Annotated in this window: 54 protein-coding genes and 2 pseudogenes (2 of these 56 only partly in view); 28 read left to right on the top strand and 28 right to left on the bottom strand. The window is 69.8% G+C overall.

The window, feature by feature from the left end:
• Positions 1 to 483, top strand: partial view of an adenosyl-hopene transferase HpnH gene (hpnH, locus tag BLU27_RS15875; RefSeq protein ID WP_241828019.1) — the 3' end only. Its footprint begins 522 nt before the window's first position; 483 of the gene's 1,005 nt are visible here — the last part of the coding sequence; its start codon lies beyond the left edge, outside the window; it ends in the stop codon at positions 481 to 483.
• 494 nt (positions 484 to 977) lie between these two features.
• Positions 978 to 1,586: an aminoglycoside phosphotransferase family protein gene (locus BLU27_RS15880; protein ID WP_157728566.1), complete on the top strand. Its 609-nt coding sequence runs from the start codon at positions 978 to 980 to the stop codon at positions 1,584 to 1,586.
• Positions 1,587 to 1,597: 11 nt separating this feature from the next.
• Here BLU27_RS15880 and BLU27_RS15885 read toward each other — a convergent pair whose 3' ends face one another.
• On the bottom strand, positions 1,598 to 2,500 hold the full coding sequence (locus BLU27_RS15885; protein ID WP_092654478.1) for a DMT family transporter: 903 nt from the start codon (positions 2,498 to 2,500) through the stop codon (positions 1,598 to 1,600).
• A gap of 1 nt (position 2,501) precedes the next feature.
• Positions 2,502 to 5,054 carry an MGDG synthase family glycosyltransferase gene (locus tag BLU27_RS15890; protein ID WP_092654479.1) on the bottom strand — a complete coding sequence of 851 codons (2,553 nt, stop codon included), beginning with the start codon at positions 5,052 to 5,054 and terminating at the stop codon, positions 2,502 to 2,504.
• 169 nt (positions 5,055 to 5,223) lie between these two features.
• Between BLU27_RS15890 and BLU27_RS31260 the strand changes: the two genes are divergently transcribed.
• The gene (locus BLU27_RS31260; RefSeq protein WP_241827455.1) at positions 5,224 to 5,436 is read left to right on the top strand and encodes a manganese catalase family protein; all 213 of its coding nucleotides are present in this window, start codon (positions 5,224 to 5,226) and stop codon (positions 5,434 to 5,436) included.
• 216 nt (positions 5,437 to 5,652) lie between these two features.
• On the opposite strand, the gene BLU27_RS15900 is transcribed toward BLU27_RS31260, so the two are convergent.
• From BLU27_RS15900 to coxB, 10 genes are all read right to left on the bottom strand, one after another.
• The gene (locus tag BLU27_RS15900) at positions 5,653 to 6,063 is read right to left on the bottom strand and encodes a DUF6098 family protein (RefSeq protein WP_092654480.1); all 411 of its coding nucleotides are present in this window, start codon (positions 6,061 to 6,063) and stop codon (positions 5,653 to 5,655) included.
• Positions 6,064 to 6,168: 105 nt separating this feature from the next.
• A complete protein-coding gene (locus BLU27_RS15905; protein WP_157728567.1) occupies positions 6,169 to 6,453 on the bottom strand; it encodes a hypothetical protein in 285 nt (94 codons plus the stop codon).
• Positions 6,450 to 7,955, bottom strand: coding sequence for a cytochrome bc1 complex cytochrome b subunit (qcrB, locus tag BLU27_RS15910; protein ID WP_197681448.1), 1,506 nt, complete (start codon positions 7,953 to 7,955; stop codon positions 6,450 to 6,452). The genes BLU27_RS15905 and qcrB overlap by 4 nt, the downstream gene beginning before the upstream one ends.
• Positions 7,952 to 8,812, bottom strand: a complete 861-nt coding sequence (locus tag BLU27_RS15915; protein ID WP_092654483.1) for a QcrA and Rieske domain-containing protein — start codon at positions 8,810 to 8,812, stop codon at positions 7,952 to 7,954. Before BLU27_RS15915 ends, qcrB begins: the two co-directional genes overlap by 4 nt.
• Positions 8,812 to 9,633 (bottom strand): c-type cytochrome, encoded by an 822-nt coding sequence (locus BLU27_RS15920; RefSeq protein WP_092654484.1) that lies wholly within the window; start codon positions 9,631 to 9,633, stop codon positions 8,812 to 8,814. Before BLU27_RS15920 ends, BLU27_RS15915 begins: the two co-directional genes overlap by 1 nt.
• A 1-nt stretch (position 9,634) precedes the next feature.
• Positions 9,635 to 10,060, bottom strand: a complete 426-nt coding sequence (locus tag BLU27_RS15925) for a c-type cytochrome (RefSeq protein ID WP_197681449.1) — start codon at positions 10,058 to 10,060, stop codon at positions 9,635 to 9,637.
• Positions 10,061 to 10,133: 73 nt separating this feature from the next.
• On the bottom strand, positions 10,134 to 10,565 hold the full coding sequence (locus BLU27_RS15930; RefSeq protein ID WP_092654486.1) for a hypothetical protein: 432 nt from the start codon (positions 10,563 to 10,565) through the stop codon (positions 10,134 to 10,136).
• Positions 10,566 to 10,573: 8 nt separating this feature from the next.
• Entirely contained in the window at positions 10,574 to 11,203 is a 630-nt protein-coding gene (locus BLU27_RS15935; RefSeq protein WP_092654487.1) for a cytochrome c oxidase subunit 3, read from the bottom strand.
• A gap of 7 nt (positions 11,204 to 11,210) precedes the next feature.
• Positions 11,211 to 13,169 (bottom strand): cytochrome c oxidase subunit I, encoded by a 1,959-nt coding sequence (gene ctaD, locus BLU27_RS15940; protein WP_092654488.1) that lies wholly within the window; start codon positions 13,167 to 13,169, stop codon positions 11,211 to 11,213.
• A gap of 7 nt (positions 13,170 to 13,176) precedes the next feature.
• The gene (gene coxB / locus BLU27_RS29105; protein WP_172804963.1) at positions 13,177 to 14,115 is read right to left on the bottom strand and encodes a cytochrome c oxidase subunit II; all 939 of its coding nucleotides are present in this window, start codon (positions 14,113 to 14,115) and stop codon (positions 13,177 to 13,179) included.
• A gap of 245 nt (positions 14,116 to 14,360) precedes the next feature.
• Between coxB and ccsA the strand changes: the two genes are divergently transcribed.
• The 7 genes from ccsA (at position 14,361) to BLU27_RS15985 (ending at position 20,427) form a co-directional block, all read left to right on the top strand.
• Complete coding sequence (ccsA, locus tag BLU27_RS15955) at positions 14,361 to 15,182, top strand: cytochrome c biogenesis protein CcsA (RefSeq protein ID WP_092654490.1); 822 nt, start codon at positions 14,361 to 14,363, stop codon at positions 15,180 to 15,182.
• A 94-nt stretch (positions 15,183 to 15,276) separates the two neighbouring features.
• Positions 15,277 to 15,705, top strand: coding sequence for a cytochrome c maturation protein CcmE (locus BLU27_RS15960; RefSeq protein ID WP_157728569.1), 429 nt, complete (start codon positions 15,277 to 15,279; stop codon positions 15,703 to 15,705).
• Positions 15,706 to 15,724: 19 nt separating this feature from the next.
• On the top strand, positions 15,725 to 17,758 hold the full coding sequence (locus BLU27_RS15965) for a heme lyase CcmF/NrfE family subunit (RefSeq protein ID WP_092654492.1): 2,034 nt from the start codon (positions 15,725 to 15,727) through the stop codon (positions 17,756 to 17,758).
• Positions 17,755 to 18,312 (top strand): TlpA family protein disulfide reductase, encoded by a 558-nt coding sequence (locus tag BLU27_RS15970; RefSeq protein ID WP_092654493.1) that lies wholly within the window; start codon positions 17,755 to 17,757, stop codon positions 18,310 to 18,312. The genes BLU27_RS15965 and BLU27_RS15970 overlap by 4 nt, the downstream gene beginning before the upstream one ends.
• Positions 18,309 to 19,265: a cytochrome c-type biogenesis protein CcmH gene (locus BLU27_RS15975; protein ID WP_157728570.1), complete on the top strand. Its 957-nt coding sequence runs from the start codon at positions 18,309 to 18,311 to the stop codon at positions 19,263 to 19,265. The genes BLU27_RS15970 and BLU27_RS15975 overlap by 4 nt, the downstream gene beginning before the upstream one ends.
• Positions 19,262 to 19,696 (top strand): cupredoxin domain-containing protein, encoded by a 435-nt coding sequence (locus tag BLU27_RS15980; RefSeq protein ID WP_092654495.1) that lies wholly within the window; start codon positions 19,262 to 19,264, stop codon positions 19,694 to 19,696. The genes BLU27_RS15975 and BLU27_RS15980 overlap by 4 nt, the downstream gene beginning before the upstream one ends.
• A 227-nt stretch (positions 19,697 to 19,923) precedes the next feature.
• The gene (locus BLU27_RS15985; RefSeq protein ID WP_092654496.1) at positions 19,924 to 20,427 is read left to right on the top strand and encodes a DUF6328 family protein; all 504 of its coding nucleotides are present in this window, start codon (positions 19,924 to 19,926) and stop codon (positions 20,425 to 20,427) included.
• Between the two features lie 282 nt (positions 20,428 to 20,709).
• On the opposite strand, the gene BLU27_RS15990 is transcribed toward BLU27_RS15985, so the two are convergent.
• Positions 20,710 to 21,588, bottom strand: coding sequence for a sigma-70 family RNA polymerase sigma factor (locus BLU27_RS15990; protein WP_092654497.1), 879 nt, complete (start codon positions 21,586 to 21,588; stop codon positions 20,710 to 20,712).
• Between the two features lie 261 nt (positions 21,589 to 21,849).
• Positions 21,850 to 22,959 (bottom strand): enolase C-terminal domain-like protein, encoded by a 1,110-nt coding sequence (locus BLU27_RS15995; RefSeq protein WP_092654498.1) that lies wholly within the window; start codon positions 22,957 to 22,959, stop codon positions 21,850 to 21,852.
• A 164-nt stretch (positions 22,960 to 23,123) separates the two neighbouring features.
• Here BLU27_RS15995 and BLU27_RS16000 point away from each other — a divergent pair, with 164 nt between their 5' ends.
• From BLU27_RS16000 to BLU27_RS29945, 3 genes are all read left to right on the top strand, one after another.
• Positions 23,124 to 24,938 (top strand): thiamine pyrophosphate-requiring protein, encoded by a 1,815-nt coding sequence (locus tag BLU27_RS16000; protein WP_092654499.1) that lies wholly within the window; start codon positions 23,124 to 23,126, stop codon positions 24,936 to 24,938.
• On the top strand, positions 24,938 to 25,474 hold the full coding sequence (locus BLU27_RS29940) for an FAD-binding oxidoreductase (protein WP_197681450.1): 537 nt from the start codon (positions 24,938 to 24,940) through the stop codon (positions 25,472 to 25,474). The genes BLU27_RS16000 and BLU27_RS29940 overlap by 1 nt, the downstream gene beginning before the upstream one ends.
• A gap of 186 nt (positions 25,475 to 25,660) precedes the next feature.
• On the top strand, positions 25,661 to 27,166 hold the full coding sequence (locus BLU27_RS29945; protein ID WP_277869310.1) for an FAD-binding and (Fe-S)-binding domain-containing protein: 1,506 nt from the start codon (positions 25,661 to 25,663) through the stop codon (positions 27,164 to 27,166).
• Between the two features lie 342 nt (positions 27,167 to 27,508).
• Here the strand turns inward: BLU27_RS29945 and BLU27_RS29110 are convergent, their stop codons facing one another.
• Positions 27,509 to 28,408: a cytochrome c oxidase assembly protein gene (locus BLU27_RS29110; protein ID WP_157728571.1), complete on the bottom strand. Its 900-nt coding sequence runs from the start codon at positions 28,406 to 28,408 to the stop codon at positions 27,509 to 27,511.
• A gap of 115 nt (positions 28,409 to 28,523) precedes the next feature.
• Here BLU27_RS29110 and BLU27_RS16015 point away from each other — a divergent pair, with 115 nt between their 5' ends.
• A complete protein-coding gene (locus BLU27_RS16015) occupies positions 28,524 to 29,360 on the top strand; it encodes an SCO family protein (protein WP_092657777.1) in 837 nt (278 codons plus the stop codon).
• Here BLU27_RS16015 and BLU27_RS16020 read toward each other — a convergent pair.
• Positions 29,330 to 30,250 carry a PrsW family intramembrane metalloprotease gene (locus tag BLU27_RS16020; RefSeq protein WP_092657779.1) on the bottom strand — a complete coding sequence of 307 codons (921 nt, stop codon included), beginning with the start codon at positions 30,248 to 30,250 and terminating at the stop codon, positions 29,330 to 29,332. The two genes, BLU27_RS16015 and BLU27_RS16020, sit on opposite strands and share 31 nt — an antisense overlap.
• Between BLU27_RS16020 and BLU27_RS16025 the strand changes: the two genes are divergently transcribed.
• Positions 30,249 to 31,088, top strand: a complete 840-nt coding sequence (locus tag BLU27_RS16025; RefSeq protein ID WP_157728572.1) for a GPR1/FUN34/YaaH family transporter — start codon at positions 30,249 to 30,251, stop codon at positions 31,086 to 31,088. The genes BLU27_RS16020 and BLU27_RS16025 overlap by 2 nt on opposite strands.
• A gap of 199 nt (positions 31,089 to 31,287) precedes the next feature.
• Here the strand turns inward: BLU27_RS16025 and BLU27_RS16030 are convergent, their stop codons facing one another.
• On the bottom strand, positions 31,288 to 33,606 hold the full coding sequence (locus tag BLU27_RS16030) for a DUF4838 domain-containing protein (protein ID WP_092654502.1): 2,319 nt from the start codon (positions 33,604 to 33,606) through the stop codon (positions 31,288 to 31,290).
• Positions 33,607 to 33,827: 221 nt separating this feature from the next.
• Here BLU27_RS16030 and BLU27_RS16035 point away from each other — a divergent pair, with 221 nt between their 5' ends.
• Positions 33,828 to 34,505 carry a hypothetical protein gene (locus BLU27_RS16035; protein ID WP_092654503.1) on the top strand — a complete coding sequence of 226 codons (678 nt, stop codon included), beginning with the start codon at positions 33,828 to 33,830 and terminating at the stop codon, positions 34,503 to 34,505.
• 154 nt (positions 34,506 to 34,659) lie between these two features.
• Complete coding sequence (locus tag BLU27_RS16040) at positions 34,660 to 35,019, top strand: alpha/beta hydrolase (RefSeq protein ID WP_197681452.1); 360 nt, start codon at positions 34,660 to 34,662, stop codon at positions 35,017 to 35,019.
• A 75-nt stretch (positions 35,020 to 35,094) separates the two neighbouring features.
• Here the strand turns inward: BLU27_RS16040 and BLU27_RS16045 are convergent, their stop codons facing one another.
• Positions 35,095 to 35,880, bottom strand: a complete 786-nt coding sequence (locus BLU27_RS16045; protein WP_197681453.1) for an aminoglycoside 3'-phosphotransferase — start codon at positions 35,878 to 35,880, stop codon at positions 35,095 to 35,097.
• A gap of 104 nt (positions 35,881 to 35,984) precedes the next feature.
• On the opposite strand from BLU27_RS16045, the gene BLU27_RS16050 reads away from it, so the two are divergent.
• Complete coding sequence (locus tag BLU27_RS16050; protein WP_092654506.1) at positions 35,985 to 36,875, top strand: phosphotransferase family protein; 891 nt, start codon at positions 35,985 to 35,987, stop codon at positions 36,873 to 36,875.
• Positions 36,876 to 36,936: 61 nt separating this feature from the next.
• Here BLU27_RS16050 and BLU27_RS16055 read toward each other — a convergent pair whose 3' ends face one another.
• Positions 36,937 to 37,842 carry a carboxymuconolactone decarboxylase family protein gene (locus BLU27_RS16055; RefSeq protein WP_092654507.1) on the bottom strand — a complete coding sequence of 302 codons (906 nt, stop codon included), beginning with the start codon at positions 37,840 to 37,842 and terminating at the stop codon, positions 36,937 to 36,939.
• A 19-nt stretch (positions 37,843 to 37,861) separates the two neighbouring features.
• Positions 37,862 to 38,500 (bottom strand): TetR/AcrR family transcriptional regulator, encoded by a 639-nt coding sequence (locus BLU27_RS16060; protein ID WP_241827456.1) that lies wholly within the window; start codon positions 38,498 to 38,500, stop codon positions 37,862 to 37,864.
• Positions 38,501 to 38,668: 168 nt separating this feature from the next.
• Here BLU27_RS16060 and BLU27_RS16065 point away from each other — a divergent pair, with 168 nt between their 5' ends.
• Positions 38,669 to 39,175, top strand: coding sequence for a GNAT family N-acetyltransferase (locus BLU27_RS16065; protein ID WP_092654508.1), 507 nt, complete (start codon positions 38,669 to 38,671; stop codon positions 39,173 to 39,175).
• 62 nt (positions 39,176 to 39,237) lie between these two features.
• Here BLU27_RS16065 and BLU27_RS16070 read toward each other — a convergent pair whose 3' ends face one another.
• Entirely contained in the window at positions 39,238 to 39,564 is a 327-nt protein-coding gene (locus BLU27_RS16070; protein ID WP_092657783.1) for a plasmid stabilization protein, read from the bottom strand.
• Between the two features lie 302 nt (positions 39,565 to 39,866).
• Here BLU27_RS16070 and BLU27_RS16075 point away from each other — a divergent pair, with 302 nt between their 5' ends.
• Both BLU27_RS16075 and BLU27_RS16080 read left to right on the top strand, forming a co-directional pair.
• Positions 39,867 to 41,006: a carboxylate-amine ligase gene (locus BLU27_RS16075; protein ID WP_092654509.1), complete on the top strand. Its 1,140-nt coding sequence runs from the start codon at positions 39,867 to 39,869 to the stop codon at positions 41,004 to 41,006.
• A 9-nt stretch (positions 41,007 to 41,015) separates the two neighbouring features.
• The gene (locus BLU27_RS16080) at positions 41,016 to 42,104 is read left to right on the top strand and encodes an iron-containing redox enzyme family protein (RefSeq protein ID WP_172804964.1); all 1,089 of its coding nucleotides are present in this window, start codon (positions 41,016 to 41,018) and stop codon (positions 42,102 to 42,104) included.
• A gap of 71 nt (positions 42,105 to 42,175) precedes the next feature.
• Here the strand turns inward: BLU27_RS16080 and BLU27_RS16085 are convergent, their stop codons facing one another.
• Positions 42,176 to 42,406: a CDGSH iron-sulfur domain-containing protein gene (locus BLU27_RS16085; protein ID WP_092654510.1), complete on the bottom strand. Its 231-nt coding sequence runs from the start codon at positions 42,404 to 42,406 to the stop codon at positions 42,176 to 42,178.
• A gap of 40 nt (positions 42,407 to 42,446) precedes the next feature.
• Positions 42,447 to 43,085, bottom strand: coding sequence for a HemK2/MTQ2 family protein methyltransferase (locus BLU27_RS16090; RefSeq protein WP_206744617.1), 639 nt, complete (start codon positions 43,083 to 43,085; stop codon positions 42,447 to 42,449).
• A gap of 393 nt (positions 43,086 to 43,478) precedes the next feature.
• Between BLU27_RS16090 and BLU27_RS16095 the strand changes: the two genes are divergently transcribed.
• Positions 43,479 to 44,141, top strand: coding sequence for a hypothetical protein (locus BLU27_RS16095; protein ID WP_092654511.1), 663 nt, complete (start codon positions 43,479 to 43,481; stop codon positions 44,139 to 44,141).
• Between the two features lie 13 nt (positions 44,142 to 44,154).
• On the opposite strand, the gene BLU27_RS16100 is transcribed toward BLU27_RS16095, so the two are convergent.
• The 3 genes from BLU27_RS16100 to BLU27_RS16110 form a co-directional block, all read right to left on the bottom strand.
• Positions 44,155 to 45,798 carry an alkaline phosphatase family protein gene (locus tag BLU27_RS16100; RefSeq protein WP_197681455.1) on the bottom strand — a complete coding sequence of 548 codons (1,644 nt, stop codon included), beginning with the start codon at positions 45,796 to 45,798 and terminating at the stop codon, positions 44,155 to 44,157.
• 95 nt (positions 45,799 to 45,893) lie between these two features.
• Positions 45,894 to 47,258 (bottom strand): MFS transporter, encoded by a 1,365-nt coding sequence (locus BLU27_RS16105; protein ID WP_092654513.1) that lies wholly within the window; start codon positions 47,256 to 47,258, stop codon positions 45,894 to 45,896.
• Positions 47,259 to 47,381: 123 nt separating this feature from the next.
• Positions 47,382 to 48,608 (bottom strand): cytochrome P450, encoded by a 1,227-nt coding sequence (locus tag BLU27_RS16110; RefSeq protein WP_092654514.1) that lies wholly within the window; start codon positions 48,606 to 48,608, stop codon positions 47,382 to 47,384.
• A gap of 224 nt (positions 48,609 to 48,832) precedes the next feature.
• On the opposite strand from BLU27_RS16110, the gene BLU27_RS16115 reads away from it, so the two are divergent.
• Positions 48,833 to 51,973, top strand: coding sequence for an ATP-binding protein (locus BLU27_RS16115; RefSeq protein ID WP_092654515.1), 3,141 nt, complete (start codon positions 48,833 to 48,835; stop codon positions 51,971 to 51,973).
• Here BLU27_RS16115 and BLU27_RS16120 read toward each other — a convergent pair.
• Both BLU27_RS16120 and BLU27_RS16125 read right to left on the bottom strand, forming a co-directional pair.
• The gene (locus BLU27_RS16120; RefSeq protein ID WP_092654516.1) at positions 51,957 to 52,700 is read right to left on the bottom strand and encodes an ABC transporter permease; all 744 of its coding nucleotides are present in this window, start codon (positions 52,698 to 52,700) and stop codon (positions 51,957 to 51,959) included. The genes BLU27_RS16115 and BLU27_RS16120 overlap by 17 nt on opposite strands.
• A complete protein-coding gene (locus tag BLU27_RS16125; RefSeq protein WP_092654517.1) occupies positions 52,697 to 53,638 on the bottom strand; it encodes an ATP-binding cassette domain-containing protein in 942 nt (313 codons plus the stop codon). The genes BLU27_RS16120 and BLU27_RS16125 overlap by 4 nt, the downstream gene beginning before the upstream one ends.
• A gap of 454 nt (positions 53,639 to 54,092) precedes the next feature.
• Here BLU27_RS16125 and BLU27_RS30475 point away from each other — a divergent pair, with 454 nt between their 5' ends.
• The 5 genes and pseudogenes from BLU27_RS30475 to BLU27_RS16135 form a co-directional block, all read left to right on the top strand.
• Complete coding sequence (locus BLU27_RS30475; protein WP_241827457.1) at positions 54,093 to 54,245, top strand: hypothetical protein; 153 nt, start codon at positions 54,093 to 54,095, stop codon at positions 54,243 to 54,245.
• 31 nt (positions 54,246 to 54,276) lie between these two features.
• Positions 54,277 to 54,498: pseudogene (locus BLU27_RS30895) on the top strand (ABC transporter substrate-binding protein); the annotation flags it as partial.
• Positions 54,499 to 54,634: 136 nt separating this feature from the next.
• Positions 54,635 to 54,874, top strand: a pseudogene (locus BLU27_RS30900) (ABC transporter substrate-binding protein); the annotation flags it as partial.
• Positions 54,875 to 55,055: 181 nt separating this feature from the next.
• Positions 55,056 to 55,481, top strand: a complete 426-nt coding sequence (locus BLU27_RS30485; protein ID WP_241828077.1) for a hypothetical protein — start codon at positions 55,056 to 55,058, stop codon at positions 55,479 to 55,481.
• A 311-nt stretch (positions 55,482 to 55,792) separates the two neighbouring features.
• A protein-coding gene (locus BLU27_RS16135; RefSeq protein WP_092654518.1) for an ABC transporter substrate-binding protein crosses the window boundary here: on the top strand, positions 55,793 to 56,062 show its 5' end (the start). It continues 1,893 nt past the right edge of the window; only the first 270 of its 2,163 coding nucleotides appear in the window; it begins with the start codon at positions 55,793 to 55,795; its stop codon lies beyond the right edge, outside the window.

Raw genomic sequence — 56,062 nt, forward strand, 5'->3', positions numbered from 1 at the left:
GACACGTCGCAGAACATCATCGACGTGCTGGACTTCCTCAACGACGAGGTCAAGGTCGACAACATGCAGATCTCGCCCGCCTACGCCTACGAGAAGGCCCCCGACCAGGAGCACTTCCCGGGCGTGACGGAGACCCGCGAGCTGTTCTCCAAGGCGTTCGCGGGCGGCAACCGGAAGCGGTGGCGGCTCAACCACTCGCCGCTGTTCCTGGACTTCCTGGAGGGCAAGGCCGACTTCGGCTGCACCGCCTGGGGAATCCCGAGCTACTCGCTGTTCGGCTGGCAGCGTCCTTGCTACCTCATGTCCGACGGGTACGCCGCGACGTACCAGGAACTCGTCGAGACCACCGACTGGGAGGCGTACGGCCGCGGTCGCGACGACCGCTGCGCCAACTGCATGGCCCACTGTGGGTACGAACCGAGCGCGGTCCTCGCCACGATGGGCTCACTGCGCGAGTCCATCCGCGCCGTCGCCGGCGGCTGACCCCGCGGAACGCACTCCGCCAGACGGTGGTCCACCTCACCCGCCTGCTCCATCGTGAACCGTTCCAGAAGGTGACGGCCATCCAGCAGCCGGGTCACCGCCTCTGCCGGGTTGGAAACCCGCTGTCGCCGCAGGCCCCTGACGAATAGGCTCGCGCCCATGACCGACGGCGACTGGAGGGATGGCGGGTTCAGGCAGCGTCGGCCCTCCGTGGAGACTCTCGCCTGGGTTGCGGCGTCGATGGGTCGGGGCAGTCGCGTCGTTGGCTGTCGCCGCTTGACCGGTGGCGCCTGCTCCGCCGTGAATCGGCTGACTGTCGAGCGACGTGGAACGCGAACGTTCGTCGTTCTGCGGCAGTACCCGGGCGGGCTTGGCCTGCAGGGGAGCCTGGAGAAGGAGATCGCCAACCTTGGTGTGGTGGCGGGAAGCGGGCTCCCGGTTCCGAGCATCCTGGCTACTGACGTTGCTGGTGCTTCGACGGGGGCGCGCCATCGTTGCTGATGACACGGTTGCCGGGGCATGTTCACCTCAGTCCGGCGGACCCTCGGTCGTGGATGACGAGGATCGCGGAGATTGCTGCACTGCTGCATTCCCTCGATCTCCCCGCGAAGATGTTCAGACCTTGGACGGATTCTTGGATCGCTCCTCTGGACGGGCTTCAGGTGCCGGTCGACGCCCAGAAGCCGGCCGTGTGGAAGGCAGCGTTCGGTGTCATGGCGGCGCCGCCGCCAAAGGACACTGCCGTCTTTCTGCACTGCGATCTCCTGCCTGTCAACATGCTGTGGTCGCGCGGGAGGATTACTGGACTGACCGACTGGAACTCCGTCCATCGGGGGGCGCGCGCGATTGACGTCGGGCACTGTCGGCGATACTTGGCGGCGCTCTACTCGCCCGAGTGGTCGGAGCAGCTTCGGTCGCTCTATGAGTCGATCGCCGGGGTGAGTCTCGATCCGTGGTGGGACCTGTATGCCCTGCTGCACTATGACGACAGCGGGTCGAAGTGGATCCGTGGTCAGGTCGCCGGGCGCCGTCCCGTCGATGTGGCCGGCATGACTTCCCGGGTCGAGGTGGCTGTCGAGACAGCGCTACGGCGCCTCGGATAACTGCGGGTCCCCTACCAGGTGGCCACCGCGGCGGAGGCGATCTCTTCGCGGAACTCCTGCGCCACCTGCTGCGAACGCCGGGCGAGCAGGAGTACACCACCGGCGACCAGGGCCATCATGACCCCCTGCAGCGCGGTGACCACCGGCCCGCTCGCGATGTCCTCACCGAGCCAGGTGGCGCCGAAGGCGACCGCCACGATCGGGTCGCCGATGGTGATGACCGCGGACGCCAGCGCACCGATCAGCCCGCTCTGGAAGGCGTTCTGGTTGAGCAGGAAGCCGGCCACGCCGATGACGGCGACGCCGTACAACTGCCACTTCGACCAGACCGTGCCGAGGTTGGACAGGTCGACGGTGGAGGCGAGTTCGCGGACCAGCCCGGCGGTGACGCCGTAGCAGACAGCGGTGGCGATCGCCAAGGGCATCACACGCAGGTCGCTGTGGACGAGCGCGGCCGCCACGAGACACGCCGCGACGAGCCCGACCAGCACCATGCCGAGCGGTACGACGGCGGAGGAGCCCCTGGGGTGGGTCTCCTCGCTCGGCGATGCCAGCAGCAGGAAACCGGTCAGGCCCGCGATCGCCACCAGTGCTCCCAGCATCAGCCGGGCGTCGGGCAACTGATGGCGCATCGCGTAGGCGAAACCGATGTAGAACAACGTGCCGGTGACCAGCAGCGGCTGCACCAGCGCGAGCGGCGCGAAGTGCAGGGCGACCACCTGCAGGGCGAAGCCGCCGGCCGCGAAGATCACTCCCGCACGGAACGCGCTCATCTGGATGAGGTCGAGCAGCAGCCGCGGACGCAGCGCGCCGCGTTGTGGTGCCTGCCGCGCGGAGTGGTGCTGGAGCACACCGGCGGCGCCGTAGGCCGCCGCCCCCGCCAACGCACACAGAACACCGACGAGAGTACCCATCTCAGCCGGCAGCCCCCACCGCGACGGAGGGTTCGCGTGGTGTCTCGGCGGCTGCCATGAAGCTGGTGCGAAAGGCGTCCTTGACAACCCTGCGCTCGACCCCCAGGCCGCGGTCGAGGAGTACTCCCACACCGGCCACTGTGCCGGACCTGACCACCCCGACGGTCAGCGGCACGCCGGAGGCGAGCGGAAGAACCGGGCACACGGCGCGCACGTCGGCGCCGGCGAACGTCCGTGGTCCCCGTGCGCCGGGCATGTAGGAAACGATCGTGTTGAAGAAGTGCCGGTTGTAGGTCGCTCGCGCGAAGCCGCGGTGCAGCGGGTGGGGAAGTTGCCCGGCCGCCCACATCACCATCGCCGCCGCCACCGCCTCGCCCTGCCGGTCGTGCAGGCGGGTGCCGGCGCGGATCCTCGCGGTTCGCCCTGAAAGGGTGAGCGGTCCGGTGGGGAGGTCGACGGCAAGCGCGCCGGTCCAGTTTCCGGAGATCCGGTCGAGTTTCGGCGGCCGCATCGCCACCGGAAACATCGCCCGCAGCGGCCGGCCGGGCGTGAGCAGACCGGCTGGGCGGAGCAGCCGGTCGAGCGCGTCGGCCACCAGCGCCAGAACCGCCTCGTGCGGCAGGGCGTCGCAGGCGGTGGCGAGGTCGCGGATCCGCTTCCACGGCACCTCCACGGTGACCAGGTCCCGTTGCCCGGTCGGGGTCACGTGGTTGAGGGGATGACGCGGCGCGAGGCCCTTGCCCGCCAGCCGTCCGGCACCCCGCAGGACATGACCCGCACCGACCCGCGCCATACGCCGGCGACCAGCGGGTCGACGTTCGGTCAGCCCGTCGCCCGGCAGCGGGTCCATGAGCCGGTCGAGCAGGCCGAGTGCGGAGATGCCGTCGCCCTGGGCGTGGTGCAGCTTGACCGCGAAGGTGCTCCGGCCGTCGGCCTGGCCGGTCACCTGCAGGCCCCGCCAGGCGGGTGCGTCCGGCGGCATCCGGCGGGACCAGAAGTCGCTGACGGCTGCGCTGACGTCCTCCTCGCCCGCGCCCCCTCCCAGCCGCTGCTCCTCGACGTGGCTCCGGGCGTCGACCGAGTCCCGCAACAGCCAGCCCAGCGGGCGGCGTACGAGGACGCGGCGCATCGGCGGCAGGCCGCTCGCCCGGGCCTGCATGGTCCGGCGCACGTCCGCGGCGGTGACCGCCCGGCCGCCGGGCAGCGGGGCGAGGTCGAGGACCGCGCCCAACTCCTGGGCGTACGGCCCGGTCTCGACATGGGCGAAGAACGAATCCGGCGCCCGCATCGGCCAGGTCCGCTCCGCAAGGGCGGCTTGACGCGCAGGCGTGGAGAGAGTGGAGTCGGCCGGCCGGGGCGCCACGAGCGCGTGCAGGCCCGAGTCGAGGTCGTACCGCTCAAGGTGGCGCAACGTCGCGGAACGGAGTCTTCGCAGCGGCTCCCGTTCCTCCAGCACCGACCGTACGTACGACTGGAGCATCGCGAGGTCGGGGCACAGGTCGGTGAGACCCGCGACCACCATCAGGTTGGCGTTCGCCACGCCGTGCGCGGCGATCGGGGAGGTCGTCACCACCGGCAGCGCGCTGGCCATTCCCTCCAGCGCGGTCGCCCCGCCCGCGTTGGTCACCAGGAGGTCCGCCGCCCGCATGAGAGTGGGCATCTGGTCGGTCCAGCCGAGGGGAAGCAGCCGCTCCCGGGGCAGGCCGAGCCGTTCGAGGCGTACGCGCGTCTGTTCGTTGCGCCCGCAGGCCACCACGACGCAGACCTTGTCCGAGGCCTCCAGCAGGGCGGCCACCGAGGCGTCCGCGTCGCCGAAGGAGTAGGCGCCGCAGGACAGGAGCACGACGAAGGCGTCCGCCGGGAGATCCAGCAGGCGCCTGGCCTGCGCCTGGTCGCCGGGGGCGAACGCACGTACGACCGGCGGTGCACAGACCTCGACGTTCACGTCGGGTTCCGCGCAGCGGGCGAGAGCCACCGCGGTCTGGTGGACGACGAAGTTTGCGTCGAGTTCGGGGTAGACCCAGAACGGGTGTGGTGCGAAGTCGGAGACCCAGCACGCGGTGTGGACGCCGAGCCCGCGGTGGCGGCGCAGCCAGGCCAGCCCGGAACTGCCGAGCGGGTAGGTGGAGAGCACCAGGTCGGGCTCGAAGCGGTCGATCTCGGTGCGCAGCCGCCGCCCGGCCCAGGAGCCGGTGAACCTCTTGGAAGCCTGGGCGAACCAGCGGTGCCGCCACTCACTGGCGTAGAAGAACTCGTACAGCCAGGGGGTGCGCTCGACGTTCGAGACGTAGATGGAGCGGAACGCCCGGCCCACGCCCGGCCCCATCACGTCCAGCGTGTCGACGCGGTGGCACTCGCTCCCCGGCCACAGCCGCTGCACTGCCTCCTCGAGCGCGTTGGCGGTGGAGTTGTGGCCACCGCCCATGTCGGCCGAGACCAGCAGGACGCGATGGGGGCCCTCATCGGCGTGGGCGCCGACGGAGATGCCGACCCGGGCACCGTTTTGGGCACCGTTTTGGGCACGACCGTTCGAGCGGGCCGGGGGATGGCTCATTGTTGGTGAATACCCATCGAACGTGATCTGCAACACCGTGCCGGTGCCGGCGGTGACATTCCCGTCCGGACCGGGTTGCCGACCGATTTCTGTCGTTGCGAATTGCGGCGGCCGGTGCGGGTAGGCCAGCCGTGGTTGGACAGCCAGCCGCGACTGAAGGAGACGGGGGATGTTCTTCCACCGGCAAGAGCTCCAGCACAAGGCCGTTCCGGACCAGCCCGACGCCGTCCACGCCCGCAAGCTGCAGAAGATCTTCGGTGGCCAGTACGGCGAGATCACAGTGGCCACGCAGTACGTTCGGCCACGTCGAGCTGCTCGCCACCATGATCGCCCAGCTGCTGGAGAAGGCGCCGGTCGGAGTCACCGACGACGCGCTGCATAGGCCGCGTTGAAGAAGGACAAGAAGAACACACCGTAGGCGCCGACCCGGCGTTTGCATCAGCTGGGTCGACGGAGGGTAAGGGCGAGTGATCGTGCTCGCCGGCGAAGGGTGGGGGGTCCAGAAGCGCGGCTCCCCACCCCTTGTTGCGTCAAGCGGGTCTTGCCCCGGGCTGGACGCCGCGTGTGTCAGGCGGTGGAACGGCGGCGAGCGGCGGGGTCATGCACTGGAATGACCGACGTGGAAGTGCTCGCTGTACCAACTCCTGGCCTGTTCGAGGGCGTCCTTGCCGAGCCAGGCGACGGGTTCGACGTCGGTGAGCAGGGGTTCGTCGTCCGGGCCCCGGCCGACGACCTTGCCGGTCAGGATCCAGCCGGTACGACTGGCTGCGCGTTCGGCGAGGTGGGCGTACTGGCAGATCTGCCGGGCGAGCCAGTCGGTCAGTGGCCGCGTCCACCACCTCGGCGGGTCGAGGCGGTTCACCGACAGCCCGGGAAGCGGAAGGCCGCTCTCGTAGTCGACGCTCGCCTGCGCCGCATCGGCCTCGGGCCCCTCGGAGAACCGCACGAAGAGACCCTGGTGCCGATACACGAGGCGGGTCAGCTCGTCGAGGTCCTCCACTACCTGCATGTCCGTCGCGCCCCTTCCGGCCGCCCGGTCGTGATTCGTCTTCGTTTCCGTACCGCCACGGCGAGGGTGTAAACGGAACTCGGTGTGGTCGAACGGGCGGGGTGCTTACCTGTCGGCGCGCAGGCGGCGTGCCACCAGGACCATGACGGCGGCGGCCCGCAACGCCGAACGCGCCCGGTGGCGGCGTCGCCGACGTTGCCTGTGAACCTTGACCGCCGTCTCCGGGTAGGCCTTGCGGGCGCTCTCCTCCGCCTCGGAGGGGCTGTCGAAGGTACGGAAGCTCACCAACGTGGTCTCCGCCTCGTCGGCCCGCTGCGTCCAGTGCCAGCGCCAGTATCCGTCGGGCTGCTGGTAGACCTCCACCCGGGCTCGGGGCCCGCTCCCGTTCACGAGTCCCCTTCCGGCGACTGCTGGGCCGGTGCGGTGGCCGAGCGCGACAACTCGCGGTCGGCGGCAGCCACCGCGGGTGCTCTCGCGGGCGCAATCCGCTCCTCCCGCTCACCGTCCTCCTCAGACGGCTCCTTGCCGGCGTGCGCGACGTCCTCGCGGCTGAGCGACAGCAGGCCCTCCGCGTCGCTGCGCCGCAAGGAGCGGGTGAGGAGGTACGCCAGCGTGCCGGTGACCAGCGGCAGGCCGAGCGTCACCGCACGCAGGGTCGCCCGGACCGTTCCGATGGGCGCACCGGTCCACTGCACGATCAGCTCCTGTGAACCCGCCACCAGCAGCATGGCGTAGAACGTCAGCGCCATGACGCCGATCGCGGTGCGGACCGGGAAGTCCCGCGGCCGGCCGGCGATGTGGTGCGCGGCCCGGTCCCCGGTGAACCTGCGTTCGATCACCGGCCAGAAGTAGAGGGCCACGAACGTCAGCAGCGGGAACAGCGCGCCGGCCCAGAACTGCGTGGGTATCAGGTGCCCGAAGACGAAGAGGTCGGCGGGCGGGAACAGCCGGAGCCCGCCCTCGACCCACAGGATGTACCAGTCGGCCACCGACGGAGAGGTGATGGTCGCCGCGTCGAAGTCGCCCCACACCCAGACGGGGTTGATCTGGGCGATGCCGCCGGCCACGAAGACCACCGCCGCCACCGCGCACAGCAGCGCGAACGACCGGAGCGCGTAGCTCGGCCACACCCGTGACCCGACGACGTTGGAGTCGCGGCGGCCCGGACCGGAGAAGTGACTGTGCTTCTGCTTGATCAGGATCGCCATGTGCACGGCGAGCAGGCCGGCGATCAGAGCGGGCACGAGGAAGATGTGCAGGGCGTAGAGGCGTTCGAGGATGTAGTCCCCGGGAAACTCTCCGCCGAAGACGAGGAACGTGAGCCACGCGCCCACCACCGGCACCGACAACGAGATCGAGTTGAAGATGTGCAGGCCGGTTCCCGACAGCAGGTCGTCGGGCAGGGAGTAGCCGGCGAAGCCGTTGAAGATCGCCAGGATCAGCATGGTCAGGCCGACCGCCCAGTTGATCCCGCGCGGCTTGCGGAACATACCGGTGAAGAAGATCCGGCACATGTGCAGGACGATCGCGCCGACGAAGATGTGCGCCGCCCAGTGGTGTGCCTGGCGCAGCAGCAGGCCCCCGCGAACGTCCCAGCTGAGCTCGACCGTCGACACGAACGCGGCGGACTTCGGGAGGCCGTGCATCGGTGGGTACTCACCGTGGTAGATGCGCAGGGAGCTGCCCGGCTCGAAGAACAACGCGAGGTAGACCCCGGTGGCCACCAGGATGATGAAGCTGTACATCGCGATCTCACCGAGCATGAACGACCAGTGGTCCGGGAAAATCTTCGCCAACGCCTTGCGGGCCATGGGCGCGATCTCGAGTCGCTCGTCGAGCCGGCGCAGCAGCCGGCTCTCCTTCTTGCGTACGGGTTGGGGTTTCAGGCTCACGTCGGCAACCCCCACCATCCGGCCCCGACCGGGCCGCTGAAGTCTCCGGTGGCGACCAGGTAGCCGTCCGCGTCCAATCCGAGCGGGAGCTGCGGCAGCGGGCGGGCTGCCGGGCCCTCGATGGGAACGGCTCCGCGGAGGACGTCGAAGAGCGAGTGGTGGCACGGGCACATGAGCTGGCGGTAGTCCGCGGCGTACAGGCCGACCGGGCAGCCGGCATGCGTGCACAGCTTGGAGTATCCGACGACGCCGTCCACGACCCAGTTCTCGCGTCCGGCGGGCAGTTGCAGTGACGCGGGCTCCACGCGTACCAGCACCGTGGTCGTGTCGGGGTGTACGCGACTGCTGACGCCGGCGGGAAAGACGGTCTTGACACTGTCGTAGGTGAGGTCCCCGGGCCGGATGCGCTTGCCGTCCTCGTCGACCAGCGGGAGCCCCTTGCTCCACGGAGTGTGTTCGAGGATCGCGTCCGGACTCCCGCCCTCCTTGGGAAACAGCGATCTCAGCGGGAACAGCACCGCGCCGCCGATCGCCGCCAGGGTCAGGCCGAGCATCGACCACAGGACACGGGAGCGGGGGACCGGCTGGCTGGTGAGCGCCTCCTGGAACGCCTCGAACTGCTGCGGCGGCGACGGGCCGACCGCGCGCTCCTCGACGTACTGCGGCTCGCGTACCTCGATCCTCTTCGACCAGATCGCCAGACCGGCCGCGAGGAACGCGAAGGCGCCGCCGAGCGACAGGCCGAACGCGACGTTGCCGAGGTTGAGGACGTACGACACGGCGAACCCGACCGCGCCCAGCACGGCCAGGCCGAAACACACCAGGACGCCGGCGGGCGGGGCGGGTTCCCTGCGCATCACTTCGGTGCCTTCTTTCCGAGGAGTCGGATGACGATCAGCAGGACGGGCAGCAGCACGAGCAGGACGACGAACATCTCCGCGATCGGGCCGAACTGGTCGAGCCCGTTGCCGCCGATCACCTGCTCCGAGCCGAGCGTTCCGACGTACGTCACGATGTCGTTCAGCTGTTTGTCGTCGAGGTCGGTGCGGTTGAACTCCGGCATCGGCCCGGGCCCGATCCGCATCGCCTCGGCGACCTGTTCGGGACGGGTGCTCCACAGCTTCGGGGCCAGCCAGCCGTCCGTGGTGATCATGCCGGTCCCGGAGGAGGAGTGGCACGGGGCGCAGTTCTGCAGGAAGAGCGTCCTGCCCTTGGCGGCGTCACCGGTCGCCAGCCGGGGAAGCGGTTCGCCCGGTCCGAGGCTCCCGACGTAGGCGACCAGCGCCGAGATGGTCTTCGAGGGGTACTCCGGGGCGCTGGGCACGGGTCGCTCGCCGGGCCGGTCGAGCGGCATCCGGCCGGTCCGCAGGTAGAAGTCGGCGGCGGCCGGTCCGACGCCCTTCAACGTGGGCCCGTTGTTCGTACCCCCGCCGTCCACGCCGTGGCACCACGCGCAGTCGCGGAGATAGACCCGGCGCCCGGTCGGGTCCGGCGCGTCGGAGCCCCTGGCGGACGACGCTGCACCTGCCTGGGCCGACGTGCCGGCGGCACCCGCCTGCCGGCCGGCGACGGCAACCGTGGCCACGACCGCCGCGACGGCCAGCAGGGCGAGGACGAGTGCCGTCTGCGCCACGGCCGCACGGCGCGGCCTGCTTCGGGTTCGGCTGCTGCTCCTCATCTCACCTCAGTGTGTAGAGATAGGCGGCGATGTCCTCGGCGTCCTGACGGGTGACGTTCAGGTCGGGCATGGCGGTACCCGGCTCCACCTCCTGGGGGTCCTGGATCCAGTGCACGAGGTTGGGCGGCTTGTTGGTCAGCTCACCCGCGATGTAGCTGCGTTCTGCCCAGCTGATCAGTGGGGGACCGACCAGGCCGTCCGCCTGGCGTACCCCGGGCACCGTGTGGCAGGTCCCGCAGCCGTAGCTGTTGATGAGCTGGGCACCGCGCTCGGGTACGCCGTTCTGCATCTGCCGGGCAGGCGAACCGGAGGTCTCCGGCGTCGCACAGCTGGCGAACGCGAGGGCGCCGGCGAGGACGAGGCCACCGACCAGGTGCCCGGGTCGCAACCGTCTCATCGCGCCGGCCCGCCGACCTGTGGGATCCACGTCCAGCCGCCTCCGATCGTCCGGTGGGGTACTTGGAGTGCTTCGAGTGCGGCGCGCGCCGCCGCCCGGCCCGTCACGAGCACGGTTTCAGGAGCAGGAGGGCGATGCCGGAGCCGGTGAGGATCGCCACCGACAACAGGTTGAACGCGATACCGAGGACGAGCAGGAAGCGCACCCGTCCCCGGGTGAGAACGTCGTCCTCCAGGCGTTCCGCCCGGCGCCGCAACACCAGGCACGTCACCAGTGCGGCAACGGCGACCAGCCACATCACCCCGGTGACCGTCCACACGGTGAGGGAGACCCGCGTTCCGGGGACCCCGTTGTGCTGGAGGAGGGTCCCGGCCGGTCCGCTGCGGATGCAGCCGACCTCCTCGAAGCCCCAGCCGACGAACAGCTGCACGAACCACGCGACCACCCCGCCGAACACGCCGAACCACAGCAGCAGCGGGTGGATGCGGGGCTGCCTGTCCGTGCCCTCCGGTGAGATGTCGCTGTCGACCGTCATCGTGGCCCTCACAGGTAGGGGGAGATGTAGACCGTGCAGTACACCGCTACCGCGACGACCGCGAGGAAGTACCAGTACAACGACACGATGCCGACCGGCTCGGGCCGGCGCCGGCCGATCCGGCCGACGCTCGCGCTCAGCAGGAGGACGACGATCATGCCGATGCCGCCCATCACGTGCAGCCCGTGCAGGCCGGTGAGGGTGTAGAACAACGAGCCGTAGGTGTCCTTGGAGATCGTGGAGTCCGGCCACTCCGACACGTAGTCCAGGCCCTGCAGGACGACGAACGCCGTACCGCTCAGCGCGACGACGAGCATCGTGAGCCACAGCAGGCCCCGGGCGCCCCGGCGAGCGGCGCGGACGGCGGCGGCCATCGGAACCGTGCTCAGGACGAGAATCCCGGTCTGGATGGACGGGAGGACCAGGTCCGGAAGCGTGTCGCCCTTCGGCGGCCACGGCCCGCCGTGCACGAAGCGCAGGTAGAAGTAGCTCGCCACGAACGCCCCGAAGGTCGCCGACTCGGTGGCGATGAACAGCACCATCCCCCACCAGCCGGTGGTCCGGCCGACCGGGGCCTCCGGCGCCTGCACCGCTCCCCGGCGGACGCCGCGTCCGGTAGGCGTGTCGACAGTCGTCATCGGACCCTCACTCCTCCACCCCGGGTCGGTGCCACAGCCACCAGGCGACGACCAGCAGCATCGCCCCGAACGCGACGACGGCGCCGATGTAGAACGCCAGCAGGAGCAGTACGACCGTCGCGGTGAGCAGCAGCGCCACGAGAATCGGGATCGCGGTGTCGGACGGCATCGGCATCACCCCCTCGAACCTCGCGTCGAGTTCGGTGGTGCGCAGCGTCTCGTGCTTCTCGGTCATCGTGCGCTGGTCGTCGTGGCGGAGTTCCTCCATCGAACGCAGCGTCTGGTTGTCCCACAGCGGGTCGAGGCTGTGCACGGTCGGGATGACCGGGAAGTTGTACGGCTGCGGGGGAGAGGACGTCGCCCACTCCAGCGTGTTGGACCCCCACGGGTCGTCCGGTGCCTTCTCCCCGCGCAGGTAGCTGTGCAGCAGCACGCCCAGGGTGAGCAGGAACCCGACGGCGAGGACGTACCCCCCGATCGTGGAGACGAGGTTGTACGGCGTCCAGCCCAGGCCCGGCTCGTAGGTGTAGATGCGCCGCGGCATCCCGAGCAGCCCGGCGATGTGCATCGGGAAGAAGGTGAGGTTGAACCCGACGAACACCCACACGAAGCTCCAGATGCTCGCCTTGCGGTGGGTCATCCGCCCGGTGAACTTCGGCCACCAGTAGAACCACCCGGCGAGCATCGGCATCACCGCTCCGCCGAACAGCACGTAGTGGAAGTGGGCCACCACGAAGTAGGAGTCGGTGACCTGCTGGTCGAAGGGCACGACCGCGAACATCACCCCGGTCACGCCGCCCAGGACGAACGTGACGATGAACCCGATCGCGTACAGCATCGGCGTCGTCAGCACCACCCGGCCGCGCCACATCGTCGCCAGCCAGGCGAACATCTGGATCCCTGCGGGCAGGCTGATGGTGAGCGTCGCCGCGGAGAAGAAGCTCAACGACACCTGTGACAGCCCGACCGCGAACATGTGGTGCACCCACACACCGAAGGAGATGATGCCGGTCGCGACGGTCGCGATCACCACCAGCGGGTACGCCGCGATCGGCCGGCGGGAGAACGTCGGGATCACCGAGGAGATGATCCCCATCGCGGGCAGCACGATGATGTAGACGTCGGGGTGGCCGAACAGCCAGAACAGGTGCTGCCACAGGATCGTGTCGCCGCCCTTGGCCGGGTCGAAGAAGTGCGTGCCGAACCGCCGGTCGGAGAACAACATGCCGTTGGCGAGGTCCAGCGGCGGCAGCGCGAAGATCAGCATGAACGACTGGGTGACGACGGCCCAGACGAACACCGGGACGCGGTTCAGCGACATGCCGGGCGCCCGCATCTTCAGGGCCGTGACGATGAGGTTGATCGAGCCGACGGTGGTGGAGATCGCGAGGAAGAGCAGGCCGAGGGTGTAGAAGTCCAGGTGCAGCCCTGGGAGGTACTCGCTGGTCGTCAGCGGCACGTAGGCGAACCACCCGCCGTTCGGGGCGAGCCCGAGCGGGAGGCTGACGAACATGAACAGCCCGGAGAACAGGAAGATCCAGTAGCTCAGGGCGTTCAGCCGCGGGAACGCCATGTCGCGGGTGCCGACCATCAGCGGCAGGAACAGGTTGCCGAAACCGGAGTTCATCGGCGTCGCGAAGAAGAAGATCATCGCGGTGCCGTGCAGGCTGAACAGCTGGTTGTAGAGCGCCGGGTCGACCAGCCTGTTCTCCGGCGTACCCAGCTGGGTACGCATGATCATCGCCTGGATGCCCGCGAGCAGGAAGAAGAACGCCGCGGTCACGAGGTAGCGCCGGCCGATGCGCTTGTGGTTGACGGTGCTGAGGAAGCCGATGAACCCCGGTTCCTCCGCCCACACCTTCCGCAGCTTGCCGCCGACCGCGTCCTCGGCCACGGCGCGTTCGGGAAGGGTGCCGGTGAGCGCGCCGGTCGCCGTGGACCCCGCCGTCGTGTCTGCCGTCGCCATCGCGGATCTACTCCAGACTCTGCAGGTAGGTCACGACCGCTTTCAGGTCACGCGGTGACAGCGGCTGCGGCGGCATCTTGTTGCCCGGCTTGACGGTCTGGGAGTTCGCGACCCAGCCGGCCATGTGGCCGAAGTCGTTCGGAATCGCCCCTCCTGCGAGCCTCTCGCGGCTGCCCACATGGGTGAGGTCCGGGCCGAGCTTGCCGTTCGCGGAAGTGCCGCGGAGGGTGTGGCAGGTCGCGCACGAGGAGGTGGTGACAACCCGCTCACCCTGACGCCGCGTCGCGCTCGTCGCCGCGCGGACTCCCTCGCTCTGCGTCGCGAGCCACCGGCGGAACTTCGCCTCGGGTTCGGCGACCACCGAGAACGCCATGTGCGCGTGTTCGAGTCCGCAGTACTCCGCGCACTGCCCGCGGTAGGTGCCCGCCTTGTCCGCCGAGATCCAGGTGCGGTTGACGCGGTTCGGCAGCAGGTCCATCTTCGGCATCAGCTGGGGCACCCAGAAGCTGTGGATCACGTCGGCACTGCGCAGCTGCAGGCGTACGGGCTTTCCGACCGGGATGTGGATCTCGTTCGCGGTGACCGCTGTCGTACCCGCGTAGCGGACCTCCCACCACCACTGGTGGCCGGTCACCTCCACTGTCAGTTTGGGAGCGGTCTTCGGCTGGGAGTCGGCGGCGATGCTGCCGACGCTCAGCGCGAACGTCGCGGCCAGCACGATTGCGGGAACGACCACACCGAACGCGATGACGAAGCCGCGTGCCTCGCCCGTGCGCACCTTGTCCGTCCTCCGCCGGAAGATCGCGGCGAACACCGCCATGGCGATCACCACGACGCAGAAGAAGAGCGCGACGGCGAAGAGGATCCACCAGCTCCAGGCGACCTGGCCGGCCTTCTGCCCGAACGGCGACAGGGCCGAGGGACTTCGGCCGTCGCAGGCGGACACCGACGAGACGAGGAGGAGGCCACTTACCAGGACGGCCGCACGTCGGTGCCTTCGCAACGTGGTCCTCCCAGACAGGGTCGAGGTGGTTGCTGGCCAGGGGAGTACCACCTTGATCCGGTTGTAAACGCCTCTGGGAGCGATCCGCCCGAAATCCGTGGCCGGGAAGGCGAATGAAATCCGCGTCTGCGGGTAGCCGACATTGACCCACGGACGGAGTTCGGCGCCGAGCACAGGAGGAGGGGCGAATGGAACGCTCCCACGACACGCCGCGGCCGGTACGGGCGCACCGACGGACGCGGCTCGGGGCGGTGGCGGTGACCACAGCGGTGGCCGCGACCGTACTGTCGCTGGTCGCCGCACCGCCCGACGCCATCCAGGGACAGGCCCAGCGGCTGATGTACGTCCACGTGCCGGCCGCCTGGACGGCGTTCCTGATGTTCTTCGTGGTGGCCGCCGCCAGCGCGATGGTGCTCACCCGGGGCGGGCGGCGGTGGGACGCCCTGGCACGTGCGTGTGCCGAGCTCGGCGTCGGGATGACCGCCCTCGCGATCGCCGAGGGCAGCATGTGGGGCCACTCCGCCTGGGGCACCTGGTGGACCTGGGACCCCCGCCTGGTGACCACCGCCTTGATGTTGGTGCTCTACGCCGGCTACCTCGCGGTGCGCGGCCTGCCGGGCGAACCCGTGCGGAGGGCGCGCCGGTCCGCGGTGCTCGGACTGGCCGCGTTCGCCGTGGTCCCGCTGGTGCACTTCTCCGTGCTGTGGTTCCGCACCATCCACCAGCCGCCGACGCTGCTGCGGCCTGAGGTGTCCGCCCCGCCGATCGAGCCGCTGATGCTGGCCGCGCTGCTGACCTCGGTCCTCGCGTTCACCACGACGGCGCTGTGGTTCGTGCGCCGCCGGGTCCCGGCGCTCGTCGAAGGGCCTGCCGAGATGCCCGCGGCTCCGGTCGCGGAGCGGGGGCGGGACGCCGCACCCCCTGCACCCGCTGCACCCGCTGCCGTCTCGCCCGCCGCGGACGTCGTTCCCGCCGCGCCCGTGCCCGCGGGGGCAGGTGAGCCGACGTGAGCGGCTGGGTCCTGGTCGCGTGCGGTTACGCGGTGGCCGCGGCCGTCTGGGCGTTCTACGTCGTGCTCGGCGGACGGACCCGGCGGAGCAGGCGGTGAGCCGGCTCGGCGGCTGGCGACGGCCCGGGCGTGGGCGGCTCGCGCTGCTCGGCCTGGTGCTGGTCGTCGGTGTCGGCGTGGTGGCGGCGAGCGGGTTCGAGGGGACGCTGACGTACTACAAGACGCCGACTGAGGTGGCCACCCAACCGGCCCTGCGCGACCAGCACCTGCGGGTCGGAGGCCTGGTCGTCAAGGGCACCCTGAGCGGCAGCGGAAGCGCCGTCAGGTTCGAGTTGACAGACGGCGCCCATGATCTCGACGTGGTGACCGACGGGACGCTGCCGCGCACCTTCCGCGCCGGGCAGGGAGCCGTGGTGGAGGGGCGAGTCGACCCGCACGGGCGCTTCCGCGCCGACCGGGTTCTCGTACGCCACTCCAACCAGTACCGCGCGTCCAACCCGAGCCGGCAGGCCGAAGACCAGTGAGGCAGGTGCACCCTCGGACATGACGGCGTGGTTCGGCACCTTCGCACTCACCCTCGGGTTCTGCTCCGCGCTCGCGTCGGTGGGGCTGTGGGCCTGGGCCGCCGCGACCGGCAGTCCCGACCCGCCGGCCCGGTGGCCGGCGGTCGTCTCGCTGCTCGGCGCCGCGGGCGCGATCGGCGCCGCGGAGTGGGCGCTGCTCTCCCACGACTTCTCCGTCCGCTTCGTCGCCGAGAACGGCAGCCGGGCCACGTCGGCGTACTACACGTTCACCAGTCTGTGGGCCGCGCACGACGGCTCGCTGCTCCTGTGGGTCTTCCTGCTCAGCTGCTTCGTGGCCGTGGTCGCGCTGCGCCGCATGCCCGGGCTCGGCGACCTGCACAGCTGGGCGACCACCGTGCTGTCCGCGGTGGCGGCGTTCTTCTTCGGCCTGGCGCTGTTCACCGGCCACGTCTTCGAGCGGGTGTCGCCGGCGCCCTCGGACGGACCCGGCCCGAACCCGCTGCTCACCGACCACCCGGCGATGGGGATACATCCGCCGCTGCTCTACACCGGCCTGGTCGGGATGGCGGTGCCGTTCGCGTTCGCGGTCGGGGGCCTGATCACCGGCAAGCTCGACCGCCGCTGGCTCGCGGCCGTCCGTGGCTACGCCGTGGTCGCCTGGACGGCGCTCACCGCCGGGATCGTGATGGGCGCCTGGTGGTCCTACGCCGTCCTCGGCTGGGGCGGTTACTGGGCCTGGGACCCGGTGGAGAACTCCTCCCTGCTGCCCTGGCTGGTCGCGACCGCGCTGCTGCACTCCAGCATGGTCCAGCGGCGCCGGCAGGCCCTGCCCGTCTGGAACCTCTCCCTCTCCGTCGCCGCGTTCCTGCTCGCCTGCCTGGGTACGTTCCTCACCCGCTCCGGGGTGACCGCGAGCGTGCACTCGTTCGCCGACTCCGGCGTGGGGCCGGTGCTGCTCGGCTTCCTCGCGGCGCTGGCGGCCGGGGTGGTCGCGCTCGTTCTCCTGCGCGCGGACCGGCTCGGCACCCCACGGCCGGTCGGCGCGCCGCTGTCTCGCGGTTCGGCGATCCTTGCCAACAACGTGGTGCTGGTGGCGCTGACCGTGACCGTGCTGTTCGGGACGGTCTTCCCCCTGCTCGCCGAGTGGACCACCGGTCAGCAGCTGTCGGTGGGGCCGCCGTACTACAACCGGATGGCGGTGCCGATCTGCCTCGTCCTGTTGCTGCTGATGGCGCTCGGCCCGCTCGTTCGCTGGCGTGGTGACGACGCCGGGCGGCTGCTGCGCCGGATGGCCCTTCCGGTCGTCGCCGGCGCGGCGGCGGTGGTCGTGACCGCGCTGACCGCGGGCGGCGGCACGATGACCCTGCTCACGTTCGGCCTGGCAACCCTCGTCGTGGCGAGCGTGGTCGTCGACGTGGTCGGGGACGTACGCCAGACCCGGGCCCGCGCAGGTGCCGGCTGGGTCCGCGCGGTGGGCACCTGGTGGAGCCCGCACCGCCGACGGGCGGCCGGGCTGCTGGTCCACGTGGCGGTGGTGCTCGTCGCCGTCGGCGTCGCGGCCTCCTCGGCGTACACCTCCGCGTCCGAACGCACCCTGCACCCTGGTGAACAGGCCGCCTTCGCCGGGCACCACGTCCGGTTGGAGAAGGTCGACCGCGAGCGGACCGGCGGGGAGATGCGCACCGCCGCCCGGCTGCGGCTGGACGGTGCGGGCGGTGCGGGCGGTGCGGTGATCGCGCCCGCACTGCGGTACTTCCCCGGCCACGACATGACCGTCGCCACCCCGGTGACGGTCAGCGGGCTCGGCGGGGACGTCTACGTCACGCTGCTCTCGGCGGAGGAGTCCGGGAAGTCGGCCACCCTTCGCCTCGCCGTGAACCCGCTGGTCGGCTGGATCTGGGCCGGTGGCACCGTCATGGTGCTCGGCTCGATCCTCGCCGCGTGGCCCAGGCGCAGGCGGCGCCGCGCCCCCGAGGAGGCGGCGCGGGAGAAGGCGCCCGACGCCGGGCCCGAGCCCGAGCCCGAACTCGCGCTGGAAGGAACCGGCAGATGAGGTTCCGGCGCGCGATCATCGCCACGGTCTGCCTGGTCACGCTGGCCGGTGGCGGCGGTCTGCTCGGCTCGGCTCTCACCCGGCCCGGTGCGTCCTCGACCGACTCCTCCGGCGGGGCGGTAGGCTCCCCGCTCGCCGGCCACCCGGCACCGGAGCTGAGCGGCCGTACCCTCGACGGCGGGCACTACCGGCTCCGGCCCGGCGGCGCGAAGGTGACGCTGGTGAACGTCTGGGCCTCCTGGTGCGGACCCTGCCGCAACGAGCTCCCCCTACTGGCCGCGACCGCCCAGCGGTGGAAGCCCAGGGGCGTACGCGTGGTCACCGTCAACACCAAGGACGGCCCGGTGGCGGCGCGCAGCCTGCTGAAGGAGGTGGACGCCACCGGCCTGCTCACGGTGCTCGACCCGTACGGCGACCTCGCCGTTTCCTGGGGCGCCACCGGCATCCCCGAGACGTTCGTCGTCGACCAGGACGGAAAGGTCCGCGCCCGGTGGACCGGGCCGCTGACCAAGGACTGGCTGGACACCCAGCTGGCCAGGTGGGGTTCGGCATGAACAGCCGGCTTCGGGGTCTGCTGCTGGTCGCGGTCGTGGCGGTGGCCGTCGCGGTGGCCGCCGCCGTGGTCGTCGGGCGCAACGCGGCCGAGCAGCCGCTGAGCAGGCAGGTGGACCAGGTGGCCGAGGGGCTTCGCTGCCCGACCTGCAACGGCGAGTCCGTGGCCGCGTCCAACGCGCCCCTGGCCACCAGCATGCGCCGGCAGATCCGGATCCAGCTGCACGCCGGGCGTACGCCGGACCAGGTGCGGGAGTGGTTCGTGTCCCGGTACGGCGACCAGATCCTGTTGGTGCCGCCCGCCCGTGGCATCGGCCTGCTGCTGTGGGTGGTGCCGGCGGCTGCCGTGGTGCTCGGCGCGGGAGCGTGGGTGGCCGCCCAGCGCCGGCGCACGGCGGAGGGTACGGACGCGCCGGACCCGGATGCGCAGGACCCGGACCCGAAGGCCGCCACGGCCCTGTCGCCTCGGCGGGTGGCCGTCGCTTCGGTGGCGTTCCTGGCCGTCGGCGCCGCGGTGCCGGTCACGGTCTGGGCGAGCACTCCGCGCCAGGCCCCGGCCGAGTCCCCGGCGGCGTCCTCGGCCCCGGCAGAACCCCAACTGGGCTTCGAGGACTGGGTGTCGCTGGCGCGGTCGTGGGAGGACCAGCAGAAGTACGACGAGGCGGTGAAGGCGTACCGCGAGGCGCTGAAGCAACGCCCGGACGCCGAGTCGGTGCGCACGCAGCTCGCGTTCGACCTGCTGCGTACGAATCACGCCGGCGAGGCCGGCCGGATGGTGCGGGCGACCGCCGCGAAGTCCGGGCCTGACCGGCCGATGGCCCTGCTTGTCCTCGGACTCGCCCAGCGTCGGCAGAACGACCCGGCGGCGGCGAGCACACTGCGTACCTTTCTGCGGGTGGCACCAAACCACCCGGCCGCCGCCCAGGTACGCCGGCTGCTGAAGGACACCTCGTGACCGCGGCGAGCCGATGGCGGGCTCTCGCGGTGGGTGCCGTCCTGGCCCTCTCCCTGGCGACAGGGGCCTGCGCCTCCGATGACACGGGGATGGGGATGGAGGCGGCGGCCGACCACGCGCCGGCCGACCGTGCGCCCGCGACGGCCCGCTCGGTCCGGGTGGGGCTGACCGAATGGACGATCGTGACGTCGGCGGCGAAGGTGCCCGCGGGGCGCGTGACCTTCCAGGTCACCAACGCCGGAGGGACCGAGCACGACCTCGTGGTGCGCGGCCGGCGCGGTACCCGGCACACAGCGACCCTGGAGCCGGGGGAGCAGGCCAGGTTGACCGTACGCACCGAGGCAGGAGAGACCCTGACGCTGTGGTGCTCCGAGCCCGGGCACAAGGCGCAGGGCATGCGGACGAAACTACCCGTCACCGGCGGCCGCTGAACCCGCCGGCGGCCCGGACGCCGGTGTCGTACCGGAGCGCGTTCGCCCTGTGCACGCAGCGTTTTCACGTCTACGCAGCGATTCCCTGTCTGATGCGAGAGGCGGCCGCGCGGTGGATACTGGCCGACGCCGGGAGCCGGGGAAGGGCGAGCACCCACACCTCCGGCCCCGGTCGGCGCTCATCGAGCGCTCGGTCGGCGATGGTGGATTCACGGCAGAGGGTGAGTATGTCCGAGGAGACGACCGCGCGAGACCGCAACTGGAACGAGCTGCTGCAGGAGTTGCGCGTCGCCCAGACGGGGTTGCAGATTCTGACCGCGTTCCTCGTGTCCCTGCCGTTCCAGCAACGCTTCAGCTCCCTCGAGCCGGGACAGGTTCGCATCTACCTCGCCGTCCTGGCCACGTCGGTGCTGGCCACGGTTCTCGTGCTCGCTCCGGTGAACTACCACCGCACACTGTTTCGCCAGCAGGAGAAGGAATGGCTGGTCATGGCGGGCAACCGGTGCGCCCGAGCCGGGCTGGTGCTGTCCGGGCTCGCCGCCGTCGGTGTGGTCTGGCTGATCTTCGATGTCGTCGTCGGTGACGGGGCCGGCATCGTTGCCGCAGTGGTCGGCCTGCTGGTCTATCTGGGCGTGTGGGGTGGCGTACCGCTGGTGAAGCAGCGTCGTGCGGCCACCGCACCGACGCCGGACCGGTCGCCCCGCGAACGCGCCGGGGACGGTCCTTCGTAGCCCTGCCTCGGCGTGGCCGGGACCGACCGTCACTCGGTACGCCGTTTCGCGCAAACGTCCGGGTACGAGCGTCGACCGGGTTCCCACTGGCGCATGCCCGGGGCCCCTGGTCGTGGGCGTCGGCCAACCGGGACCTGGCTGATGGCCGGCGCGGGGCGGTGCTCGGGGGAGTGGGCGCGGTGGTCGGAGCGCGCCGCCCCGGCTGAACGCCGGTCGGCGGCGCCTGGCCTGGTTCGCGGTCACCACGTTCTTCACGGGGCGGGGGAACCTCGGTCCGGCTCGTCAGCCACTGGCGACCCGGCCACTCATGCTGCCCATCCTGTCCGTCCTGCCAACGCCGTCTTGCTCGTCGCCGACGATGCCGTGGCGCAGGTCGCGCAGGATGCGGTTGATGAGCCGGGACACCTGCATCTGACTCACGCCGATGCTGTCGGCGATCTCCTGTTGCGTGCGTTGCTCGAAGAACCGCAACCGCAGGATCTTCTTGTCCCTCGGGTTCAGCCGGGCCACCACGGGGCGGAGGACGGTTCTTGCCTCAGCGGCGGCCAGCTCGTCCCTGGCCGACATCAGCCGGTCGCCCAGTGTCGGCCCGGCGGGGTCCGGGTCGTTGCCGAGAGGGCGGTCCAGCGAGGCGGGGGAGAAGCAGCCGTGCGCGGTCAGCGACTCGATGACGTCACCGAGGTCGGCGCCGAGGTACTCGGCGATCTCCCGGGGCCTTGGGGAGCGCCCCAGCCGGTTGCACAGATCCTCCTCCGCGCCGCGGATCCGCAGCTGGAGGTCCTGCAGGCGCCGGGGCGGCCGGACCGTCCAGCCGCGGTCGCGGAAGTGCCGCTTCAGCGTGCCGGTGATGCTCGGTACGGCGAACGCGAGGAAACCTTCGCCGTGGCTCACGTCGTAGCTGTGCACCACCTGGACCAGGGCGGTGCAGGCCACCTGTTCGAGGTCCTCGTCGGCGATGCCGCGGCCACGGAACCTCCTCGCCAGTGCACGGGCGAGGTCGAGGTGCATGCAGACGACCTCGTCGTACACCTGTCTTCGCAGCTGCTCCGAGGCCGGGTCGACGGCGAGTCGATGGTAGAGACGCGCGGTCTCGCGCTCCAGGGGATCGTCTGGCGGCGTGTCGTCCGCGTCGCTTCCGGCGGCGGTCCGGGGCTGGTCCATGGGCATCGTCCTCGAGGTCGTGCCGTGCCTGCCGAGGCCGCCGACGCGCCGCGGCGCGGTGCGCCTCCCCGTGTCCCGTGGCGGCCGCCTCCTACGCTAGAGGATGAATGCGCATTCGCAACTATTGCGACCCGAGAAGATTGGCCCGCGGTAACCGCGAGGACGGCTGAGGCGCACCAGCCGACAGCGCGAGGTGGGAAGACCCGGGGCACATGGCACCCGTAGGTCTTCCCACCTCGATGCTGCGAGCGGGCCCGGTTCTCAGCTCACGCGGAACTGCTCCGCGTCGGACTCCCTGAACGACAGGCCGTTGCCCGGGGCGTCGTCGGGGTGCAGTGCCCCCTCGCTCGCCGTTACCGGGCCGTCGAAGAACATCGACTCGATCCGGACGTGGTCGTGGAAGTACTCCACGTGCCGCAGGTGTGGCGTCGCGGCCGCTACCGCCAGGTGCAGGGCCGGGGCGCAGTGGCCCGAGACGGGCAGGTGGTGCGCGGCGGCGACGGCGGCGATCCGCAGCCACTCGGTGATGCCACCACACCGGCTGACGTCCACCTGCAGGCAGTCGACCGCGCCGGCGGCGCACATGCGCTCGAAGTACGTGAGGTCGTAGCCGTACTCACCCGCCGTCACGTCGGGCTCCACGTGGTCGCGTACCCACCGCAGCCCGTCGAGGTCGTCGGAGGTGACCGGCTCCTCGAACCAGGTGAGCCGCAGGTCCTCGGCCGCCGCCGCGAGGCGCGCGGCCTCCTTGGGTGCGTACGCGCCGTTGGCGTCGACGAAGAGTTCGACGTCGTCGCCGAGGGTCTGCCGGGCCAGGCGCATCCGGGCGAGGTCTCGGGCGGTGTTCGTCCCCCACGACTCGCCGATCTTGATCTTGGCGTACGAGACGCCGAGCTGCAGCCACTCCTCGCACTGTTGCACCAGTTGGCGGTCGTCGTACGTCGTGAAGCCGCCGCTGCCGTAGACAGGCACGGACGCACCGGCCCCGGCGCCGAGCAGTCGGTGCAGGGGGAGCCCCAGCACCCTCGCCCGCAGGTCCCACCACGCGGTGTCGACCGCGGCGATCGCCATCGACACCAGACCCGGACGGCCGGCGTTGCGCACCGCCGCCACCATCGCGTGGTAGCCGGCCTGAACATCCAGCAGGCTCCGGCCGCGTACGACGCCGGCGAGCTTCCCGCGGATGACGTCGGCGGCAGCCGATGGCCCGTATGTCCAGCCGACCCCGGTCTGCCCGCCACCGGTGACCCGGACCAGGACGAGTGTCGTCGAGTCCCAGGTCAGAGTCCCGTCGCCCTCGGGGGCGTCGGTAGGGATGGTGTAGGCACGGGTCTCGATCTCGGTCACGGGCGGGTCCGTCGCGGTCGCCATGCACCTCTCCTTTCCCAGGGGTACGCGACGTACCCACCGGGATGCGGTCCATGCACTGCTGGTGCCATCCGCGGAAGACGGGCAGGACGGGCGACTCACGGCATCCTTCCGGGCTCGACGGGTACGGAGCGACTCCTCGCACTTCCACAGATTCGGAGGGACCAATGCCACTCACCGCCGACTTCATACTCGAACGCCTGCGGGCGTGGGGCATCCACCGCATCTATGGCTACCCCGGCGACGGCATCAACGCGTTCCTCGGCGCGCTCGACCGGGCCGACGGTGACCCCGAGATCATCCAGCCCCGCCACGAGGAGATGGGCGCCTTCATGGCGACGGCCCACGCCAAGTTCACCGGCGGGATCGGCTGCTGCATGGCGACGTCCGGAGGTGGCACCATCCATCTGCTGAACGGCCTGTACGACGCGAAGCTCGACCACCAGCCGGTGGTGGCGATCATCGGCCAGCAGAAACGCATCGCGCTCGGGTCGGGCTACCAGCAGGAGATCGACCCGAACAGCCTCTACAAGGACGTCTCCGCGGACTTCCTGCAGACCTGCATGCACCCGGCACAGGCACGCCAACTGGTCGACCGGGCGTGCAAGGTCGCCCTGAACAACCGGACGGTCGCGACGATCATCGTTCCCGAAGACGTGGCCGAGGAGGAGGCGCAGCCCTCGCCCCCACGCCAGCACGGTGCTGTCTACACCAGCGTGGGCTGGACCAAGCCGCGCGTCATCCCGCCGGAGACCGAGATCAGGGTGGCCGCGGACATCCTCAACCAGGGGCAGAAGGTGGCCATGCTGGTGGGGCAGGGAGCCAGCGACTCCGCCGACGAGGTGGTCGAGGCAGCCGAACTCCTCGGCGCCGGGATCGCGAAGACCTCACTGGGCCGCGCGGTGCTGCCCGACGACCTGCCGTACTCCACCGGACCCATCGGCCTGCTGGGCTCGACCGCGAGCTACGAGATGATGCGGGACGCGGACACGCTGTTCATGATCGGCACCAGCTTCCCGTACGCCGAGTGGCTGCCCCAGGAAGGTCAGTGCAAGGGCGTCGAGATCGACCTGGACGGCAAGATGATCGGCGTACGTTACCCGATGGACTCCCACCTGGTCGGCGACGCGAAGAGCACGCTGAAGGAGCTCATCCCGCTGTTGCGGCGTAAGGAGGACCGCAGCTGGCGGAAGAAGATCGAGGGCGAGGTGGCCGAGTGGTGGAGGGTTCTCGACGACCGCGCCCACGACAAGGCCGACCCGCTGAACCCCGAGCTGGTGGTGCACGAACTCTCCGAGCGGCTGCCGGACGACACCATCGTCACCACCGACGCCGGTACGGCGGCGAACTGGTGGGCCCGCCACCTCAGGCTGCGCGAGGGAATGATGGCGTCGCTGGCCGGGAACCTCGCCACGATGGGCCCGGGCACGCCGTACGCCATCAGCGCGCGGTTCAGCTATCCCGACCGGCCGGTCATCGCGCTCATCGGTGACGGCGTCTTCCAGATGAACGGCATGGCGGAGCTGATCACGGTGAAGCGCTACCGCGACCGGATCGGCGACGCTCCGCTCGTCTTCTGCGTGTTCAACAACCAGGATCTCAACCAGGTGACCTGGGAACAGCGGGCAATGGCAGGTGACCCGAAGTTCGAGGGGACACAGCGGATCCCGGACGTGCCGTACGCCGAGTTCGCGAAGCTGCTCGGCTTCACCGGCGTCAGGTGCGACAGTCCCAAGCGCATCGGCGCGGCGTGGGACGAGGTGCTCTCCGCCGGAGGCCCGGCGGTCCTCGAGGTCGTGGTGGACCCGGAGATACCGCCGGTCCCGCCGCACTTCATGAAGATGCAGGCCAAGAAGGCGGCGCAGGCGCTGCGCAAGGGTGACCCGGAGGCTGTCGGAATCGCCGTCAAGGGCACCAAGCAGAAGGGCCACGAGTTCACCGAGTCCATCCGCCGGCACCTACTGCCGGGCGGGGTCCGATGATGCCGATCACGCGGAACCGGACGGTGTCGGTCCCGGCGCACCCCGATCCGCGGTTCGCGACCGGGATTGTCGGGGCCGACCAGGTGAACGTCGTGGGGTTGGAGCGGCACCTGCGCCGGCACGTCAAGGGTGAGGTGCGCTTCGACGACGGCACCCGGGCGATGTACGCCTCGGACGCCTCCAACTTCCGCCAGGTCCCGATCGGCGTGGTGGTCCCGCGTACGCTCGACGACGTGGTGGCGACGGCGGTGGCCTGCCACCGTTACGGCGCGCCGCTGCTGTCCAGGGGCGGTGGCACCAGCCTGTCGGGGGAGACGGTCAACACCGCGGTCGTCATCGACTTCTCCAAGTACCTCACCGGGATCGAGGAACTGGACGTCGACGGGCGTACGGTCGCTGCCCAGACCGGGGTGATCAACGAGCAGCTGAACAAGCACACCGGCAAGCAGGGGTTGATCTTCGGGCCCGACCCGTCGTCGCACTCCCGGTGCACGATCGGCGGCAACCTCGGCAACAACTCCTGCGGGATCCACTGATCTACGCCCAGCTTCGCGATCTGCGCGACCGCAACGCCGACGACATCCGAGCCGGCTACGTCCCGGTGGACAAGCTTCCCCGCCGGGTGTCCGGCTACAACCTCGACGAGCAGCGCCGGCTGAAACTGACGCCGGCGCTGCTGCATCGCACCATGGTGGTGGTGCAGTACGACGACCTGCCGGACGCTGCCGAGCAGCTGGGAGGACTCGGCCGTACTGCCGCTGCGGATCGCGGACTATGTCCGCGACCTGCGCGCACTGTATGCGAAGCACGGCCTGGTCGGTGCGATGTACGGCCACTTCGGTGAGGGCTGCATCCACTCCCGGATCAGCTTCGACCTGCGAACGGCCGTCGGGGTGCGCGACTACCGGGCCTTCATGGAGGAGGCAGCCGACCTGGTGACCTCCTACGGCGGGACACTGTCGGGTGAGCACGGCGACGGGCAGCAGCGGGCGGAGCTGCTCGAGCGCCAGTACGGCCCGACCCTCGTGCAGGCGACGCGGGAGTTCAAGCTCATCTGGGACCCGGACTGGAAGATGAACCCGGGCAAGGTCGTCGACCCGTACCGCCTGGACCGGAACCTCCGCCTGGGCACCAACTACAACCCCCCGCGGCCGGAGGTGGAGTTCGCCTACAGCGACGACGGCGGCGACTTCGCGCACGCGGCGCTGCGCTGCGTCGGCGTGGGCAAGTGCCGGGTGCCGGACGCGACCCAGACGATGTGCCCGAGCTACCGGGTCACCCGTGAGGAGAAGCACAGCACGCGCGGGCGGGCCCGGTTGCTGTTCGAGATGCTGCAGGGCGAGGTGGTCACCGACGGCTGGCAGTCGAAGGAGGTCGCCGAGGCGCTGGACCTCTGCCTTGCCTGCAAGGGATGTACGAACGACTGTCCGGTCAACGTCGACATCCCGACGTACAAGGCGGAGTTCCTGCACCACCACTACCGTTCGCTGCGGCGCTGGCGCCCGCGCTACGCGTACGCGTTCGGGTTCATCGACCAGGCGGCCCGGCTGGCCACCCGGGCACCGGAGCTGGTCAACCTGGCGACGCAGACGATCGGCGTACGCAGGTTGGTGAAACTCGCGGGTGGGATCGACCGCAAGCGGAGGTTGCCCAGGTTCGCCCCGCAGAGTCTGCAACGCTGGTACGCCGAACGCGGCGGCACCCGCAACCCGCACTGGCCGGCCGCAGCACTGTTCAAGGACGAGCTGCGCGGCATGCTGCCGCACGACGACGACGCGGCCCGGCTGGAGCAGAACTCCTACCACTTCGCGGAGTTCTTCGAGACGTTCGACGTGAAGGTACCCCGGCTCGACGGTGAGGCGTTGCTGTGGGGGCACTGCCACCACCGCGCCACCGGCGGCATCGATCCGGAGCAGAAGTTGCTGGAACGCATGGGAGTCAGCGCCGAGCCGCTCAGCGGAGGGTGCTGCGGACTTGCAGGTTCGTGGGGCTTCGAGAAGGGCAAGTACGACATCTCGATGCAGTGCGGCGAGGAGGCCCTGCTGCCGGCCGTGCGTGACGCGGACCCGCGCAAGCTCGTGGTGGCGAACGGCTTCTCCTGCAAGACCCAGATCGCCCAGGCCCGCACCGGCAGGAAGGCGCTGCACATCGCCGAAGTCATCGCGCTCGCCCGGGCGCGCGGCCGCAAGGGCGCCGACACCAAGCGGCCGGAGACGGGACCGGGCTGAGGTCGCTGCCGGGCAGTCGAGGGCTGCGGGTTGGCGAGGTGCTGGCTGGTGGGCAGATGCCCGGGCCGTTGCCGGCTCGTCGTGGCGCTCGGTGCATCCGAACCGTCGGCGGACAGGCCGGTGGCGATGAGGTACGCCAGGCCGGGCGTGATGCCGAACCGGGCGGCGACGTCCTCGTAGCTCACGCCCTCGTCCACCAGTCGTCGTACTTCGTCCCTGGTGGGCATGACTCCTCCTGGGCCCTTCCGCGGTCACGACGGCCCCCACCGCCTCGGCAGGAGTGGAGTAGTACCCAACGCCCGCTGCGGGAAACGGGGGAGCGCTGCCGGACCGGCCCGTCGCTCACCGTGCCCGGGTGGAGGAAGGAGGGTCGACCACGAGCTCACCCGGCGTGGACGGCATCCTGGCCTCGGCGGCGTTCCACCACTGAAGTAAGCACAGGACCGCGACCGTGCCCATGGGGAGTTCGGCGAACCCGCCGGCGATGCCGCCACCGAGGGTCTGGTCCCACTGGACCGAGGACCAGTGCGGCCGCACCTCGCTGATGAACGGTTCGCCGAAGATGTGATGGGCGAAGGCCACCGTGACGGCGAACAGGGCATGCATGGCGCCCACCGGCAGGATGGCGAGGAACCTCACCATCGGCGGGGGCCGGCGCGGGCCCGGGTCCGGACCGACGAGAATCCAGAAGAACAGGTAGCCGGTGATCAGGAAGTGGACCTGCATGCCGACGTGACCCGCGGTGCTCGACATCAGTACGGCGAAGAGCGGCGTGAAGTAGAGGCCGAACAGGCTGACGACGAACAGCACCACCGCCACCGGCATCGAGCTCAGCACGGCGAGCGCCCGGCTGTGCAGCACCCGCACCAGGCCGCGGCGGACACCGGCGAGGTTTCCTCTGGCCGGCAGAGCCCGCAGGGTCAGCGTCACCGGAGCGCCGAGCGCCAGCAGGATCGGCGTGTACATGTTCAGCATCATGTGCTGGGCCATGTGGGCGCTGAACAACACCATGGCGTAGCGGGCGAACCCGTTGCCGCACACCAGGTAGATCGTCACCAGCCCGGTGAGCCACAGCGCGGTGCGCCGTACCGGCCAGTGGTCACCACGACGGTGCAGGCGGTACACCGCGGCCAGATAGGCCACCGCGGCGACGGCGCACACGACCAGCCAGAGGGAGTGGTCCGGAGTGCCCAGCAGGACGTTGTGCCACGTCGGACGCGGGAGGTCGGCATGCGTCGTCAAGGTGCACTCCCACCGTCTGCGGACACTTCCGGCACAGGTGTACCCAGCCGGCGCCGGGTGATGCGCCAGGTAGCATCGGCACGCTGACGACCGCGACGAGGAAGGTTCCGCGCCCATGCGCTTCCGGCCGGTGACCCTCGGTCGTGCGGCCGGCGTCCTGACGGCGCTCGTCCTCACCGCGGCCGGTGTCGCAGGATGCGGCGGGGGAGCGGACACCTCCGGTCCGACGGGCCGTACGCCTGACAGCGGGAACGCTCCCGAGGCCGCGAGGACGGTGGCCACCGGCAACACGCTGGACCAGCCGCTGCCCGCGGCCGCCGCCACCACACCGCTGACCGACCAGACCGGCCGGCACCTGACCCTTGGATCGCTGCGGGGCAGGATCGTCGTCCTGGCGCCGCTGCTGACCATGTGCCAGGAAACCTGCCCGATGACCAGCCAGAACCTCCACCAGGCGGCGCAGGCCGCGCGGCGTTCGAATTCGTCGGGCAAGGTCGTTTTCGTGGAGCCGACGGTCGACCCTGCCCGCGACACCGTACGACGGATGCACGCCTACGCGAAGCTGTACGGCGCGCTGCCGAACTGGCTGCTGGTCACCGGAAACCCGGCGCGGATCACCGCGATGTGGAAGGCCCTCGGGGTGACCACCGAGAAGGTCCCGGTCGACGAGCCGGTGCGCGACTGGCTGACCGGCAAGAAGGTCGATCACCCCTACGACGTTCACCACCAGGACGTCGTCGTCATCGTCGGCCCGGACGGCCGGCTGCGGTGGATCACGGTCGGACGCCCCGACGCCCGCGGCACCAGGCTGCCCACCAGCATGCGGGAGTACCTCAACGACGAGGGCCGGGACAACCTCGCGCACCCGGCCGCCGGCGGCGCGAGTTCGTGGACCGCCCGCGACGTGGAGGAGGCGGTGGCCTACGTACGCGACCTGGCCGGCGACGGCTGAGTCCGCTCGCCCCTGCCACTGAGCCACGTCGCGACCAGCGTCGCGAGGCCGAGGACGGACACCAGGGCGAGGCCACCGATGGACAGGATGGTGAACAACCGGATCTGGTCGGCGGTGGGCTTCGGCAGGTAGCCCGTCTGCATGTAGCTGCTCGCCGAGAACCCGGTCAGGATGAGCGTCAGGGCGAGTGCGATCGAGTGCATGGAGTCCCACAGGGCGTGCAGGATCGCCACCCATATGTACGTGACGGGCAGCGCACCGCGGAGGTAGCGGACCCGACCGGTGCGGGCCGCGTGGAAGAGCACTCCGCCGAGGATCGCGGTCCACAGCCCGTGCCCGACCGGGGCCAGGACGCCTCGCAGGAGTTCGGTCTGGACGAGTGCCGGCAGGGAGAGCCCCTGCTCGGTGATCATCGCGTTGAAGGCGTACCCCGCGCTCTCGAACGCCGCGAACCCGAAGCCCACCGCCGCGCCCAGCACGACGCCGTCCCTGGTGTGCCGGCGGGCCATGTGGCGGGTGACGAAGACCAGCGCCGCGAGCTTGGCGCCCTCCTCGATCAGCCCGACCCCGAGGAACAGCAGGGGTGAGGGGTGAAGGACGTACGACTCCAGAAGCGACGCGCCGAACACGCCCAGCAGCCCGCCGAGGACGAACGCCGTGACTACCAGCTCGGTGGTCACGTCCTCGTCCCGCCAGCGTTCGAACGCCCACGCGACGAACGACACCGGAATCAGGAAGCTGCCGAGCAGCACCACCGTCGGCACGAGGTTCGCGTTGGAGGTGAGCAGGGTCACGGCGACGGCGATCAGCCACAGCAGGAGACCGGTGAGGAAGATCCGCAGGTAGAGCCGGCGGGGCCGGCTACGCGTGCGCACGCTTGTCGAGACCATGAGCCCTCCAACGGCGTCCTCGGTTCGGCTGGTGATGCCCCACTCCGGGATCATGAAACGGTACGCCGGCGTCCGCAGCGACCTGCGCCTGCTACCGCAGACGGGGCGACTGGTTTCGTCACTGTCGGTATGGGTACAGCGCACCGGTGACTACGAGAGACGACGGCCCGGGGCACCCTGGTCCACCCGTCAACGTGATGTTGCGGCCGATCGCGACCCCCTTCCGGCCGGCTTGCTGGCCCTCGCGGTGGCGAGCATTCTGCTGGCCGCCCTCGAACTCGGGTGGATCCCGCCGACCGAGGGACATGCGGTGGCGTTCGGCCTGCTCCTGCTCGTGGTGTCGCTGCAGTTCGTCGGCTCCGTGGTCGCCTACCTCGCACGGGACCCGGTGGCCTCCACCGCGCTCGGCGTACTGGCCGGTACGTGGGCCGCTGTCGCCCTGAGCAAGCTCACCAGCCCGCCGGGCGCGACGAGCGCCGGCCTCGGCGTCCTGCTGGTGGGTGCCTGCGTGCTGTTGTGGGTCCCCGCCCTCGTCGGATTGCCGGACAAGGTCCTGCCCTGCATCGTCTTCGTGCTCGCCGGTCTGCGGTTCCTGCTCACCGGGATCTACCAGCTGACCTCCGCACCCGCGTGGGAGACCGTCACCGGCATCGTCGGCCTGGTGGTGTGCGCCTGCGCTCTGTACTGCGCGTTCGCCGCCCTCTACCAGGACGCGCGGGGGCAGCGCGGCGTACCTCCGCTGATGCGCCGCGGAGGCGCCCGTACGTCCGAGGCCGCGGCGTTCGGCGTCGACGCCGAGCACGTCGCGAGCGAGCCAGGCGTACGCGGGCAGTTGTGAGAACGATCAGCTCTGCGGACGGTCGGCTGCCCGGGTCGGTGCTCCTGCGCCACGACCCGGTCGATCCGCGCGGTCAGCGTGTCGGCGAAGTCCTCCGCACGGGCCAGCTGTACGCGTAGTTCGGTGACGCGTTCCTGGCTCGCGGTCTGGTGACTGGACGACACGATGCTGGGCGGCGGATCGCTGCCGTCCCGTTCGCCTACGCGCGGACGACGAACACGCGGTCGACGTAGACGTAGGCGACGTCGGACGAGTTCGGCGGCGCGATCCAGACGTACCTCGGATTGGCGGCGTCGTACTGGTAGACGCCTGGCAGTTCGAGCTCGTGATACTTGCCGTCCGCCACCTCCGAAACCTTGATGGCCCGTTCGTTTCCGAACGGTGGGTACACCCCCGCCACCATCGCGGCCGCGTCGGGAGCGGCCGATCCGGTGTCGGCGCGAACGGTGACGTACACCTTCCAGGAGCCGGTGGTCGGTAGGGAGTCGAGCGGGAGCTGGACACCCCAGTCCGGCCGGTTGCCCGGCATCTGCACGGTGTAGCCGTTGGAGGCGGCGGTGTCGTCGAGGATGGTGGTGACCGGCGCGTACAGCCGCAGTGCCGGCTCCTGGTAGTCGGCCCAGTCCTCAGGAGGAAGACCCGCGACGGTTGCCGGCGGGGTCGCCGGCGCGGTGGCGATTCGCAGCTGGCGCAGCAGGTCCTCCGGGGTGCCGCCGCCTTCGCTGATCCTGGTGAGCCCGGCGGCGCGGATCTCCTCCTCGAGGCGGTCGAGACGGTTCCGGGTGTCCGGGTCCCAGTCGATGCCGCGATCGCGGGCGGTTCGCTGGAAGTCCGACGCACGCAGCAGGATCACGTAGTCGACGCCGAGGCGTACGGCCTGCACGTGCTTGCGCAGGTCGGCGCTGTCCCTCACCGCCGCCTCTGCCTGGGCCATCAGGTCGTCGGCGGCCACCATCGTGTCGAAGTTGAGGTACGGCGAGGCCGGTGACGCGCTGACGGTGAGACGGGTGCCGGTGTCCTCGACCGACTGGCGGAGCAGCCGCATGTAGCGGTACACATGCGTCGCTGCCGGGCCGTAGTAGCCGTCCAGGAACTCGCCGATCAGCTTGTCCGCGTCCTGGTGCGGATCCCAGAGCAGCCGTCCCAGCACCCAGGTGCGCAGGTGGACGAACTCGCTCCCGACCGCGTTGTAGGCGTGCTCGCCGAAGTAGCCCCGGATCTGCGGATGGTCGGCCATCACCCGGATTCCGTCGGCCATCGCCCAGTAGTCGGGGAACGGCTGGATGTACGACGCGAAGTCGATGAGGTAGTCCCACACGACGATGTTGTTCGCGAGCCCGCACCAGGTCAGCATCTGCCGGCCGATCTCGGCGTTGTCGTCGGCGAACAGCGAGTCCGCGAAGTTCGCCTGGATCGGCGCGACAGTGAGCACCACGGCGTCGTCGACCCTGATGCCGGTCGGGGGAGCGAAGCTGAACCAGTACGCCTGCGTGCTGATGCGCGCCTGCGGGATCTTCTTCCGTACGCGGGTCACGACGTCGTTGGCCAGATCCACCACGGCGGCCGACAGTGCGCCGCCGTGCTGGTCGACGAAGGCCTTGCTGGCGGGGTCGGGCTGCCAGTCCGCGTCCTGCTGGTCGAAGCCGCTGGAGGGGTCGAGTCCGTCGGCGATGCGCTTGCGGATCGTGGCGACAAGGTTGTCCGCCGCCATCTGGCGGGTACGTTCGTCCATGGCCAGGATCTGCCCGCCGGCCCACAGTGTCTGGTCCGGAACCATCGCCCGCCACGTTCCGCCGAAGGGCTTTGCCGGCCAGTACGTCGACCAGGTGTCCAGCGCAGCGGGGATGTCATCGTCGTCCCAACCGCGGTTGCCGTTCAGCAGGTTGTGGTGCCGGTATGCGGGGTCCGCGGCGTCACCTGCGTACATCTGGCGATACGCGAACCGCGGCACCTGGTCGCCGTTCAGCCGTGCGATGGGGACATCCAGCGTCCGGACACGGGGAACGATCGTGAAGTCGGCTGAGAACCACCGCACCCCGAGGAGACGGTCGAGGATCCAGTAGACCCCGTAGAGCGTTCCGCGGGGATTGGCGCCGGCGACCAGAACGGTCCGCCCGCGCGTACGCAGGGCGAACCCGTCCTCGCCGAGACCTGTCGGGTCGGGGTTCCCGAAACGACGTAGGAGAGGGTTCTTCCGCCCGACGACCAGAACCTCCGCGTTGGCGGGCGGATCGTCGGCCACGACGACCGGAAACGTCGCCGAGGTGATGGCCTTCAGGTAGTGGGCCAGCTCGTCGGCCGCGTGCCGGGTCGTGGAGTCCTCGCCTGCCCCGCAGTAGATCTGGTAAGGCGTGTGACCGTTGTCCGCGAGCCGGATCCGTCTGTCTGCCGCCGAGGCGGGGGCTGCCCAGGCGAGTCCGGACGCGCCGACGAGAGCGGCACCGGCGACTGCCCCTCCGGTCGCGACGACGCTCCTGCGGGTGGGTCGAGGCTCACGCGTATCACCGTTGCCGCTCATGGATGTCTCCAGCGATCGTGCCGAGTGAAACCGGTGGTGGAACCAGTAAGAACCCTGCTGGTGCTGGTGATTCGGGCGACTCTGAACGCGGCCCACAAGCTAGGGCGGACATCGCGGAGTGTCAAGGAAACGTCACACTCGTGGATGTGTCCATTCGAGGCCAAAGCTTCGGCTGATCCACTTCGACGTCCGGGAGCACTTTACTGTCGAGCGAGGGCTGATTGGAGGAAGGTCACGATGAACTCGCCCGACCCAGGGGCGTCGAGGCTCGTGGGGATCCAGGTCAGCAACTCGCGTTCGCCGACCGGATTCGCGCCATCCTTGCCGAGGCGATCCCAGGCTCCACCGCCGAGTTGCGCGGGTCACTCGCGGCCGGCGACGCCGACGTCTACAGCGACATCGATCTTGGCTGGGTGGTGCCGGACGAGCAGTTCGGTGAGGCGCTCGGTTGCGTGTCCACAGCGCTGGCGTCCGTCGCTCCCCTTGTGTCGTTCCGGTCTGATCCGGACAACCAGCGCTCGCCCTACCTGCGGCGACTGTTCGTCCGCTTCGCCGGCCTGCCGCTGTTGTGGCGCCTGGATCTGGAAGTGTGGGCGGCGTCGGTCGCGTGCGACCCTGCGGCAGGTGACGATCCGTCCGCGCGGGGCGACGAGTGGTGTCCGTACGAGAGCGCGCTGATGAACGCGTTGGGCGCGATCAAGCAGGTTCTCCGCGGCCGGCCGGAGGTCGCGCAGGACGGCCTGACCCGTGGATTCCACCGGGTGGGCGCTGATCCCCGTCTCGATCTCTCGCCGCGGGATCGAGTGATCGAGCTGGCCGACCTGGTCGCGGCGGCTCGCCCGCACCTGCGTACCTTCGCCAGCGACATCACCACGGCTGCTGTTCAGGAGCTGAGGTGACAGCACGGGCAGTGAGGAGTTCGAGGCGAGCACCTGCGGTCGCGTATCTGCACGGCGGAGGCTGGCGTGATGGGCATCGGTCGCACGGCCTCTATCCATGGCACAGTCCACTTCTTGCCGTGCACGGCTTCGTCGTCGCCAACGTGAGCTACCGGTGAGTGGCCAGGCGCCGTTCCCTGCGCAGATTCACGACGTCAAGGCTGCGATCCGATGGCTTCGCGCGAACGCATCCGACTACGGCGTCGATCCGGATCGGATCGGGGTCTGGGGCGACTCCGCCGGTGGGCAGCTTGCGGCGTTGGCCGCGACCACGGCTGAGCGAGAGGACCTGGAAGGTGAGTGTGGCTCACCTGGATGGTCGAGCGCCGTTCAGGCGGCGGTCGTGCGCTGTGCCCCGAGCAACTTCCTCACATTGCCGCATGAAGACTGGCAGGAGGAAGTGCTGGACGCGCTCTTCGGCGGGCCGTCTACGAAGACCGCCGAACTGCGTCGGTTGGTGGAGAGGTCAGGATGATCGACAGTGGGAGCAGCAAGCACCACCGCACTTCCTCGGCAGCCGTCGCCAAGCGGGTCCTGGCCCTGACCTGCCTCAGGTCGCGTCCCACAGACGGCGGTAGTAGCTGATTCGGTCGCCGTCGCGCTCGATGCCGTACGCGTCCAGCAGTTCGTCCTCGTACGCGGGGGAGTAGTTCCAGGGCAGGCTGTAGGTGGCGACGGCGAGATCGGCCCAACGGTCGGCGACGCCGAGGCTGCCCAGGTCGACGTGGCCGGCACAGTTGCCGTCGGGACCGATCAAGGTGTTGGGGACACACGGGTCGCCATGGCAGACGACCAGGTGGTCCTCCTCGGGCACGACGTCGAGCAACGCCATGTCGTCCGGATTCCTGATCCGGGTGGAGCGGTCGCGGATCCGCCACGACCACGGACACTCCGACACCGGAAGCCGCTCATGGAACATCCGAAGCCCGGTTCCGATGGCACGGGCGGCACGCCGCGGGTCGGCCTTCCAACGCGGCGCGACCGCCGGCATGGCTGGAATCCCCAGCGTGTGCAGCCAAGCTGAGTGATCGGTGTCCCGTCCGAGGCCCAGTACCTCCGGCACGACGGTGTAGCGACCAGCCCAGGCGAGCTTCCTTGCCTCTTGTTCGAGGTCGATCTCGGGGTGGTCCGGTGCCCACTTGACGTACTCCGTGTGGCCGGAACGGTCCAGGCGGTACGTCCTGCCGCCGAGGTCGTTACGCCAGACCAGCCGAATCGGGTCACCCGCGGCGATCGTTGCCACCACCGGCGGCACCTCCACGATGTCGACGCCGTGATCAGGATCCGTGGAGGGATGGGCAGGACTCTCGGAGTCGGGAACGCGAGGTGCGGTCACCGCCGGAGAGTACCGACACCGTCGGGTGACAGGAACGTCAGCCATGGCACAGTCTCTCAGCAGCCGGCGGGGTGTGCATCAGCTCGGACCGGCTAGAGTCGACCATGAGGGAAACCAATCCTGCAAGGAGATACGGTCCGGCCGAACACGTTCTGGCCTGGGCTGCCGCCGCCTCCGGCGCTGGTGCAAGGATCGTCGAGGTCCGCGCACTCCACGATGAGCAAGGACCCTGGCGGCTGAGCATCGTCCAAGGCGGTCGTACGACGCCTGCGGTCCTGCGTGCTCCGACGCCGCGGATCGATGCCGCCGGGGTTGTCACCGGCGCAGCCGCGCTCGAGGTGGCCGCACAGCACAGGCTGCCGGCTCCGCGGCTGCTCGCCACGGATCTGGAAGGCGCAGCCGCCGGAGTCCCGGTCACGCTCGAAACCGTCGTCCCGGGTACCACTGCGTGGTCGTCGCCACCTTCGGTGGAACGGCTACGTAGCGCCGGCGACGCGCTGGCTCGTGTGCACACTGTCGCGTCGACTCCGTGCGAGTCTCTCCCGTTCCGACCGAGGCCGATCGCTGTGGACGACTTCGCCGCCGACCGGCACTCGGGTCGTACGCCGACAACGCCGCTGCTGCGGGAAGCGGATGATCTGATCGCGGCGCACGGGCTGCCGCCCGGCGAGCCCGTCTTCGTCCACGGTGACGTCTGGCCCGGCAACCTCGTCTGGACACGCGACGACATCGTGACGCTGATCGACTGGAAGACGGCGGGCGTCGGTGCGCCAGGAGTCGACCTGGGCGAACTCCGCAAGCAGGTCGCGATCACCTTCGGCCCGGACGCGCCTGCCCACGTCCTCGAAGGGTGGGAACGCAGGTCCGGAATCAGACCACGTGATGTCGCGTACTGGGACGCTGTTGCCGCACTCAACACCCCGACCGAACTCGTCGGAGCGCCCACGGACCGGCGTGACGCCTTCCTGCGCACGGCTTTGACGAACCTCGGCTAGCCACCGCACGGGCTGGACGTCGTTCACCCTCCGGCATCCCGCTTCCGGAGCCACCGCATCTCTACTCCACGCGGGTGCCGGAGAAGGGGAACGTCCCGCCGCCGGCGATCGTCACCGACCCGGTGAACATGTCACCGTCGATCGAGGCGTTCACGGTGAGGTCGAACCTCGCCGGCTCGGTCATCTGCGCGGTGAACTCCAGATGGCCGCCGCTGTCCACGGTCCCCGACACGATCGGGGCGGTCACCCCGAGCACAGTGTCGAACATCGACCCGGAGACCGCGCCATCCGACGTCTTCAGATCCAGAACGATCTCCTTGCTCCCGGCCGGATGGATGAACGTGACGCTCCAGCGGCCGTCCGCGCCCGTCCTGCCGCTGCTCGGCCGGTCGGTGACGACGGGGGTATTCACGACCTGCGGTGGCAGTACTCGTTCGCCCAGCGCGGGTTGACCGGGCTTCACCGGTACGCCGGCCGAGTTGAGGAAGCCGGCCATCATCCGGTAGTACCCGACGAGGAAGAGCACCTCGAGAATCTCGGCGTCGTTCCGCGTCGCTGCCAGCGCCGTCCAGGTCGCGTCGGAGACGAAGGCGTCCGCGCACAGTTCGTCGGCGGCCCGGAGTACCGCGTCGTCCTCGGGAGCCCATGCCGCGGCGGGATCGGACAGGGCGTTGATCTCGTCAGCGGTCGCGCCCGCGCCGAGTGCGGCCGGCACGTGGTTGGCCCATTCGTACGGCGCATCGCAACCGATCGCCACCCGGAGGATCGCGAGCTCGCGAATGCGTGGGTGCAGTGTGCCCTGGCCGAGCAGGTAGGCACCGAGGGCGGAGGACGCTGCCGTCAACTCGGGGTTGCGTGCGAGCACCTGGATGACTGTGTCGGCGCCGAGCTTCGCCAGCTTGCGTTGTTCGGGCTCCATCTCCTCGATCGGCAGTGGCCGGATCCGTGGAGCGGTGGCGTACGGCATGGCGGATCTCCTTGTGAGCTCAGGGTTTCTCGTGCCGCTCGATGGCGTCGAGTGCCTTCTTGGCGTCGTCCTTGCCGAGCAGAGGGCGCGAGTACAGATCGATCAGGGCACGGGCGACGACGCTGTCGCCTTCGGGGCTCAGTGCGTCGACGCCGATCGCGCGGGACACGTGCTCGTGCAGGATCGTGAGGGAGAGCGCCATCGCGGTGTGCACCGCGGCCCGAACCCTGGGACTGGCGCTCGGCTGGTCCGTCCGGGCCTGGTCCAGGTCGGCGTGCCACTGCGTACCGAGTTCGACCATCTCGTCGAACACCGGCGCGGCGCCGCCCTCGACGAGAGCGCGTGCGAGGTACGCCTGATAGTGAGCACCCGCGATCCGTGCCGCGGCGACATAGCTGCCGCCCTCGGGTTCGGCTCCGGTGTGCACCTGGTCGCTCAGGCGATGGATCACCTGCGCGAGGTGGGCGTCGCAGGCCTCCCGCAAGGCCTGCTTCGAGCCGAAGTGATGCCGCACCAGGCCCAACGAGACGCCCGCCGTCTCGGCGATGCCGCGGATGGTCGCGCGCTCGAAGCCGTGCTCGCCGAAGTGCTGCATCGCCGCGTCGCGGATCCGGGCCTTCGCGGTCAGGTCGTCGGCATCGGGGCTGACGTGGCTCACAGGAGTCGCTCCACAGGATCGACTGTACGTGCGTACAGCCGACTATACACACGTACAGCCGTAAGGAATCAAGCGCTGCCGCCCTGACCGCGCGGACCAGCGAGGACCGCGGCGACAAGCGGACATAATGCGGTGCGCCGGGCTCGGTGGGAGTGATAGATCACGCGCATGACATACGCGATCCGGCCGGTCGAGTCGGAGCTGGAGCTTGTCGAGGCCTTCGACGTCATGGGGGCGCAGTTCCCGAAGCCGCTCACCCACGAGGACCGTCACTTCACCGACCTCGCTCGCCGGTTCCCCCAGGACCGTTCGATGATGCTGGTCGTCGAGGACGAGGGGCGGCTCGTCGGTGGCGCGCTCGCCTTCAGGGGAGGCGAAGCAGACCCTGGCTGTGACGTCACTCTTCGGATCATCGCGCTCGTCCCCGAACACCGGAGGAGAGGACTCGGGCGCAGGCTTGTCGAACGCATCGAGCAGGAGGCGACGAGGCTCGGTGTGCGCGGGATCGGCCTGGGTGCTGACGAGGCGGTCGGGTTCTACCGACGCCTCGGCTATCGCGGCAAAGGCGGGATGTACAAAGCACTGCCGCTGTCATCGCACGATGACCCCGGCAGCCGTCGGCGCGCTCTGGAGGAACTCCGCGAACGCCGCCGGGCACGACTGCAGGGGCACTGAGCAGCTCCTGTGACAAGAACGGGGGCGCGGCCGGCTCCTCGTGCCGGCCCCGCCTTCGTTTCTCAGCGGCTGACGGCCTTCTCGAGCTCGGCCTTGCTCATGTGCGACCGGCCCTGAACACCCTGCCGCTTCGCGTCCGCGTACAGCTGGGCCTTCGTGCGGCCACCCGGCCCACTCCCTGACCGCAGCCCTCCACGGCGACCGGAGGAGGTGTCCTTCGTCGACGTGGAACTCTTCTGCTTGGCCTCCCCCGAACGCGCTCGTTCCTTGTTCACCGTACGCGCCGCGATCTCCTTCGCGCGCTCCTCCGAACGCCCTTCGCGCTTCTGACTGCTCTTGATGTGTTCGTACTGTCTTTCGCGCTTGCTGCCCCACTGCTGCCGAGGCATGATCACGCCTCCGTCCGGATCTCCCGACATTACGAGGGACGCCTTTCAGGCTAGCTCTGTCGAAGGCCTGGGCGATCCCGGACTTTCGATTCCGTCGGACGACACTTCGGACAGCCTGATCCTGTGTCCTACCCACGGTGAGCGGGTCCCGTCAGCAGGCACGTACCGTCGATGAGCCCCGGTCCCCGGCTTCCACGACGGCGGGTGGCCGGAGCGTTGCAGGCGGCGCGTTCCAGGGCCCGACGGGCTGCGGCAGTTGCGGTCGGCGAAAACGTTGGTCGGATCCGGTTAGGCTCGCGCAGGTGGACATCGAGACGGTCGGGGTCGAGGAGGAGTTCCTGCTGGTCGACCCGTCGTCGCGGCTTCCGGTGCCGCTGGCGGTGGAGGTGCTCGACACCGCACGGGCGGGGCGGGTTCCGGTGGGCGCCAGTTTCCAGCCCGAGCTCGTACGAACGCAGGTCGAGGCCGCCACCGGAATCTGCGCCGAGATGTCAACGGTGGAAGACCATCTCGGCGTGCTCCGGGACGTTCTCGGCAGAGCGGCCAGGACCCACCACGCCCGAATCGTCTCGGTCGGCCACCCGGTGCTCTCCGACGGGCCGCCACCTCTCACCCCGGGCGAGCGTTTCGGCCGGATCCACCAGCGATACGCCGAGATCGTCGGCTCCTACCAGTCATGCGGTTGCCATGTCCACATCGGCCTGCCCGACCGGGAGACCGCGGTCGCCGTGCTCAATCACCTACGGCCGTGGCTTCCGACCCTGCTGGCACTCTCCGCCAACTCCGCGTTGACAGAAGGTCGCGACACCGGTTACGACAGCTGGCGAATGGTCACGCAGGCACGCTTTCCGGGCTCGGGCATCCCGCCGTACTTCACTTCGGCGACGGCGTACGACCGCGAGGTGGCGAGGCTGGTCGACTGTGGAGTGCTCGTCGACCCCGACATGACGTTCTGGCTGGCCAGGCCCTCGTCCCGCTACGCCACATTGGAGGTGCGGGCCGCGGACGCGGCAGCAACCGTCGAGGACGCGCTGTTGCAGGCGGCCCTGACCCGGGCACTCGTCCGCACCGCGCGGGCAGACCTGGCGTCCGGCAGAGCCGCGCCGGTGGTCCACGACCAGGTGGGGGCGGCCGCGGTGTGGAGTGCGGCGCGCCACGGCTTGGCCGGCCCGGCCGTGGATCCCGTACTGGGCAGGCAGGTCCCGACGAAGGAGTTGCTGCACCAGTTGCTGCTCCGCGTACGCCCCGCCCTGGCGGAGACCGGCGATCTCCCCTTCGTACACAGGTATGTGCGCCACCTCCTGGCGGCGGGTACCAGCGCGGCCCGGCAGCGGGCGACGTACGACCAGACCAAGGAGCCCCGTGCGGTGGTGGACATGCTCGTCACCCAGACGGCGAGGACCGCTCCGCCGCCTCCGTTTGCCGCTGACGCGCCCGGGTAGGCGAGACCCGTGAATCGTTCCGCCTCCGCCCCGTCGCTACCCCGGCCGCGCGGGCCCCTGTCCGCCGCCGTGGTCGACGCCCTGACCGCCGGTTCACCGTCCGGCCCCGGTTCACCGTCCGGCCCCGGCTCGCCGGCCGGCTCCAGCCCGGCGCGGTCCGGAGCCCAGCCGGCAGCTGCCCTGGCCGCGGCGGACGTCGCCGGCGCAGATCCGTACGGCGCAGACCCCTACGGTGACGATCTCCAGCTCGCGCTCTACACCTGCTACGAGCTGCACTACCGGTCCTTCGGCGGCGTCGACGCGGCCTGGGAGTGGGACCCGACGCTGCTGGGCCTGCGCAACCAGCTCGAGTCGGTCTTCCTGGCCGCCCTCCGGCGCGACGCCGTACGCCACACCGACGTCGACGACGCGCTCGAACCGCTACTGGTCGAGCCGGTGGACGCGGACGGCATCTCACACTTCCTCCGCAAGGACGGCGAACTGTCGCACCTGCGCGAACACATCGCGATGCGTTCGGCCTACCACCTCAAGGAGGCCGACCCGCACGCGTGGGTGATCCCGCGACTGGAGGGCGTGGCCAAGGCGGCGCTGGTGGCGGTGGAGTTCGACGAGTTCGGCGCCGGGCACGCAGACCGCGCGCACTCGCGGTTGTTCGCCGATCTCATGGAGGGCCTCGGGCTCGACTCCCGGTACGGCCACTACCTCGACCGCACACCCTCCGCGATGCTGGCGGTGGTCAACCTCATGTCAATGCTCGGCCTGCACAGGTCCCTGCGCGGAGCGTTGGTCGGGCACTTCGCTGCGGCGGAGATCACCACGCCGCCGAGTGCCCGGCGGATCACCCAGGCGATGGACCGACTGGGTACGCCCGACGCCTGCCGCTTCTTCTACGACGAGCACGTCGAAGCCGACGCCGTTCACGAGCAGGTCATGCGCCACGACGTCGTGGCCGACCTGATCACGCGCGAGCCCGAACTCACCGACGACGTGATCTTCGGCATCGACGCCACCGACTTCCTGGAGGAGGCCGTGGCGGCGGAGGCTCTGCGGGCGTGGCGGGCCGGCAGGTCGGCCCTGCGCGATCCCGTACAGGTCTGAGGATGGGCCTCCGGGGGGCAGCTCCGACGGCGCGGCAACGCCGATCTCAGGCGTTCGTACAGGCCGCCTACTCAGGCGTCGTCGCCCGCCTCGTCGTCCTCGTCGTCCGCGTCGTCGTCCGGCTCGTCCCGCGCCGTCCGGATCCGTCGCCGGTGGCTCGTGTCGCACAGCGGGTAGGTGTGGCTGCGCCGGCAGGTGCACACCGCCACGATGAACCGGTCCGATCTGACGGTCTCACCGTCGTGGACGAGTTCGACCGGCCCCTCGATCAGGATCGGGCCGGACGGGACGATGCGGACCACCCGCCCGGGTCGACCCCTCCGGCATCGCTCGTGGCTTCGCTCAGCGGGTGCCACGGATCACGACCAGTTCCTCCTCGCGTTGGCCGGGCAGGATGTACCCCTGGTCCTCCAGCCAGGATGCTCGCTCGGTCATGACCGGGCCGAACGGGACCACCGAGCGGATGCTGACCTCGGCCTCGATCCCGGCCGACGCCAGGCGTTCGCACGTCCGGTTGTTCCCGCACATCGAGGACTGGACCAGCAGGAGCGTTCCGCCGGGTTCGAGCACCTCCGCCACAGTCGCGCACAGCCTGTCCAGATGGTCCCGTCCGTCGAGACCCGCGTCCCAGGCCCCGGAACGTTGCGCGATCACCGGTGACGCGGCATACGGGACGTACGGCGGATTCGCCAGCACCAGGCCGAAGCGCTCACCTCGGACGGGGTCGACCAGTCGGCCGCGACGTACCCGGACCGGGAGCCTTCGGCTCCAGGCGTTTGCCCGGGCAGACCACACCGCCCGCCGACTGACGTCGACGGCGGTGACACTGCCCGCTCCCAGCCTGGCGGCCAGGACGGCGAGTGCACCGGTTCCGGTGCAGAGGTCGAGTACGTGTGGCTTGGTGGAAAGGTCTTCCCCGCGAAGGGCCTGGGCGAGCAGCCGAGTGTCGTCCTGCGGCCTGTAGACGCCCGGAAGTCTCACGAAACGGATGGCGTCCTCCGAGCGTGGGATCGCGGTCTGGGGGACGGGGCGCACCCCAGACCTACCACGCCCGTCGTTTTGTGCGACGGGCTTTCGCCACGGCCGCTCAGTTGTGCGATCGAGGATCTCCGACACCGTCCTTCGGCCGTGAGCGCGGACGCCCTCCCTGCGGTCGGTCAACGTGAGCCTGTCCGCCGGAACGCCCGTTTGCCTGCGGTTCAGCTACCCCCGTGTCGGCCCGGTATGAGTAGGACCGCTCGCGGACTATGCCCGGGCCCAACCCGCTCTTCGTAGGTCTTTTCGGCGTTCGCGACATCTCACGGACTGGAATGCCGCCGGCTCGGGGAAGTTGGTCAGGTCGCGCCGGTTCTCCGCCGAACAGGAGTCAGTCAGATGTTCGCCATGCTCATGCGCAGACGGTGGCTCGGCCGGGTCACCGTGGTCACCGCAGCCGTCCTGCTCGCCGGCCTCGGCGCCGCCGCCTACGCCGCCATCCCAGCCGTGATCCCCGACGCGGACGGCACCATCCACGGTTGCTTCAGGACCACCCAGGGCAGCCTCCGGGTCATCGACCCGTCCGCCGGCGACTCGTGCGGGCCGAGTGAGACCGCCCTCGACTGGAGTCGGACGGGACCCCAGGGACCCCAAGGGCCGCAGGGACCTCGGGGCCCGGCGGGACCGGAAGGCTCCGGCCACGCCTTCACGGCCACCTCGGGTGGTTCCGTTCCCATCCACGGGCCCACCGTGGTGGTCACGCTGACCGGTCTGCCGGCAGGCACGTACCTCGTGTGGTCGCCGATCGAGGTGGTGGGAGACACCGAGAGCGGAACGAACAACACCTGCCTGTTCGTGGTGAACGACAGCACGCTCGTGGTCGGGGAGGGCGACACCTTCATGTACGACGCCAAGGACCCGGGCTTCGGACGGGCGGACATGTTCGCGATCATCACCGTGCCCGCCGACGGCAGTACCATCGCCACCCGGTGTGACGCGAACACCGATGGTGCACGGGAGTTCGGGCGTACGACCGCACTCAAGGTCGCAGCCGTGAACTGACGGGCGCCTCCGGTCAGGGTTTGCGCACGGACCGCAGCGCGCTGGTGAGGTCGGCCACCTGAGCGTCCCGCGAGGAGAGCGGCTGCAGTCCGAGGCCGCGTTCGATGGTGGCCAGGATGGACGTCGTGTCGTAGACGGTGTGATCGACACCGGAGCGCGGGAGCGAGCGGCTGATCAGCAGAGCGGGGATACGCGTACCTGGACCGAACGCGTCGTAGACACCGGGGGTGGGGCTGCCCCTGCCGGGTGGGGACACGTGATCCCACTGGCCGCCGAACTCGTCGTAGGTGACGACCACCAAGGTGTCGCCGGCCTGCGGCCCGTTCACGACGGCCTCCAACAGGTCGACCAGATGGTCGCTTCCGTCAGGCTCACTGGCGTATCCGGGGTGTTCGTTCTCCGCGCCGTACGGCTTGACGAAGCTGACGCTGGGCAGCGTGCCTTCCTTCGCCGCGGCGACGAACTCCTTCTCGTCCCGCAGGTGTGCGCGGCCCGGTTGTCCCGGCGCGTAGTTGGCGAAGTAGTTGAGCGGCTGGTGGTGGTACTGGAAGAGCGGCCCGGGGTTGCCTGCGGCAGCCTCGTCCCAGCCGCCGGCGTACCAGTTCCAGGTCACGCCCGCGTCGCTGAGCCGGTCACCGATGTTCGGGTAGGCCGCGTCGTCGACGAGTGCGATCTTCACACCGTTGCTCGCCGGGGGACTGGCCGGCTGAACCGTGTTGACCGCGTAGTCACCGCAGGCCTTGTCGAAGTCCGCCTTCGAGCCGTCGGCACACACGACTGTGAGCTGTCCGTTCACGACCCCGCGACGGGTCGCGGTGTACTGCGGGAACGACGCGGGCATTCCGTTGCTGTCGATCACCGAGTGCCGCGCGCCCAGTGCTCCACCGCTGCTGTCGATCGGTGCCCGCGCGGCGACGAGGTACTGGTGGTTGAGGAACGAACCGCCGTTCGCCGCCTGGAAGAAGTGGTCGGCGACGATGTACTTCGGCGCACCGGGGGCGTGGAGGTAGCGGTAGATCGGCAATTGCGTCGTGTCGTACACGCCCATGGCCAGTCCGATGGCATCGCTTCCGGTGACGTAGCGGTCCTGCCTGCCACCGTCGATCTGGTACTTCTCCTCGTAGAAGCGGTGGTTCAGGTCGCGGGTGCAGCCTCCGGGCTGGGCGCCCGGGCTGTCCTTGAGAATCCCTTCCGGGTTGGGCGCACCCGGTGCGGGACACGTCCGGTCGGTCGCGGCGATGTAGTCGTCGATGGTGAACGGCGCGTTCGTGAAGTGACTGGCACTGACGCCGTGCGCGGTGTCGGTGCACGTGGTCGACAGTGGAGGGGATTTCAGGTTCACGTCCCGTTGCGGCAGGCAGCCGAACGGTGTTCCGTCCTGCGCGACCTGGACGGTGTGCGCCGGGTCCGCGGCGGAAAGGCCCTCGACGGTCTGCCCGTTGACCTCGCCCCACGTGCCGTACAGGTTGTCGAAGCTGTGGTTCTCCTCGTAGATCACGACCAGGTGGTGGTAGTTGCCTACCACCTTGGGTGGCCCGCCGTTCGCGACGTCGGCTGCCATCGCCCGCGTCGGCGGTGACGTGGCTGACGTGAGGGCGAGAAGTCCGAGGAGCGAGAGGCACGACCCGACCGACAGCGCCCGCATCCGAGTGCGCATGATTCCTCCCCAACCAGCCGGGGACCTTGATCAGGCCGTCAGGGTGACAGCGAATCCCGCACCTGTCGAGGACCCTCTTTCTCGGGCACCGCTGTTCAGCGGTGTCCCTGGAGTTCGGCGAGCCGGGGCGCGTTCTCCACGTCCGGGCGGAACGACGCGTACGCCGTGGCGACGATGCCGACGACGGCGATCGCGGCCGCGTACACGACGACCGGCCACACGCTGTCGAACGCGGCGGTGAGGGCCGTGGCGATCAGTGGTGCGAAGCCTCCGCCGAGCGTGTTGGAGATCTGGTAGCCGATGTTGACACCCGTGGTGCGGGCCTCCACGTCGAACATCTCGGCCAGCATCGTCTGCAACGTCCCCTGCATCGCCACACCGGGAATGACGAAGCCGACCACCATGCCCAGCCAGATGAGCACCGCCACGTCGGTCTGGTAGAGCGCGAAGGTCGGATAGATCAGCAGCGCGAAGCCGATGCACGCGCCGATGTAGGTCGGACGGCGGCCGACCCTGTCCGACAGGCTTCCCCACAGCGGTGCGACGACGATCTGCAGAGCGCCGACGATCATCGTGCCGATGAAGCCGACCTGGGCCTGGGTGCCCTTGGACACGATGTAGGCGAGGCCGAACGTGAGGATGACGTAGCCGGCGATGCTCTGCGGCAGGCCGATGAGAATGCCGAGTACGGCGTTCTTCGGGTGTCGGCACACCTCCTTGAGCGGGAGCCCACGCTTCGTCCGGTTCCCCTCCTTCGCCTGCAGGGTCGCGTGCTCCTTGAACTCCTCGGACTCCTCCAGCTTGGACCGGAGTACGACGGCGACGACGGCGAGCACCAGCGCGAAGACGAACGGGATGCGCCATCCCCAGGTCATGAAGAACTCTTCGGAGCCGATGCCGAGCGCGGCCATGAAGCCGGCCGAGGCGACGTTCGCGACCCCCGCGCCGCTGATCAGCAGTGCGCCGAACAGGCCGCGCCGGCCCACCGGCGCGTGCTCGACCACGAGCGAGGCGGCACCACCCATCTCACCGCCCACGAACAGGCCCTGCAGCATCCGGAAGAACAGCAGCAGGATCGGCGCCGCGACTCCGATGGAGTCCGCGGACGGGATGAGGCCGATGGCGGCCGTCACGATGCCCATCCCGACGACCGTGATCATCAGCGCCTTCTTGCGTCCCATCCGGTCACCCACGTGGCCGAACAGCAGCCCGCCGATCGGGCGCAGAAGGAAGCCGAAAGCGAACGTCGCGAACGATTCCAGCGTCCCCACGGTGCTGTTGGAGTTGGGGAAGAACACCGTGGGGAAGACGGTCGCGGAGGCGAGTCCGTAGAGGTAGTAGTCGTAGTACTCCATCAGTGTGCCGATGGCTCCGCCCGCGACCATGCGTCGCTGCTTGGGCGGGACGCCGCCGGTCCGCCTTCCGGCCTGCTGCTCGTCGGTGCGCGGCGTCGGTTCCATGGGAGTCTCCTTGGCGCGGGGTCCGGTGGGCTGCCTGGCGTGACACCCCTGTGTACTCCCTTGGCCCGGCACTTGATCAACTGCACCCCGGCTCGGCCGACGCGAAACCCACGGCCGACGGCCCTACGGAGCCGTGTCGGTCCAGGTGACCGGGAGTTCGTGCACGCCGTAGATGTTCATGTCGGTCCGCAGTCTCACCTCGCCGGCGGGGATGGCGAGCGCGAGAGTGGGGAAGCGGCGGAGCAGCCCGGCGATGCCGGCGCGAAGCTCGATGCGGGCAAGTTGCTGGCCGAGACACTGGTGGACGCCGTGGCCGAACGACAGGTGGCCGCGGGCGTTGCGCCGAAGGTCCAGGCTGTCCGGGTCGCCGAAACGCAGCGGGTCGTGGTTGGCGGCGAGCAACGAGACGACGACGGTGGATCCCTTGCCGATCGTCTCACCACACAGCTCGACGTCCTCGGTGGCGTAGCGGTAGAAGATGTCCGCCACGGACAGATACCGCATGAGTTCCTCGACGGCACCGGGCAACAGGTCGGGGTCGGCACGCAGCTCGGCCAGCTGCTCGGGGTGCTCCAACAGGGCGAACGTGCCCAGGGCCAGCATGTTGGCGGTGGTCTCGTGGCCTGCCAGCAGCAGCAGGAAGGCAATGCCGACGAGCTCCTCGATGGAGAGGTCGTCGTCGCGGGCCAGGTCGGAGAGGATGTCCTCGCCGGGCTCGGCGCGTTTGCCGGTGACGAGTTCGGCGAGATAGCCGGTCATCGCGCCGTACGCCGCCATCTTCTCCGCAAGCGTCTGGTCCCTGACCAGGAACTTCGCCGAGTTGACCTGGAAGTTGGCGCGGTCCTCGTAGGGGACGCCGAGCAGCTCGCAGATCACCAGCGAGGGCACCGGTAGGGCGAACTCCCTGACCAGATCGACCGGCGGCGTGAGGCGAGCCAGCTCGTCCAGTTGCCGCTCGACGATGTCGATGATCTGTTCCTCCAGCAGCTTCATGCGCCGGACGGTGAAGGCCCCGACGAGCTTGCGCCGAAGCCGGCTGTGGTCGGGCGGGTCCATGGCGATGAACAGGCCCGGTACCTGCGGTGAGGGTTCGGTGGCGGCGGGCATACCGGGCGTCTCGTACGGTACGTGCACGACGCCGAGGTCCTGGCGGGAGCTGAACCGCGTGTCGGCCATCAGCCGGCGGACCGCCTCGTAGCCGGTGACCAGCCAGCCCTGGTGACCGTCGGGGAAGATCATCGGACTGACGGGCCTCACCTCGCGCAGCCGGGTGATCTCGCGCGGCGGGTCGAACGGGCCCGCGTCCCGCTCCATGGGCAGGCCGTGGGGAATGGAAACCGTCTGGCTCATCGGGGATGTCCCTTCCGTGGCGCCGTCCAGCGGCGCCCTCTCGTGGGGTCTTCTCGTGGCCTCGTGGGCTCGTGGCCTCGTGGCCTTGTGGTGGCCACGATCTCCGGCGGACCTGACACGGGCCTGACACGGTTCTGACACCGGCCCTCCCGTCCCCGCCGCCGCACCGGCGGCACACCGAAGACCACGGAGGCCGGCCGGTCGACCATGGCAAAATCAGCCGGGTGCAGGTCGGGATACTGGGACCGTTCGAGGTTCATACGGACGACGGCGCCCTGGCCGACGTGCCCGGCGCCCGGTTGCGCGCGCTGCTGGTCGCCCTCGCGCTCGACCCGGGCCGCGCGGTCCCGAAGGCCGCGCTGGTCGACTGGATCTGGGGCGAGCACCCGCCTGCCGACGCGGCGAACGCCCTGCAGCGGTTGGCGTCCCGGCTGCGGAAGGCGCTGCCGGCAGGGGTGGTCGAGGGGCAGCCGGACGGCTATCGCCTGAGGGTGGAGCCCGACGCCGTCGACGCCGTACGGTTCGAACGCCTTCTCGCCCGCGCCCGAGGCGACGAGGACCTCCGGCGGCTGCGCGAGGCGCTCGCTCTCTGGCGCGGAGCGGCCATGCAGGACGTCGGGTTGCCTGACAGCGCGGCGTTCGACGCGGCGGTGACGCGGCTGGAAGGGCTGCGCCTGGCAGCCCTGGAGGACCGGTTCGACGCGGAGATCGCCCTCGGCCACGGCGCGGAGCTGGTCACCGAGCTCACCGATCTGGTGGCCGCCCACCCGGTGCGCGAACGTCTCGTCTCCGCGTTGATGCGTGCGCTCGTCGCCACCGGCCGGGACGCAGAGGCGCTGCGCGTGTTCGAGCGGACGAGGGAGGTCCTGGCCGACGAACTCGGCGCCGACCCCTCGGCGGAGCTGTCCGCGTTGCACGTCGCGTTGCTGAGGGGCGAGGTGGGAGGCCGGGAGCAGCCTGTCAAGACCAACGTGCGTGCGGAGCTGACCAGCTACGTGGGCAAGGACGCCGATGTCAGCGCGGTCCGTGAGCTGCTCGCCGAGCACCGGCTCACGACGCTGATCGGGCCAGGCGGCTCGGGCAAGACGAGGTTGGCAACCGAAACCGCACGCACGCTGGTCGGTGACCTGCCGGACGGCGCCTGGCTGGTCGAACTCGCCGTGGTCGGCACCGGCGGCGACGTGGCGCAAGCGACGCTTGACGCGATCGGGCTGCGGGACGCGCTGCTCGGTGACGCACCGGATGCGGACCCTGCGGATCGCGTCGTCGCCGCGATCCGCGACCGGGCGATGCTGCTGGTCCTGGACAACTGCGAGCACGTGATCGAGTCCGCCGCGACGTTCGCCCACCGGGTGCTCGGAGAGTGCCGGCGGTTGCGGATCCTCGCGACGAGCAGGGAACCACTCGGCATCACCGGTGAGGCACTGTGGCCGGTGGCGCCGTTGCTGCTGCCCGCCGAGGACGCCGACCCGGGCGAGATCGAGTCCGCCCCGGCCGTCCGGCTGCTGCGGGACCGGGCCGGCGCCGTGCGCAAGGAGCTCGCGACCGACTCGGCAGACGGGCACACGCCGGCGACGTTGGCGCGCGTGTGCCGGGCACTGGACGGGATGCCTCTCGCGATCGAACTCGCCGCGGCCAGGTTGCGCACCATGTCGCTCGACCAGCTCGCCAACCGGCTCGACGACCGGTTCCGCCTGTTGACCGGCGGCAGCCGGACCGCGCTGCCCCGGCACCGCACGCTGCGTGCGGTGATCGACTGGAGCTGGGAGCTGCTCACCGACGCCGAACGCGTGCTCCTGCGCAGGCTCTCGGTGTTCTCCGGCGGAGCGAGCCTGGAAGCGGCCGAGGGAGTCTGCGCGGGCGGCACCGTCGAGGAGGACCAGGTGCTGGAGTTGCTGACCGCGCTGACGGAGAAGTCGCTGCTGGTCACCGAAGGCGACTCGGCGCTGCGCTACCGGATGCTCGGCACCATCAGGGAGTACGCCGGGCAGCGGCTCGCCGAGGCGGGGGAGACGGAGCCGGCCCGTCGCGCGCACCTGGCGTACTTCACCCAACTCGCCGAAACCGCGGAGCCGCATCTTCGCCGCGCCGAGCAGCTGAGGTGGCTCGCCACGTTGGAGGCCGAGCACGACAACATCGCCGCCGCGATGCGCGGTGCGCTCGCGGCCGGCGACGCCCAGGCGGCGATGCGGCTCGCCGCGGGCGCCGGGTGGTACTGGTGGCTCGCCGGGCACAAGGCGGAGGGCCACGAGCTGATCATGGCCGCCACCGCCCTGCCCGGCGAGGTGACCGACGAGGTTCGGGCCACCGCGTACGCGTACGTCACCGCCTTCCTGACGTCGGGGCGGGAAAGTGATCAGCACCAGGCGGTGGAGTGGATCCACAGGGTGTACGAGCTGGGCGGGCGCGTCGAGCGCCGGCACCCGGCGGTGGGGCTCGTCGGTGCGCTGGAACGCATGCTGCAGGATCCGGACGCAGCCCTGTCGGCGTGGGAGCCGCTGCTGGCCGACGAGGACCCGTGGGCACGCGCCCTCGCCCGGTTGCAACTCGGCAAGATGCGGATCCAGCTCGGCCGGAAAGGGCCGGAAGCCGACGCCCACCTGCAGAAGGCGCTCTCGGAGTTCCGGGCGCTCGGGGAACGCTGGGGCATCTCGTTCGCGCTGACCGAACTGGCCGACCTGATCGCCATGCGCGGCGACTTCACCAGTGCGTGCGAACACTACGAGCACGCGATCGCGGTCGTCACCGAGGTCGGTGCGGTCGAGGACGTCGTACGCATGCGGTCCCGGCAGGCCCAGCTGTACTGGCTGTCGGGCGACGAGGAGTCGGCGGCTGCGGCCATGGCGGAGGCGCAGCGGTACGCCGACCAGGTCGGCTGGGCGAACGCGCTGACCGAGCTGGCCCTGGCCAGGGCGGAGCTCGCCCGCTGGAGCGGCGACGCCGAGCAGGCCCGCCGGCAACTCGACATCGCCACGGCCGTGCTGGGCAACGCCGCCGAGCGGGCAGGCATGCGCGCGATGCGACACGACCTGCTCGGCTACCTCGCCGACGATCTCGACGACGCACGCGAGCACCGCGCGGCGGCCCTCGACGCGGCAGCCGAGGCGGGCAACGCACCCCAGATCGCCCGGGCTCTGGTCGGGATCGCGGAGCTGGCGCTGCGCCGGGATCAGTACGACCAGGCGGCCCGACTGCTCGCGGCGAGCACGAGCCTGCGCGGCCGGCCGGATCGTTCCCAACCCGACGTGGCCCGGATCGAGGAGGCTGCCCGGCGTCGCCTCGGTGACGCGCGGTTCACCGAGGCGACGCGGGAGGGTGCCGGGGCGAGCTGGCAGGAGCTCGCCGCGGTCACGCTCGCTTCCTGAACGTCGAACGCGCCCAGACGTACCCGACGATCGCGATGCCGGCGCACCAGGCGACGGCGATCACCGCATCACCGGGCGAAGGTGCGCCGTTGAGCAGCCCCCGCAGGGTTTCGATGATCGGCGTGAACGGTTGGTACTCCGCGAACTGCCGTACACCCGGCCCCATCTTCGCAGCCGGCACGATCGCGCTGCTGAAGAACGGGAGCATCACCAGCGGCACCGAGGCGAGGCCGGCCGTCTCCGGGGACTTCGCCGCCAGTCCCAGAGCGACCGTGAGCCAGCCGACCGCGAGGCCGAGCAGAACGACGATGCCCACCGCGCCGAGCCAGTCGAGAAGACCCGCAGACGGCCTGAACCCCAGCGCGAAGGCCACTCCCACGAGAGCGCCGACGGCGACCAGGTTGGTGAGCACGCTGGCGACGACGTGACCGGTCAGCACCGCGCCGCGGGACACGTCCATGACCTTGAACCGGTTGATGATGCCCCTCGTCAGGTCGGCGTTGACAGCCGTCGCCACCGAGCCCAGTCCGTAGCAGACGGCCAGCAGCATCAGACCCGGCGTCGCGTAGTCGACGTAATCGACCCCGACGCTGAACGCGTCGCCGAGCATGTAGACGAACATCAGCATCACCACGACCGGCATCAGGACCGCGTTGAACACCGTCATCGGGTTCCGGGCGACGTGCTTGAAGTTGCGGCGCAACATCACCATCGAGTGGGACTTCATTTCGCTGCTACCTCCGTGGCGTGGCCCGTCAGGGCGAGGAAAACGTCGTCGAGATCGGGAGTGTGGACGGAGAACTCCTCGGCACTGAGCGAGTACTCGTCGAGCCTGTCCAGTAAGGCCCGCAGCGCCCTCGTTCCGCCGTCGCCGGGAACCCGAAGCGCCAGCGCATCCTCGTCCCGTATGGAGTCGGAGAGGACCAGCGCTGCCGCGTCGAGTTCCGCAGCGGTGGCGAACCGGAGCCGGACGCAGGCACCGGGCAGCCGGCGCTTGAGCTCGCCGGCAGTGCCCTGGGCGACCAGGCGGCCCTGGTCGAGCACCGCGATCCGGTCGGCGAGCTGGTCGGCCTCGTCGAGATACTGCGTGGTCAGGAAGATCGTCACGCCGTCGGCGACCAGCTCCCGGACGATCGACCACATGGTGCGCCGGCTGCGCGGATCAAGGCCCGTCGTCGGCTCGTCCAGGAAGATGATCCGCGGGTTGCCGACGAGCGTCATCGCCAGGTCGAGCTTGCGGCGCATGCCTCCGGAGTACGTCGAGACGGGTTTTCGTGCAGCCTCCGCGAGATCGAAGCGCTCCAGCAGATCGGTGACGATCCGCCTACTCCGCTTGGCGGGGACCGGGGCGAGGTCCACCATCAGCTGGAGGTTCTCCTGGCCGGTCAGCAGCTCGTCCACAGCCGCGAACTGACCGGTGACCCCGATCGCCGCGCGTACCGCCCTGGCGTCGGTCGCGACGTCGTGTCCGGCGACGCGGACCGTGCCGCTGTCGGCGTTGATCAACGTCGTCAGGATGTTCACCATCGTCGTCTTTCCGGCACCGTTCGGGCCGAGCAGGGAGAAGATCGTTCCCGTGGGTACGTCGAGGTCGATGCCGTCGAGCACGACCTTGTCCTTGTAGGCCTTCCGCAGTCCACAGACCGCGATCGCTGAAGTTGTCATGCGGCGACTCTCGCCGGTCGCCCTGACACAGACCTGACCTCGCCCTGACACGGCCCGTCCGAGGCTGGCCAGCAGGGTGGCCGGAACTGGAAACGACAGTTGTCAAAAACCAGCAGAAATCATTTTTTATTCTTCTCGTCACCGGATGAGACCCAGTCGGTACGCAGGGTTCACCGATTTCGGTTGGTTGCGAGGAGATCGGGTGGTGATACGCATGGTGCGTCGACCGGCGACCCACGACAGTGCAGTCGAGAGCCAACGGGAAGGGCTGACCCGCCGTGCGCTCCTGCACCGGTCTGGAGTCGCGGCGGCGGTCTTCTCCGTCGGCGCCTGCAGTTCCGGATCGGGTGAGCCGGAGGGGCCGAAGAAGGGGACGACACCTTCCGGAAGCCCGAACCGCAAAGGATCAGACCGCAAGCCGCTCGCGCCCCCTGCGTCGTTCAAGGAGGCTCCTGTGCTCGCCGCACAGGTGAGGCAGGGCACGCTGCCACCGGTGGAGAAACGCCTTCCGGAAAGCCCCTACGTCGTGCCGCACAACCGGCTCGAGCCGGGCAACTACGGCGGCACCCTGAGGATGATGCTGCCGGCACTGACAACGCCCAGATGAAGCAGTACATGTACGGCCACTCACCATTGCGGTGGCTCAACGACGGCCTCGACATCGGCCCGGCCTGGTCGAGAGCTGGGAGTCCAACGAGGACGCGTCGGAGTGGACGCTGCACTTCCGCAAGGGACTGAAGTGGTCCGACGGCCGGCCGTGGACCACCGCGGACGTCATGTTCTGGTGGGAGGACATGGTCCTCAACGAGGACCACCCCGAGGTGCCCCCGGACGAGGCGAAGTCCGGCAAGGGCACGCTCATGCAGATGAGCGCGCCCCACGACTTCACGATCGTGATGAAGTTCGACGCGGCGCCCCGCACCGCTGACCGCCGACCGGCTCGCCATGTGGGTCAAACGGGGGAGCGGACCCGGCTGGATGGAACCGAAGCACTACATGAAGCAGTTCCACCCGCGTTACAACAAGTCCGTCCCCAAGGACTGGGCCAGCGCCGACGGCGAGTTCGAGAAGAAGCGCAACTGGCAGTTGAACCCCGTCAACCCGACCATGACAGGCTGGCGGCTGAAGTCGTACAAGGAAGGCCGTCAGCTCACCTGGGAACGCAACCCCTACTACTGGTGTGTCGACCGGAAGGGCAACCAGCTTCCCTACATCGACACCCTCACGGTCGGAGCAGTGCAGAACCCTGAGGTCGCCAAACTGCATATCCAGCAGGGCAAGCTCGACTATCTCATCGGCTCGTTCATGGGCGTGGTACTCGGTTCCGTCAGGCTCTCTCACACGCCTTCATGTCCAACTCCGGCTGGGGCGTCGGTGACGGCCCGAACTGCCTGGTCTACCCCAGTGGCTCGTCCCGTTGGAGCCGAGCCGGTGGGCGCCGCTGGAAGGGCAGTACTACAACGTGCGGGGCACTCCGGAAGAAGGCAAGGAAGAAGACGTCGATCCCTTCAAGCGGACGCCGCCCCGGATGGCCCCCGAGCCGGGTGGACCGGTCGAGCGGCTCTGGAAGCTGCACGACCAGAGCAAGACCGAGGCCGACGAACTCGCTCGGCACCGCCTCGTGTGGGAGATCACGAAGATCCACATCAAGGAGGGGCCGTTCTTCCAGGGCTCGGTCTCGAACTCACCCGAGATCGTGCTCGTACACCAGGAACTGAAGAACGTCCCCCGCCGGAACAACCTTGCCCAGGGCGGCTTCACCGCTCCCTGGATCCACCCCACACCGGCGGTCTACGACCCCGAGGTGATGTTCTGGTCCGCTCCGGAGAAGCACAAGGGCTGATTCTCTCGGTCGTTCTTCTGTCCCGGTCCGGTGCCAACGAGAGGTTGCGTGCGCACCGTGATCTGTCGGCGACACGACTCCTGGCATGGGCTCCAGCGCGTGATCAGGATCGTGCCCGGAGTCACGAAACACTGTCCGAAACCCATTGCACACAGCCGGTCGGCGTTATGCCGTTGTTAGCTGGCCGAAATCGGAAAACCCACGGCAAACCAAGGTGGCGTACCTATTCTTCTCGTCACCCCCGGTGAGCTCGGCCAGTACGGCGGCCTCACCGCTCGTAGCCGCAGCGTTGGGATTCGGTGGTGAAACGTATGGTCCGTCGAACAACGACCAACAACCCCGCAGGCGAGAACCAGCAGAAAGGGCTGACGCGTCGGAGTCTCCTGTACGGGTCCGCGGTCGCGGCCGCGGCCCTTTCCCTCGCCGGCTGTAACTCCAGCTCCGGCGGGCAGGAAGGCAGTAAGAAGACCGCGGCGAAGTCCGGAAGCGCGAACCGGAAGGGTTCGGCACGCAAGCCGCTCGCGCCCCCGTCGTCCTTCAAGGAAGCTCCCACGCTCGCCGCGCAGGTGAAGGCGGGGAAG

It is taken from the genome of Actinopolymorpha singaporensis (genome assembly GCF_900104745.1).
Lineage (GTDB): Bacteria > Actinomycetota > Actinomycetes > Propionibacteriales > Actinopolymorphaceae > Actinopolymorpha > Actinopolymorpha singaporensis.

Bases quoted from the DNA above. Each gene is read 5' to 3' on its own strand.
- BLU27_RS16020 (WP_092657779.1), bottom strand. From the start codon at position 30,250: ATGGTCTCGACAAGCGTGCGCACGCGTAGCCGGCCCCGCCGGCTCTAC.
- ccsA (WP_092654490.1), top strand. From the start codon at position 14,361: ATGGAACGCTCCCACGACACGCCGCGGCCGGTACGGGCGCACCGACGG.
- BLU27_RS15890 (WP_092654479.1), bottom strand. From the start codon at position 5,054: ATGAGCCATCCCCCGGCCCGCTCGAACGGTCGTGCCCAAAACGGTGCC.
- BLU27_RS16065 (WP_092654508.1), top strand. From the start codon at position 38,669: ATGACATACGCGATCCGGCCGGTCGAGTCGGAGCTGGAGCTTGTCGAG.
- BLU27_RS15920 (WP_092654484.1), bottom strand. From the start codon at position 9,633: ATGAGGAGCAGCAGCCGAACCCGAAGCAGGCCGCGCCGTGCGGCCGTG.
- BLU27_RS29940 (WP_197681450.1), top strand. From the start codon at position 24,938: ATGCCGATCACGCGGAACCGGACGGTGTCGGTCCCGGCGCACCCCGAT.
- BLU27_RS15995 (WP_092654498.1), bottom strand. From the start codon at position 22,959: ATGGCGACCGCGACGGACCCGCCCGTGACCGAGATCGAGACCCGTGCC.
- BLU27_RS16095 (WP_092654511.1), top strand. From the start codon at position 43,479: ATGTTCGCCATGCTCATGCGCAGACGGTGGCTCGGCCGGGTCACCGTG.
- BLU27_RS31260 (WP_241827455.1), top strand. From the start codon at position 5,224: ATGTTCTTCCACCGGCAAGAGCTCCAGCACAAGGCCGTTCCGGACCAG.
- BLU27_RS16055 (WP_092654507.1), bottom strand. From the start codon at position 37,842: ATGCCGTACGCCACCGCTCCACGGATCCGGCCACTGCCGATCGAGGAG.
- BLU27_RS15965 (WP_092654492.1), top strand. From the start codon at position 15,725: ATGACGGCGTGGTTCGGCACCTTCGCACTCACCCTCGGGTTCTGCTCC.
- BLU27_RS15930 (WP_092654486.1), bottom strand. From the start codon at position 10,565: ATGACGGTCGACAGCGACATCTCACCGGAGGGCACGGACAGGCAGCCC.
- BLU27_RS16030 (WP_092654502.1), bottom strand. From the start codon at position 33,606: ATGAGCGGCAACGGTGATACGCGTGAGCCTCGACCCACCCGCAGGAGC.
- BLU27_RS16120 (WP_092654516.1), bottom strand. From the start codon at position 52,700: ATGAAGTCCCACTCGATGGTGATGTTGCGCCGCAACTTCAAGCACGTC.
- ctaD (WP_092654488.1), bottom strand. From the start codon at position 13,169: ATGGCGACGGCAGACACGACGGCGGGGTCCACGGCGACCGGCGCGCTC.
- BLU27_RS16025 (WP_157728572.1), top strand. From the start codon at position 30,249: ATGAGCCCTCCAACGGCGTCCTCGGTTCGGCTGGTGATGCCCCACTCC.
- BLU27_RS16050 (WP_092654506.1), top strand. From the start codon at position 35,985: ATGAGGGAAACCAATCCTGCAAGGAGATACGGTCCGGCCGAACACGTT.
- BLU27_RS16070 (WP_092657783.1), bottom strand. From the start codon at position 39,564: ATGCCTCGGCAGCAGTGGGGCAGCAAGCGCGAAAGACAGTACGAACAC.
- BLU27_RS15935 (WP_092654487.1), bottom strand. From the start codon at position 11,203: ATGACGACTGTCGACACGCCTACCGGACGCGGCGTCCGCCGGGGAGCG.
- BLU27_RS15900 (WP_092654480.1), bottom strand. From the start codon at position 6,063: ATGCAGGTAGTGGAGGACCTCGACGAGCTGACCCGCCTCGTGTATCGG.
- BLU27_RS16125 (WP_092654517.1), bottom strand. From the start codon at position 53,638: ATGACAACTTCAGCGATCGCGGTCTGTGGACTGCGGAAGGCCTACAAG.
- BLU27_RS16100 (WP_197681455.1), bottom strand. From the start codon at position 45,798: ATGCGCACTCGGATGCGGGCGCTGTCGGTCGGGTCGTGCCTCTCGCTC.
- BLU27_RS16110 (WP_092654514.1), bottom strand. From the start codon at position 48,608: ATGAGCCAGACGGTTTCCATTCCCCACGGCCTGCCCATGGAGCGGGAC.
- BLU27_RS16015 (WP_092657777.1), top strand. From the start codon at position 28,524: ATGCGCTTCCGGCCGGTGACCCTCGGTCGTGCGGCCGGCGTCCTGACG.
- BLU27_RS15970 (WP_092654493.1), top strand. From the start codon at position 17,755: ATGAGGTTCCGGCGCGCGATCATCGCCACGGTCTGCCTGGTCACGCTG.
- BLU27_RS15990 (WP_092654497.1), bottom strand. From the start codon at position 21,588: ATGGACCAGCCCCGGACCGCCGCCGGAAGCGACGCGGACGACACGCCG.
- BLU27_RS15885 (WP_092654478.1), bottom strand. From the start codon at position 2,500: ATGGGTACTCTCGTCGGTGTTCTGTGTGCGTTGGCGGGGGCGGCGGCC.
- BLU27_RS15975 (WP_157728570.1), top strand. From the start codon at position 18,309: ATGAACAGCCGGCTTCGGGGTCTGCTGCTGGTCGCGGTCGTGGCGGTG.
- BLU27_RS15915 (WP_092654483.1), bottom strand. From the start codon at position 8,812: ATGCGCAGGGAACCCGCCCCGCCCGCCGGCGTCCTGGTGTGTTTCGGC.
- BLU27_RS16000 (WP_092654499.1), top strand. From the start codon at position 23,124: ATGCCACTCACCGCCGACTTCATACTCGAACGCCTGCGGGCGTGGGGC.
- BLU27_RS16105 (WP_092654513.1), bottom strand. From the start codon at position 47,258: ATGGAACCGACGCCGCGCACCGACGAGCAGCAGGCCGGAAGGCGGACC.
- BLU27_RS15985 (WP_092654496.1), top strand. From the start codon at position 19,924: ATGTCCGAGGAGACGACCGCGCGAGACCGCAACTGGAACGAGCTGCTG.